This window comes from Paenibacillus solani, assembly GCF_050475945.1.
Lineage (GTDB): Bacteria > Bacillota > Bacilli > Paenibacillales > Paenibacillaceae > Paenibacillus_AQ > Paenibacillus_AQ solani_A.
The window spans coordinates 1-57,671 of record NZ_JBCMXJ010000026.1 but is presented as its reverse complement, the minus strand read 5'-3'; the positions used below and the strand labels follow the sequence as shown (position 1 = coordinate 57,671).

Here is a 57,671-nt window from a genome sequence, read left to right as displayed (position 1 = left end):
TCGTTGATAATGCTGTTGGCCCGATCAAGCTCCTCCATTACGATCCGGTAATAATGGTTTAACGTATCCGGGCTTTTCTCCTTCATAAGCTGCAAGAATCCACGGACAACAGCCATAGGATTCCGAATCTCATGGGTAATACTGGCTGCCATCTGCCCAACGAGGCTTAATCTTTCTACATTAATAAATTCATTACGCAGTTTTTCAATCTCTGTAATGTCTTCCATGATACCTACCGCGCCCCAAATATCGCCGTTTCCATTATGTATAAGCGGATAAATACCGGTGGAATAAACTCGTGTAGCACTTCGCATAATCTCTCCGGTGCTCTCGATTCCATCGATCGCCTGTTGAAATCGGTTACGTAAATGCTCCTTTTGAATCATGTCCTCGAGCAAATCAAACAACGGCCTGCCCACGATATCCTTGGCAGCCAAGTTAGGAAATACATTCTTGAAGTTGCGAATGAGCGGTTGATTGTAAGCTATGATATTGCCGCTTCGATCTAGCGCCACCATTCCTAAAGGCATCATTTCCATTACGTCAGTCAGGAATGTCTGTTCCCTCTTCTTCACCTCATATTGACCTGCCACCAGACGCTCACTAGTTAATTCAATCCAATATACAATGAAGCCCGAATAAACAATGCCAATCAACATATACAGAATGGTCACCAGAATCGTATCCGGATTCAAATCATTATTGTTCACCTTTCCATCAATCGCGTGCGAAGCTACAATAATGAGCATAGCCGGAATGAGCGCACTCCACAGCCAGCAAATTTTTTCCGTTATAGAGCCGTTCTTGAAATTGGAGGATATTCGCGGTAACAGCGAGTATACAAGAACCAACGAAATTAGAACAAAACCCACCGCTGAGAAGCCGTTAATGAGCCCATGGCTAATGAGGAACAAAGCCGCAAGACATAGTCCTGAACCCAGATTTCCATACAATATGCTTAGAAACAAAGGAATTACACCAAGATTGAGCGGAACATAATAATGGTTCATTGCCGAGATCAAGACACACAATAAGACGCTGATTCCGCTTGTAATGACTATATGTTTGTGAAATTGAAGCAGATCATCCGGATTCTTCTTGCCCAGAAACTTTAGAAGTCGGTCGAGGAGAAGCGGAAATTGAAAGATGAGTGTACCAGACAGCAAAACTTGCAGCAATATATCTTTCCATAGGCTCAGCACAGTGATCCATCACCTCAATTGGTCAACGCGTCTAATATTTCTGATTAAAGCACAGGCGACATCATATTACAATATCTTGTAAATTTCTGATGAAGCAACAGAAAAATGCGTTTTGTAGGCTGCTCATGAGGTTTGGGATAATTCGTGAACTTCCTATATAATAAGATTTATATATAAATTGATATACCCCTAAAGGAGCTATGAGCAAACATGCTTGATTATGATATTATCGTCATCGGCGGCGGACCCTCTGGATTGATGTCCTGCGTAGCTGCAACTGAAAGAGGAGTTTCTGTTCTGCTGATTGACAAAGGAGACAAGCTTGGCCGTAAACTGGGCATCTCGGGCGGTGGCAGATGCAACGTTACGAATGCAAAAGAACAGGATGAATTGATTGCCAACATTCCGGGAAACGGCCGCTTTTTATACAGTGCTTTTCAGCATTTTAATAACAGGGATATTATGTCCTTCTTCGAAGGACTCGGCATCCGGCTCAAGGAAGAAGACAACGGGCGCATGTTCCCTGTGACGGATAAAGCCTCAAGTGTAGTGAATGCCTTGATTGGTAAAGTGAAAGAACTCGGTACTGATATCCGGACGAACAGCCCGGTGAAGCGCGTTCTCTATGAGGACGGCAGGACAGCTGGGGTTGAACTGAAATCCGGGGAAGTGATCAAATCTTCCTGCGTAATCATTGCTACCGGTGGGCAGTCCGTACCGCAAACGGGTTCAACAGGCGACGGCTACCCATGGGCTGAGGACGCAGGCCATACCATCACGGAGCTATATCCAACTGAGGTGCCTATCGTTTCTACCGAGCCTTTTATTGCTTCCAAAGAGCTGCAAGGCTTATCATTGCGTGATGTTGAGCTCTCCGTCTGGAATCCGAAAGGTAAAAAAGTAATCGCTCATCGGGGAGACATGCTGTTCACCCATTTTGGAGTCTCCGGACCGATCGCGCTGCGCTGCAGCCAATTTATCCGCCAAGTCCAGCGGAAGTTCGAAACAGTGAATGTGGATATGGCCATTGATATGTTCCCCGATCGCACCCAAGCCGAATTGGAAGCAGAACTCAGAGAGCGATTGGAGGCTGAGCCGAGGAAAAGTATCAAAAATATACTGAAAGGCATGCTGCCGGAACGCATGATTCCCCTGCTTCTAGCCAGGTCATCCATCGATAGCGACACGGTCTGCAGCGGTGTATCCAAAACAGCTCAAACCAACTTGGTCTCTATTCTTAAAAAGTTCATGTTCCGTGCGTCAGGTACCCGATCCTTGAAGGAAGCCTTCGTGACTGGAGGCGGCGTCAGTCTCAAGGAAATCCAGCCCAAAAGCATGGAGTCCAAGCTAACGCCGGGCCTCTTCTTTTGCGGCGAAATCCTGGACATCCACGGCTACACCGGCGGCTATAATATCACTGCCGCCTTTGCAACCGGGTATACAGCAGGCAAACATGCTGCCGAAGCTGTATCGGAGTCTTAATCACCAAAATATATCAAAAGCGCGCTGCTGCCCCTGCTCATAGGGGCATACCAGCGCGCTTTCTAGTCTTCTTCTGAATCTCTCTCCTCTTTATAGACCGACCTTGACATGAGCGGTGGCACGATCATAACAGCCAGTGCCGTAAATACAAGCGCCGCGAGCCATCCTATCCCACCTTGTAACAGGGTCAAGCCGGCCACGAGCGAATAAAGAAACACAGGGAGGATAAGCAAAGCTCGTATCGCGAGAATGCCCGCAGCATGGTACTGCTGATTTGTAAAAGGGAGAACATGCATAAACTCAGCTTTAGCGAACAACGTCCACCTTGTACTCAGCCAGTACGATAACATAAACATCAGCGCAACATATACGATCAGTTTGATGATCAGCGGCGGCAGCCAGACGGCGGGGATGCCAACCAGCGTAATCTGTATATATAATGCCAAATTCTCGGGATTACGAAGAATCGCTTTAAGGCCCGCATCTGCAAGTCTCTTTTCTGCCGTCCCCTTGAACAAATGTCCGGATTTACGCATGAACCAGGTTTTGCTGCGTATGCTGGGCGGTTTCCCGACAGCCTGAACCAGCAGCTTCTCCGTCAATTGAATCCTTGTTTTGGCATCTTCACGGACATCTGCGAGAAAGGTCCCTTGCATAGCAAGACGTTTGCGGCTAAGAAGAAACAAGACGATAAGCAGAATCAAGGCAGCAGCCCATAAAGCAGCATGGGTGTGAAGACCATAGGTCACCAGCAGTGTCAGCAGACCGAAGAAAATCCAGCGCACGGTGTATGTCTTCACATGTTTGCGCCAGCCTTTATCTCTTGAGCGAATCATCGCTGTCATTAGATTCGCGCACCAGGCACTTAAAGCGGTAGTCATCAGCAAAGCCACTAAGGTTATTCCGGTTATATCATAATGCCTGACTAGAATCGGCAGAGCGAGGAAAGTTGCGAGCAGTCCCTTGATTGCTGAAACTGCATGGCTATAGATCATGCCTCTGATCATTAAACACTTCACCCACTCCCGCTGCCTTCGAAGAAACAACACGTCAGCCTCTTCCTGAAAGAGCAGTACTCTGCCTGAGAACACAAAGAGCAGAATGCCCACCACCACTTGCAGCGGCAGTAACTGTGTCCATCCGGGAAGCGGACTGTTCCACAACTCACGATATAACCCGCCGCCTAGAAGCAGACCCGGTACAAGAATGTAGAGGCTCACGACCCAATCAAACACGGTTCCCAGAATGTCTCGTTGATATCTCCAATGTGCGGTTACTCTTCTCCAAAAGAGGGTATTTGGACTGCGCAACCGATAAGCATGCTTCCTGTCCTTCCCCTTCCTCATGTCAGCACATCGAAGCAATCAAATAGCGATGCATCAGGAAGTCCAGCAGACTGCCGTATTTGATCCAGCGTTCCCTCTGCGGCAATCCTTCCAGCGGATATGAGCAGGAATCGGTCACAGATTCTTTCGGCGGTATCCAGCACATGAGTAGACATTAGTACCCCGGCTCCGCGGCGTCTCTCCTCAAGAAGCAGATCCAGGAAATCGCGCGTAGCCCGGGGATCTAAACCGATAAACGGTTCATCTACAATATACACATCCGGCTTGGATAGAAAGCCAATCATCAGCATCATCTTTTGTTTCATCCCTTTGGAGAAGCCTCCCGGAAGTTCATTCCGCACTGCCTCCATCCCAAACTGCCTTAGAAGCTGGGCGGCCTGCTTCTCGAACTGCTCATCCTCCATTCCAAACGCGGCTGCTGCCAAATCCATATGCTCCCAAAGCGTCAAATCATCGTAAAACACCGGATGCTCCGGAACGTAAGCATACCTAGGAGGGGTACCTGCAATAAAGACGTCCGCTTTACTGTCTTTAAGCAGCCCCAGCACGGTCTTAATCGTCGTACTCTTTCCCGCTCCATTCGGCCCGATCAAACCTAGAAGTTCACCTGGTACAACTTGAAACGAAATCTCTCGTATGCGCGGGCGGCCTGGTTCGTATCCCGCCTCCTGAATATCCGCCCTCAGCACTGCATCGGGCTCCCATCCATTCTCTTGCGTCCAATCCATATCTAACACCCCATCTACTAAACCTATTCTTAAAGTATTACGAGGCAAAATGGGGATTCGTTGCATTTAATGATAGATTTCTGCATTAAACCGTAGTAGTTTCAGGTACCATATGAATCGCTTCCCCTGCGGCAGAAGCTCTGTCCTTGCGTTCGATTCTACCTTTAAATGCGAGCAGTACAGCTCCGACCGCTGCTGTTCCCAGCCCAGCAACGATATATGTTGGCACAGGTCCTATGCCAGTTACAAGCACTCCGCCCAGGGTAGGTCCTATGATCGCAGCGCCGCTAGTGAGGCTATTGACTGTTCCGAATACACGGCTCGTCATATGCTCTGGCGTTCTTTTCATGAGCAGCATCTGGAATGGAACCAATACGAATCCTCCGCCTACACCCGCTAGAAAGAAGGAGCCGAACAGCACCACGCTCTGAAGCAGATGCGGCATAGGGGTCATGACAACTACGGCACATATGGCGAAGACCAGCCCCGCTGCGGCAGCGCCTGACCCCATCTTGGCAAGCGTGCTCCAGCTTAGCTTACGGACAGACATGGCTGCGATTAACGTCCCTAATCCGCTGGCCGAAATACAATAGCCGAGCAGGTCCTCCGATATATCGGGTATTAACCGAAACAGGGTTACAATCTGGGAATCGGCCATCTGCAGCACCAGTACTACTGCACAGATCGTAATGACGCCTCCAAGCAGCAGCGGCATACCGTAGATCAGCTGAAGCCCTTCCCCAATCTCCTTGAAGAAGCTTTTCTTCTGTCCTTCTTGCCCATGCATCATTTCATGGCGAGATCCATCGTTTAAATCTGCTTGTTGAAGAAGCTTTCGGCCTGGAACACCAAGCAAAAATAAAGCCGAAACAACAAAAGCACCAGCATCAATGAGAAAGCATAATTGAATACCGAACAAGGCCATCAACAGACCGCCCAAGGAAGGCCCGATAATCTTGGATAACTGCTCGATCGATGAACTGATTGTAACCGCCTGATCGATGTGCTGTGGATTTACGATTTCTTTGATCTTGCCGCTCTTGGCAGGGGAGAACAGGACATCCATCAGACCTTTCACGATCAGTAATATATAAATTTGAGTTAAATTGCCTGCAAACAAGATCCCAATCAAGAGAAAAGCCCTGACTATATCCGAAATAACCATGATCTTCTTGCGATCATATCGATCACCGATCCATCCTGCTACGGGACCGCCAATTAAGACGGGGAGGGCCATACATAGCGTCATCGCAGCAATTTCCCAAGGCTGGGCCTGCCACTTCAATCCGACAAGTGTTAAGAGTGCAATAATATAGAGCCATTCTCCCATGTTGGACACCAGCTGCGATCCCATCAGCAGCATATAGTTCCGGTTGCGGAGCAGTGGTTTAAATCCCTCTGATTCGACGGTTCGTGCTTGATTCATTCCTTCCACCCTCTTCTTCGCTTTTTGCATAACCCCATTATAGAATCGGCCCCGGAACCTGAGATCAGGCTGAAGAAGTAGTTCATACCCGAGCCAGGGAATGAAATTGTTTCACGCAGTGTGACATATTATATGTTGCAATTCTTCAATTCAGCGTAATCTTAGATTTGAAGTAATTCAGGGCATGATGAGTCCATTTTAAAGGCGGGAGAATGTATGAAGGTATCACATGAACACGATACACAGCTTGCTATGCACCTGTATCGGGTATTTGCCAAGTCATTCAAGAGCGTCAATGAGCATGTCGTGAACGGCAGTAAAATCGAGGGTTTTAACCCAACTTCATTTGCCGTCATGGAAGTCCTGTTCTATAAAGGGCGCCAGCCCATCCAGCAGATTGGGGCACAGCTGCTCCTGCAGAGTGGTAATGTTACATATGTGGTAGACAAGCTTGTCGAAAGAGGATATGTACGCCGTAGGCCTTGCCCGGAGGACAGAAGAGTAATTTATGCCGAACTAACGCTGCCAGGGGAACAACTGATGCAGAAACTTTATCCCGTGCATGAACGGCATATTCAGCATGCTTTGGGAGGATTGAACGAGGAAGAGAAGCAGCAGCTAATCAGTCTTCTTGGCAAGATGAACAAACATGCGGAGCAGGTGCAGATCACGCGCCGTTAAGATTGGGAGAATCAAAGAAGAGCAAACCCAAATTCACCAAGAGTTTTTTCGACAGCATACAGAGCTCCGAGGCTTATAATGCTGAACCCCTGTCCGAAAAGAGACAGGGGTTCTGTTATCTTTTATTTTTATATAAAGTCCTGTATGAGTTCGTACATTACTTCCCGGAAGACGCCAGTTCCTCCACTCCCGCCTCCGGCTCAGGGGGCGCATTGCGGAAGGCGGCCACGATCAGCATACAGATCACAGCCATTACGGCCATCACCACGAACAGGGAATTCAAGCTTCCTTCCAGTATTCCGCTCAGCAGGCTGCCTGAGCCTGCAGGAAGTTCAGCCATGCCATGCGGAGAGAGTAATTTGTTAATATCGTCGCTGGTGATGCCAGCCGAATCCGGTTCAGCGGCAAGCCTGCCCGCAATTCCGGCATTGACCCATAAGCCGAATACCGCTACACCCACGGTCTGTCCGAATGTCCGGATGAAGGAGTTCAGTGCAGTGGACGCTCCGCGAACCTGATAACCAACCGAGGATTGCGCGATAATCTGAAACAAAGTTGAGATATACCCGAATCCGACGCCATAAATAAAAGTAAAGACCAGCAGCACACCCAGCGCCGTATCCTTATGCATGTACGCCAGTCCTACAGCACCTATGATGAGGCAGATGACTCCGATGATCGCCGTTTTGCGCGATCCGTTCTTTATGATCAGACGGCCGCTGATGATCGAGCCGATCAGCCATCCAATCGACATGGGAGCCAGCGTTAAGCCCGACAAGGTGGCATTGCCGCCCCGTACGCCTTGAATCCAAAGCGGCAAATACGTGGTCAACCCGATAATAAGCGCACTCACCAGAATATTGGCCACCGTTGATACTGTTATATCCCTTATCTTGAACAGATGAAGCGGCAGCATCGGCTCCTTGACTTTGCTCTCCACCACCAGAAACGCAGCGAGCAGTACCACAGAACCGATGATGAGACTGAGAATGATGGGAGATGTCCAAGAGTAGTTCTCTCCACCGCCTACTGCGAGTGCAAAGAGCAGCGCCGTCATCCCCACGGTAAACAGAGCCGCTCCTCCGTAGTCGATCGAAACTTCTCGCGTGGTGCGTTCCTCTTTAAAATAACGGAAAATCAGCCATATCGATAACAGTGCAAACGGCACATTAAACACAAAAATCCAGTGCCAGGACAGATAGTCTACAAAATACCCACCGAGCAGCGGTCCGATTAGAGAAGATATCCCCCATACGGAACTAATCATACCCTGAATCTTACCCCGCTCCTCCAGATTGTAAATGTCGCCGACAATCGTGAAGGTAACCGGAATGACGGCGCCTGCTCCTATCCCCTGAATTGCCCTGAATATGATTAACTGCGTCATGTTCTGCGACAGACCGCACAACAATGAGCCTACGAGAAAGATGAGCGAGCCGTATAAGAATACCGGCTTGCGTCCGTATAAATCGCTAATCTTACCAAAGATCGGCGTCGTTACAGCCATCGTCAGCAGATAGGCCGTAAAAATCCAGCTCATCAGACTCACGCTGCCAAAGCTGCTGATGATTGCCGGGCCAGCCGGACCGACCACCGTTCCTTCAATCGCAGCCATAAAGGTGGATAACAGAATCCCTACCAAGATGTAACTGCGTTTGTCTTGTTTTAATACACCCAATTCCTTCGTCCCCTTTACTCTAGAGAGCCCCTGCATGTCTATTTCGCATACAACCGGGGCCAACGGCATAAAAAGCGCCTCCTGATACCAGAAGCGCTTTTCCATCATGCAATATTACTATTATAAAGGTTACTGTAAAGCATGCACAATCCCAATTTCCTGTTACTCGTTTGCAGTGGTCTTACTGCCTCCTGTCTCCTCTCTTCTAAGCCGTGAAAAAACGACAGCATCAACATATCCACTGGCCGTATGGCGATAATCCCGCAGTATGCCCTCACGCGAATAACCGTTCCCCGCAAACCATCGACATGCTCGCTCGTTTCTCGGGTCTACGAAAGCTTCAATCCGGTTAAGTCCCATGATGGAATACCCAAAAGTAATAGCCAATTCGGCCGCCTCTGACATATAACCCTGCCCCCAATATGCACTGCTCAGTTCGCAGCCAAATTCACCTTTGAACGCTCCAGTAAGCTGCCAGAAATTAAATCCGCAGCTGCCGATTAATTGCCCTGTACCCATAATTTCAATTCCCCAGCGAATGGCCTCATCCTGCTGGGCAAGATGCTGCAACCAGAGTATTAATGATTTGGCGTCTTCGGCTGAGTGCAGCGGAGGCAAATCCAAAAAAGCCGCCGTATCAGGATCGGACCAGCAGCACAGCATCGCTTCGGCATCCTCCTCCGTCATCCTGCGCAGACGGATCCGTTGTCCCGTTAACTCAGGTATGATTCCTTCGCAGACATACATCGTTGTTCTCCCTCCTTGCAAAAAATCCGACTTATATCCCATGTTTCCGGTGATACTATGTGCGTGTATATAAAGGTTATAACAAATTCCCAATCATGGATTGGTCATCCATCAACTGTTAAATGTAGTTGTAATGTTTTGTTAATATATTGATGGATTCGGGCAGTTTCCGTCAATAGATGTTACCTTCATAAGCCCCTTTGTATAACGGAAGAAGGAGGAGACGATTTTGAGTATCGTGATTGTCTTGCTGTTAACTATTGTTGTCGTAGCCGCTGCCATTACGCAAATCGGATATCTGCAGATTACACGAATGCGAGTAAAGAATGATCTGAAGCTGTTTAAGGTGCTGGAAACAGCCGGTTTGTATAGCAGGGAACGTTACGAGTCGCTTCGAAAGAACGAAGTTGTAATTATGAGCTTTGATGGTTTGAAACTATGTGGCGCAGCCATTGAGAGCAATCCGGGGTCGAAGCATTGGGTTCTTCTTGTCCATGGGTATACGGGTTCCCGGGCAGTATCTACCCAATTCATTGACTTGTTTACAGAGGAAGGCTACAACGTGCTCCTTATCGATCAACGTAGGCATGGGCGAAGCGAAGGACGCTTTACTACTTATGGTTACTATGAGAAACATGATGTGCAGGCTTGGGTTCGCTGGTTAACGGAGCAGTATGGAGAAGACGTAGTTATCGGTCTTCACGGCCAATCACTCGGCGGCGGAACTGTGCTTGAATATCTATCCATCGCTGATCCGCAGGTTAAACTGGTCATTGCCGATTGTCCATACTCCGATTTAACAGATCTCATGCGGCATCAGCTTACGCGTCTCAACAAAATCCCCTCGGTACCGTTTCTGTCTTGGGTGAATGCCAGAATTCGCAGTAAAGCCGGATTCAGTCTTGATCAGGTTAGCCCGATCCGGGCTGTTCGAAACAGCTCTCTTCCTGTCATGTTCATTCATGGCACTAAGGACAATTACGTCCCTACCCGAATGAGTGTCGAGATGTTTGAAGCTAAAGCGGAACCAAAGAAACTGCTGCTTATCGAAGGTGCCGTACATGCGAACGCTTATCATGTTAATCCTGAGCAATATCAGGAAGGCGTGCACTCGTTTCTTCGAGAACATATAGGTCAACCTATGAGCATACTGCAGCCGAAGGTTGCCCCTCCCCCTCCTGCATTCCAGCTGGATCTGAATGGGTCGCGGCTTACCTGAGGAAATGGTTGCAAAAAATCCCCCGATTTCGCACGTAGCATGCGCATTCGGGGGATTTTCAATATATAGAGGTACTTCCTATGCCATGGTGTCTTCCTTCTTCTGGTTTACCGGCTTCAATACCTCCTCGCAGAGGTCTTTCAGTTTGTTCTGAATTTCCTTGAATTCCTCAATCCCGGCACCTGTCAGGCTGTAGGCATCACCGTGCGCAGTCAGAAAATTCTCCTCTGTCAAACGTTCAAGTTCAAATTTCACTTCCCGGTCGCCGACCTTATATCCATGACGCTCCAGCTCTGGCTGCATCTCGCTAATCGTAAGATCGCGCTCATGGGCAAGATAGAGCATATGGATACCGATAAATAAATTTTGTACATCTGCCCGCATTCATTTCCTCTCCCTCCACCTTGTATATTGATACTTTGTCATGTCATACATTACCCCTGCACCTTAGCAGGGAATCAGCCAGAAAAGTCTCGGAAACCCCTGCTTTCCTTGAGTTGTCTCTTGACGAGAATCATATATTTGGACTAAGGTGATGAAATCAGAAGAAATGATTGTAGAAAGGACAGATTCCTATATGTTTCAAAATATGCCCTATGAAGGAACCCGAAACGAGCAGTATACCCAGGTTCTCAGCCAGTTAAAGTCTCTCATTCATGATGAACCTAGTGCGATTGCCAATTTATCCAATGCATCCGCACTCCTCAAGCATTTTCTATCCGATACCAATTGGGTCGGCTTCTATCTATACGATGGCAACGAGTTGGTGCTCGGGCCATTTCAAGGACTGCCCGCTTGCATTCGGATTCCGATGAACCGCGGAGTCTGCGGTACGGCTGCCGCCAAACGTACGACCCTGCTTGTGGCTGATGTCCATGAATTTCCGGGACATATTGCCTGCGATGCAGCCTCAAACAGTGAAATTGTTGTGCCGATCATCGTAGATGGCGCATTGTATGGCGTACTGGATATCGACAGCCCGCTTAAGAACCGTTTTGACCAAGAAGATCAACAATTCCTGGAAACCTTCGTCCACATATTGGAAGGTCAACTCGCGTTATAATCAGGATGTTTTTACGTATTCTTCCGTACACTAGCCTAGAGTTCCAAATCAAACATTTTTAGGAGGAATACAATCCATGTATCAATCGAATAACAACAATTACTCACAAGTTTCCCAGCAAATCCGCCAGTGTGAGCAAATTCTTCAACAGTTGACCCAGCAAACCCAACAAGCCTCTAGTATGTATCAGCAACTCATGCAGCAGGAGCAACAACATGCAGCACGGCTAGAGGAAATTTCTCAGCGTGAGCGCCAAGCCGCACAAATGATCCAATCCGCCCTTCAAGGCCATCAGCAAGCTATACAGCAATATCAACAGATTTCTCAAATCGTTAGACAAGTCGAAAATTCTGTACAGATCCACAACCAAACGCAGCATATTCAGCCTTCATTTGGCCAACATGGTTTTACAAACAGCCCTAACACGCATCAAGGTCAAGGCTTCCAATAAAAAAAGGGGATCACGCAGTCTGCGCGATCCCCTCTTCTATCCTTGGGCTAGCTTACTTATCTTGATCACTTACGCTGAATTCGATTTCGGCTTGGATCTTATAGTTCTCTGGCTCTGCCTGAGTTTCGCCCCTCGACTGTGAATCAATCATGAAATCCGCCGATCCGTACATCACATAGTGCCCGTCCGGATAACCATCCTGGAGAGATCGGATGAAATCCTTGAATTCCTTTTTGTCTTGGCTGCCGTATCCGCCGCCCCCACTGTAATATTCACGGAGAGGCTCACCTTTTTTCAGCGTGGTTGTAAAATATGGCTCATTCATGGCATAACCGATATCGTAATCTCTTGTGAGCTCTTTCATCGGAAAATAAAAGGGAGAGGCCGCATGACCAATCGTAATTTCATCCTGTTCACCGATATACTCCAGCTCACCATATACCTTCACTTTGTCCCCGGAATTGTATTGATCTTTCTCGCTGACAAGTCGATACACGAAGTCCCTGTCGGAAACCTCCGCATGACTACCCCTTGCAGTATTATTTAATGGCGGATCAATCGAATCTTCTCCCTTAGACCCCTGCTGTGCGCAGCCTGTCACCATCAACATCAAGATAAACCCCATATAAAGGTATCTTCTCATCTTTCATTCTCACCTCAACCTTCAAACGGATGATATGACCGTAATGTTGCACATAAATGCAAATAGCCATAACCGAAACCGCGCTGATATCGCGAAGTTTTGGCACGGCTGTTACGGCTCTGTCATGCGGTCGGCAGTCACGAGGCGTTTCAAGCATGGATGCAGCGAAAACTCTAGGACTCGTAAATGTTCTTTACCCGTCCCACCTGTCCATCTTGAAGACGTACTTTAATGCCATGCGGATGGTTTGGGGAATTGGTCAGAATATCCTTGACCACACCCCGGGTTAGTTTGCCCGTTCGTTGATCCTGTTTCAATACGATATCAACCTCAAGGCCTGGCTTTATATTCGAACGCTGTCCACCATTCATCATCTTCTCTCCTGTCCATTTCTTGATGTTGTCCGTTCTCTATTGTCCACCTTACTGAAATCAAAGATGAAAAGCAAACTCAAGACGACAAAGGACTGCCCGTTAGGGATCATGCAGATCTCCTAATCAGACAGTCCTTCTATTATCTGTTAAGTACGGATACTTACTATATGAAATTATGGTGATGGATTACAATACACTTCCGCCATGCACGAAACGATTTTTCCAGGAATCACTGAATGTACCTACAAGGACTCCGCCCGATTGCTTCGAATAGGTATGCAGCAGCTTGTTGTCTCCCAAGTAAATAGCCACATGGGTGATCCGCTGTTTGGACTTGTCCAATCCGGCATAAGCAGATGCCGATGAGCCTCTATAACTCATGAAGAATACCAGATCACCGCGCTTTAATTTATCGACGCTGTAAACTGCAGTTCCTTTGTCCTTGACGTACTGCCCCTGCTTGCGCGAATCACTTGGCAGCGTAAGGTTAACACCATCCATGAATGCGCGACGGATAAATGCGGAACAGTCAAAAGTTTTTGTTGAATTGCGGTCTGAACCGAATTCGTACGGCGTGCCCAGATATTTCATGCCTGCACTGATTACTTTCTCAACACTGGCACTCGCAGAAGGCGATGTGTTTCCTGAATTTCCGGAATTGTTCCCGGAATTGTTTGAAGAGGAGTTACTTTGTTTAATGTATTTAGATGAAGCATATCCTTGCTTTCCATCTGAAGTTTTGATCTTATACCAACCTGAGCTGCTGCCCAGAATTTGAACGCCATCACCTTTATGCACGCGATCCACGACTTTACCTGATGTCGATGGCTGATTGCGCATATACACGTTTGCATTTGCTACACCTTTTGTCACGGACTGCACACTGGCGGCAGCCACTTCATTTACAGACCCATATCCATAAGAACCAAGAACAGCTGCTGATAGAAGCGCTCCGGCCATCAATTGTTTAATGCGTTTTTTCGAGAAAATAAGTATCTCCCCCATCTCGTAGATTGTGGAATGACGAAATTGTCATTTTCGTAATCCCGCAATCATTATAGACAGGCTACATCTTGGGACGCATGCAACGATCCTCACAAAAACGCATGCCAACTATTGCCAAGTAGGGGGACTTTGGTCGCTTTTTGTACATAAATATAGTAAATATAGATTATTATAACAATAATAAATGCCAAAATAACCCAACCAGTCCGTTACTATGAAGTACGGATTCCTTTGTTGGGTCTTTCTGCTTATCATAATGACAGACTCCAGTCTATCGCATATTCTAAATCTCATTCCACTACAATATTGTAATCAATTGACCTCATGGCCTCTTCGAATAGAGCGGATAACCAGGGTTTTCCGGTACATCGATTAGAATGATCCTGACATTAGCTTGTGCCTTAAGGCTAATCCGCTCATCCTGCTTTGTATCCATTACCATAAAGTCCCGGTGAAGAAAAGAAAGACTCGTCCCATCAGCTGTAAAGCTGCCTTCCCCTCTTACAGCCAGTGCTGCAATACGCCTGCCGGACTTCAATTCATAATAGGCTTCGTTACCGGCCAGCATCTGTATATCCAGCATTCTCACATCTATTGATAAATCCGTCGGTGCGAAGCCGCCAATTATCGTTTTGATCAATCCTCCTTGAATTCGGGTTACTGGAAAAGAATCCGGACGATACTGACGACAGGCAGGATTCTGTTTCAATGAATCACGGAGATAGGGTTCAAACCAAATTTGGACCCCTTCTGCGCCCGGCCCGGTCAGACGTTCTTCATGCCTAAGCCCCGAACCAGCCCGCATCAATAGTATTCCTCCAGGCCCCAGCTCACTGTTCGTGCCCTGCGAGTCCTTATGGACACCCTTTCCTTGAATCATATAGGTCACGATTTCAAATCCCTGATGAGGATGAGATGCGACATGACCTTCGATGGGCGAGTGGAACCAAGACCAATAGAAGAGCGGCCCTACTCTGGTCACAGCCGATCCTTCTCCAGATAAACCGATCGGCTTTTGCTCTGTTATCCTCCCGCCGTCGTATGAACCTGTGCCCTGTTTCTCGGGCGGGTATACATTTCCTATCACGTCCGGTCATCCTCCCATCTATCTATCCAAGTCATCTTGTACAGATGTACTAAGATTGGAATGTCATCTATATCTCGGTTTGAAGATAGTATTGACGATCGCGGCGTATATATCAACATCCTGAAACTCCCTTATTTGGAATTCATATTTGCGAATCTATTTTCAGATTATTTTCAGTTTTCGTTCAGACTTCATTCAGCTAGAGCACGTATGATAAAGTTGAAGGAATGACATAAGAGGAGTTTTGGCGTTATGGAATCTATGCATCGTATTCGTGTTTTACTCGTAGATGACGAGCCACATATATTACAGTTTCTGGAGCTTGGTCTGCAAAATGAAGGCTTTGAAGTTCATACGGCTTCCAATGGAGCTTCTGCAATAGTAGAAGCAAGCAGCTTCGAGCCACACGTTATTGTTCTTGATGTGATGATGCCGGGAATGGACGGACTTGCGGTTTGCAAACAATTAAAGGAAGAAAACAGAGATGTTGCAATCATTATGCTCACCGCTAAGGATGAGATTGATGACCGTGTTAAGGGGCTTATGATCGGAGCAGACGATTATATGGTCAAGCCTTTCAGCTTCGAAGAGCTGCTTGCCCGGATTCAAGCCCGGCTGCGCAATCAGTTTCCTAGCCTGCTCGGTGAAATCCGGCTCGGTCCGTTCACCATTGATGACCGCAAGAAGGAAATCGTATATCACGGTGAAGCCTTGGAGCTGTCACCAACGGAATATAAGCTGCTCAAGCTGCTTGTGACCAAACACGGCAGTGTTATGAGTAAATCGAATATTTTGAATATTGTGTGGGATTACGACTTTGGCGGAGAGGATAACATCGTGGAGGTCTATATCCGATCCCTGCGCGAGAAGCTTGGGGACAAGGAGCATCGGGTCATTCGTACCCTTCGCGGCGCCGGTTACCGGGTGGACCTGCCATGAACATACGGATGCGCGCACGCCGGTCTGGCCCAACTTCTCTACGCACACAGCTCCTGTCGCGTTCGCTCATCGTCTTGGGGCTTCTGCTCGTGTTGATCGGTGCACTGCAATATATATTGATGAAAAATGCCCTATTCCGCAATCAGGCTGACTCGCTTGCACTTCAGGTTCGCTCCATTCCCGCGGAGCTCTGGCAGCCTGACCGGGAGCTGCGCAGCCGCCCCGCCATACCAAATAACGATGCCCATTCGGACCATACGGGTCAGGGCGATCGACCACTGCTCTTTTTGCCGAACATGTCGCTTGCCAAGATCGAAGCTGGTGGAAATTACGCCGATCTGACCGCTGACAATGGTCTAGCCGCGCCCAAACTGACAGTTGAGACTTATGCATCAATAATGGAGCGATTCAAGGAGCGTCAGCTCGTCACGTATGAAGTGACCGAGAATGCCCAAGGCGATCAGCAGATTGTGGTCTTTCGCCCTTACGGGAAGCCGGACAGTCCTTCAGGGATCCTGCAGCTTGGAATGGATACGCAGCCGCTGCATGCCGTTCTGTTTCGGCAGCTGCTGATTTTTGGAGTACTGGCTATACTTGCCATGGCTGGCGGAGTTGCACTGTACCTCCCTTTACTGCGACGGACGCTCTACCCTCTGAACAATATGGTTGAAACGGTGAAACGCACGGATGCCGGGAATCTGGCTGAGCGTCTCCCCCTCCTGCAGGGTCAGCAGGAGATTGATCGCTTGGCCGAGTCGTTTAATGGCATGCTGGAGAGGCTGGAAAATGCGTTCGATGCGGAGCGTGAAGCTAAAGAACAAATGCGAAGATTTATTGCCGATGCTTCCCATGAGCTGCGAACGCCGCTCACATCGATTCACGGCTTTCTGGAGGTGCTGGGCCGCGGTGCTGCCGACAACCCCGAGCAGCTTCGGACGGCGCTATCCAGCATGCATGGCGAATCCAAGCGCATGAAGAAATTGGTCGAGGATTTGCTGTTGTTGGCAAAGCTGGACCGCAAGCCGGAGCTGCATCTGCAGGACATCCGGCTGGACCAGCTGCTGCTGGAAATGGAGCCCCATCTAAGAATGCTTGCCCAAGGCAGGAATGTAACAATTCAAGCAGTACCCGTGTTATGCCGGTGCGACTCCGACAAGATCAAGCAGGTCATTTACAACCTGTTTCATAATGCGGTACAGCATTCCGATTCTGCCACAGGACAGATTACCATTACCGTTGATAAAACCAAGGACCTTGCCGTACTGCAGGTTGGCGACAATGGTTCCGGGATTCCAAAGGAACATCTGCCCCATCTGTTCGAGCGGTTCTACCGCATCGACGAATCCCGGACCAGGCAGCACGGCGGTGCAGGCCTTGGACTGTCCATTACCCAATCCATTATAGATGCACATGGCGGTCATATGAGCGTAGACAGCACGGTCAACCAAGGGACGGTTTTCCGCGCGGAATGGCCGGGTATTATTCCTTACTGAAACACCCCTTCATATACCAGTTCATTCAAGGAACGGCGGTCTGTGGGCACTTCTCGTTCTTGCAGCGACTCCGGCAGCGCGGATATATTTCCTCGATAACCAAGTGCAATGACGGCATGCAGATCATATTCTTCCGGAATCCGCAATGTCTCGCGGGCCAGATCATGGTCAAAACCGCCGATTGCGCGGGTATTCAACCCTAGCAAAGCAGCTTGCGAAGCGATCGTGCCCCAAGCCGTTCCTGCATCAAACGCATGGCTTCTGCTATGTTCTCCATTTGCATTCAATGTATAGGATATGAGCAGGACCAGCACCGGCGCATGATCGCTCCATACGCGGTTTCCGGGACGGATAAAGGTCGCGAACCTGGCCCTCTCCTCGTCTGTCCGGGCAACGATGAATCGCCACGGCTGGCCGTTGCTCGAGGAAGGTGCCCACCTCGCTGCCTCCAGCACGGTATACAGCACATCATCTTCTACCGTGCGCTGATCAAAGGCTCTTGACGACCATCGGTTCACAAAGTGCGCGTGTACCGGGTAATCCGGGCGGCGCGCTAGTTCCACTGCAATTGGAGACGGCCCTGACACATTAACAGATGGTTCTGATTTACTCATTCATATTCTCTCCTTTTCCCTTGGGGGTGATAGTCCGAAGCGGTTGTACCTATGGCTTTATGAGCCAATCTTCCAATGGAAAATCGGTTTCGGCCAGCTTCTCCTCGACCAGAAAGGCCTTCGTTCCCTCAAGAAGCTGCAATCCTTTCTCGGTAAAAGGAACCTCCTTGATCAGCTCGATGGGGCTGACTTTCTTCACGTATTCGAGCTTCGTATTCTGTACCTCAGCCAGAAACTTATAATATTCTTCGGGATGCTGCTTCAAGTCCTCCAACGCTTTGGAGCGCGCTGCATTCCACACCTTAGGGAAATCGGGGTATTTTGCCAAATAGGCTTCGGAGACGACCGTCAAGCCCGTTCCGTACAGCTCCGGATGTTTAGTTGCATCATCCAGAAGCGTATATCCTTCATCGATCTGTTTGAGTGCAAACACTCCAGTATTAGTCATCGCGTCAATTTCCCCGCGAGCCAGAGCAGCTTCCGCGTCCACGCGAAGCAGATGAATGACCTTCACATCTTCCGATAACCCCTTCTTCTTGAGAAGACCGATTAAATACCGATGGTGAAAGGAGCCTTTTTGAGTTGCCACCGTTCCCCCCTTTAATTCATCCAGTGAAGCTGGTCCGCCTTTCCTGGCGACGAGGTATCCGATGCTATCGGTTGAACCTTGAGTAATCACCTTGGTCTTCGCCCCGGTAGAGCGCGACAATATGGCCGGCGTATCGCCAAGGCTGCCAAAGTCCAGGCGACCGCTGATTAATGATTCGCTCAAATCGGGGCCATTCGGGAAGGCTGTGAGATTAATCGTTTCAATGCCGTGTTTCTTCAGTTCTTCCTGTATAATGCCCTTTTGGAATCCCCAACCCTCAGCACCGGCCGGTACATTCAATGCGCTGGTTCCAATGTAACCATAGTTGAGCACTTTCGGCACACCAGAGCCCGATGCCTCCGTTGTTTGTTCCCTGGAGCTGCAGCCCTGCGAAAAAGCGAGTGCTGCTGCTACCAAAGTCAATAGAATCGCGTATCGCTTGCGTTTGTGTTTCCTAACCTGTCGACTCTCCATTTTCGTTTCATCTCCCATCATCTATTGCATTGTAGCTTTATGTCAGCGGCCCTCACCTTACTCCTGGTGCACGGCACTCTCTCTGCCCTGGTACTCTCTGAAACCTTGTATAATGGTCCGAATCATGACCTGGATGCCGTCACCGCTGGGAAGCTGTTAATCAATGGCCCTGGCAGTCATGGAACGAAACGCCTCGCGAGCTGAGCCAGAAACTCATGACTTGATACCGGTGTTCTCCCGGGTCCCCACCCCACTTGCTCGCGGTAGCCGCCCAGTAGCTCAGCCTGCTCCAGTTCTGCTTCACTGCGACCGCTGAGCCGGTCAGGATGGGGCGCGACATACATCGCATCCGCTGGACAATAGAGCTCGCACATAAAACAGGTCTGGCAATCATTCTGTCTGGCAATGACAGGCACATCGTCAACGACTTTATCAAATACATTAGTTGGACATACAGAAACACACAGATTACATGCCACACATCTGTCATCGCTGATTAGTTCAATCAAAGGGAAACCGCCTCCTCGCTCACTCTTTGTGCCCGTACGCTGATATCATCCAGCCCGGATGTGATCAGGCGGTAGCGCTGTGTTTCGTCGACTTCCGGATAATCGATCCGTTTATGCATGCCCCGCGTTTCCGTTCTGGCTTGCGCCGAGCGGTACATCCAACGGGCCGTTATCGTCATGGCGGCTGCCTCCCGTCTCTTCACCGCCTGATAATCCAGATAAATCGGTTCATGCCGGATTGATTTCCATACCCGATCAAGCCGATATAGCGAATCCCGGAGTCCTTCATCCGAACGAAACAGATTTCGGTCATACGGCATGACCTCTTCCTGCACCGCCCGAATATATTCCTCGGCAGCAATTGACGGCTTATGCTGCGCAGAACCATAGGTGCGAGACGACACAATCGGAGCCGAAGATAACCCGTGCACCTGTCGCTTTGCAGCATGCTGTCCCAGCGATTTAGCATACGTTGCCGCTCTTTCGCCTGCAAAGCTGCCGGACGACATCGCCCAGGCAGCATTATGGCTGCCGCCTCCGGTAAATCCGCCGCAGATCAATTCCCTCGTTGCGGCATCTCCCGCGGCATACAAGCCAGGAACCTTCGTAGCACAAGTATCGTCCACAATATGGATTCCCCCGGTCCCGCGGACCGTTCCCTCGAGCCTGAGGGTAACCGGAAACATATCCGTGAACGGATTGATACCCATGCGATCAAACGGCAGGAAGAAATTCGTCTGTCCTACCCGGAGCAGCGGCTGCAGATCAGCGGGTGCCTGATCCAGTCGGGCATACACCTGACGGTTCTCCAGCAGTTTTTTGGCAATGACAGAACGTCCTTTGGTCGAGCCCGCTCCCTCTACCACCGAGCCATCCTCATAGTAGAAGCTTGCGTAACGGTAGTATGCTGTTTTGGTAACCGAGGAGAACGTAGGTGATATGGCATAGGCATTGGAGAACTCCATACCCGACATCTCGGCTCCAGCCTCAGCCGCCATCAGATAACCATCGCCAGTAAGGACATTGCATCCTAGCGCTTTGCTCAAGAAAGCGCAGCCGCCGGTGGCGATAACAACAGCTCCCGCGGTGACTCGCCAAGGATCGCCCCCTTGCGTGCTTACGCCAGCGGCACCTCCCACTCCATGTTCATCCGCTAGAAGCTCAAGCGCAGGGCTGTGGTCTAGAATTTTGACACCGGCTCTTTTCACCAGCTTGCGCATAAGACGCATATATTCCGGTCCCTGCAATCCCTGCCGGAACACGTTGCCTTCGGGGTCAACCGGAAACGAATACCCCCATCCGGCAAGGCGGTTCATATTCTCGTAAGTCTGATCCAGCACGCGGTCCATCCATTCATTCTCGGCTAAGCGTCCACCCATAAAATAACGGCTCAGCTTCGCTTCCTGCCGCTGCTTCGATTCAGGCTCTACATACCATACACCTGTACCCGAGGGTGCAGTCGCTCCACTCGATCCGCAGTATCCTTTATCTGCCAGCACAACTTTACTGCCTTTGGCGGCAGCCGTTAAAGCAGCCCAGGTACCGGCAGGACCACCACCAATGACGAGCACATCCGTCTCCAACTGAAGTGTGTTGTCCTGTTTGTGCACATTCATATATTTTTCCTCCTCTATGTCATAGAACTCGCGCTTTCTATTCCTTGAGCAACATCATCCTTTATAAGTATCCCGCCACTTCAGTAAACGGCGCTCGAGAGAGCGGACGAACAGATCGACCAACATGCCAACAACAGCAAACACCAATACACCCACAAAGATTTGCTCCGTTAATGACGATTGCTTGGCAAGATTAATGAGAAATCCTACTCCTGACTGAGAGCCGATCAGCTCTGCAACGACGAGTCCCAGCCAAGATACCGCCAGCGATAAGCGAAGTCCCATTAATATGCCAGGAAGCGCAGAGGGAATAATAAGTTTAGTAATCTGCTGAAAACGGCTGTACTGGAGCACCCCGGATACTTCAACCAGCTTATTGTCTACTCTGCGAATACCGAGGAACGTATTAATATACAGTGGGAAGAAGGCTCCTTTTGCAATGATCAGCACTTTCGATGTTTCTCCGAACCCGAACCATAAGATGATAAGCGGAGCAATCGCCAGATGAGGGATCATCCTCAGGATTTGTACTGTTGGATCAAGGAATATTTCTGACTTGCGCGAGAAGCCCGTTAATATGCCGAATACCAAGCCCAAACTGCCGCCTAGAGCAAATCCTGCCGCAGCGCGTCCCAAACTTATGCCAAGATGGGTCGTCATATCGCCTGAGACTATCAGCCCCCAGAGGGACTTGAGGATTGCCGCAGGCGTGGGCAGAAAGAGCGTATTGATCCATCCGAAATTACCCGCCAGCTGCCATATGGCAAGCACCAGAACTGGAAAGGCCGAGCCAAGCGCGATGATCCGTATGGACGCTCTTCGGCGCTTGGAACGCAGGGAAGCTAGCGTATGCAGTGGCTGCTCCGCGGGCGGCTGTCCCGCAGCCGGCAGCACCAATTCACTCGTATGACTCATCAAGTCACCTCCTCTTTGGAAACAACAGTCGCCTTAGCCCCCATAGCTGTCACTCCATTTCAAAAGCCTGCGCTCCAACAACCGGACTGCGGCGTCGGCGGCTTTGCCGATAACGGCAAATAGAATGATGCACACGAAGACGGTGGCAGTTTTGCTGAACTGTCTGGCATCCGTCATCAAGTAGCCGATGCCTGACGTGGAACCCATAATTTCGGCAACGACGAGCCCCAGCCAAGCCAGCCCCAGAGATAGCCGAATCCCAAGGAAGATATGCGGCAACGATGCCGGAATGACCAGCTTGAAAATTTGCTGGATACGGCTGAAGCCTAGAACTCTTGCCACTTCAAACCATTTGTTATCCACTCCGCGTATCCCGAGGTAGGTTTGGATATAGAGCGGAAAAAAGGCACCTTTGGCAATCAGCAATATTTTGGATGACTCTCCGATTCCGAACCAGAGCACAAACAGCGGTGCAACCGCTAAATGTGGAACCATACGGATCATCTGGATGGAAGGGTCGAGTATGCGTTCGGATATGCGGTACAGCCCGACCAGAATACCGAAGGCGAGGCCGAGCGCACCACCTAGAGCAAAGCCCGCCGCGGCCCGGATCACACTGATCTGCACATGGCCGCCAAGCTCACCCGAGCCCGCCAATCGGGCAAAAGCTTCTGCAATGTGAAGCGGTGTCGGAAACAACAGCTCTGAAATATACCCCAGGTCGCCAAGCACCTGCCATACTATCAGCAGTGATACAGGAAGAATCGAACCGGCAGCGAAGATGCCCAGCGACCTTTTCCAACCTGCATTCCCTCGTTCTTCGGAGGAGTCAGCCAGCTTCGGACCGGCGGTAGCACTAGGCGGAACTGCCGTCTCACTGCCGAGAAATGAAGCTTGAGGCTTCTGCCGATACAATCTCGTATGATCACTCATCCTGATCACGCCCCAGCATGGAGAACGCTGCTCTTGCATATACAAAGGCGGAATTTAGCCCGGTCCGTTTCATGAAAAAGCACCTCTCCTTCTACTAAAAAGAGACATTCCCGTGAAAACTAAGGAATGTCTCCATATGAATGGTTGACATCGAACATGATTTATCAGCTTGAAATTGTCCCTTGGTGCGGGAGAATTCGGTCGATGAATGGAGTCTCATCGATCTCTGCCAGCCGGGTCCGTCCCCTCCCCCAGCCGATTCTCTCCCTCCAGCTTCCCATGATCCCCACCGATATTAGCTCCTGTTCTGCCACCTGCTGCTCTATGTCTGCAAAGGGTGACACATACAAAGCATCGACCGGGCAATAAGCCTCGCATATAAAACAGGTCTGGCAATCCTCCTGACGGGCAATGAACGGAAGTCCTGTCTCCGTACGATCGAATACATTGGTAGGACACACCTTAATACACAGACCGCATTCAATGCAGCGCTCCTGACTGACGATTTCGATCAAGCCCCCTCCCCCTCTCCGGCTGCTGCCGCCATCCAGCGGTCTGGCTCTCTGGCTTCATTTTCCCTGCTTGCTGTGTGAACATGGTATTCGGCTGCCTTGAAGAGATCGGGGCCCGCCTGTGCGTGCGGCTTTCCTTCCGGATACACTTGAATCCGGTCAATCCCGTTCACGGTAAGTCGATGCTGCAAACGCGGATTAGGGTTCGGATATTCCAGAAGTGTGTGCATACCTCGGGTCTCACGCCGGGCCAGTGCAGCCGTATACATCCACCTTGCGGTGGCTGCCATGGCCGCCGCCTCCCTTGACTTTATGCGCTCACGCGAATCCCCGGGTACCTCGGTATACACCTCCGGCCATAAAGCATTCAGCCGTTCGAGTGACTTCTGAATAACAGGCTCACTACGAAAATAATTGATGTCGAGCGGGAAAACCTCTCGCTGTACCGATTGGATCAGACTAGCTGAATCCAAGCTCTGGCCATGTTCTGCGGATTCACGACTCATACCGGCCCGCCCTGCGGCTTGCAGGCGACGGTCATTTGCGGAAGAGCGTGTGCTCAGCGCATGCTTCGCCGCTCCTTCGCCTGCCCACGTTCCCGAGCAGATTGCCCAAGATGCATTAAAAGCACCACCACCCGATTTGGCTCCCGTCACTCGTTCCCGAGTCGCCGCATCTCCCGCAGCGTATAATCCTGGAACCGTTGTCGCGCAATCATCTCCCGTGATGCGGATGCCCCCAGTTCCCCGAACGGTCCCCTCATAGCGAAGAGTTAAAGGAAAACGCTCCTTAAACGGGTCAATCCCCGCCCGATCATACGGCACAAAGAAGATAGCATGCGATTGCCTTAATATGCGCTGTTTCTCTGCCGTATCTGCATGATTCAGCGTGGCATAAACCGGGCCTTTGCGAAGCATCGTCGGCAAGAAATCATGCGGTCTCGGCCCGCCGGGGCTGTAGAGCGTATTTCCGTCTTCGTCATAATACGTCGCCCAATTGAGAAGCCGGCCGCGGGTTACCGTACCGAATGCCGCGCTCGGCGCATATTGACGGCTGAACTCCATGCCGGACAGCTCGGCGCCCAGCTCTGCAGCCATAAGCAATCCTTCCCCTGTGAGCACATTGCAGCCAAGGCCCTTGCTTAAGAAGGCGCAGCCGCCGGTAGCTATAACAACCGATTGTGCCCTAACTTCCCAATCCCTGTTCTTCTGCCTGGATATGCCCCGCGCACCTCCGACACCGTGCTCATCAGTAAGCAGCTCGAGCGCCGGAGATTGATCCATTATCCTTACGCCGGCCCGGCTGACTGCACTTCGCATCAGCTTCATATATTCAGGTCCCTGCAGATGATCACGCATGGGAACCCCGTTCTCATCCCTGCGGAAGGGATATCCCCATGTCTCCACGCGCTCCAGGTTGATATATACCTGATCCAGTACACGATGGATCCAGTCCGGTTCGGATAAATAGCCGCCTTCTTTCATCCGCTGGGATACAGCCTCATTACGTAGCTTCTCATCCGGTGGCAAGTATAAAAGATTCGTTCCGCCCGGTGCTGTTGCCCCGCTGGAGCCGAGAAACCCTTTGTCGACCAATATGACTTTGGCACCTTGGGAGGCTGCGCTCCACGCGGCCCACGCCCCGGCAGGGCCTCCGCCAATGACAAGGACATCCGTTGTCAGTTTGAGTTCGTCATTTGCTTGCATTCGATGATCCCCTCCTTGATTGCTAGCCCCTATCAGTCCAAAACGGCAAAAAGGAGATCATGAGTAGATTCATGATCTCCAGTGGGCTGGTCGATTAATATACCTTAGTTATTCGATTGGAATTATCAAGTATGTTACCAGCTTGTAATTTCAGCGTCAATACTTTTTTAAAAAAATTGATATCTATGGCAGACAAGGTATGAACTTCTATTGTCAATTATTTTAGGTATCCCGTTTTTTTGGTACAATACTATCGGTACTAGAACATCAAATGATAGGATTCTTATCTTGATAGACTCAAGAAAAGTGAGGCAGAAGCTCTCAGCATCTAGTAGGCGGCAGCAGTCAGCTGCGGGATCGCGCCTTGTTCATTGGGGCAGGACAACTATATAATGAAATATATTAAGCTAGCAATCATCAAGCCTTTTTCCGGAAATCATCGGCATACAATTGCCCTCGCTTACAAGCAACTTGTTCGCAGTCATAACCGTCAAGCAGTTCTAAAGGATGCAGAGGTATCCTTATCACTTGAAAGAGGTGTAACTTTTGGATAACTGGATTACGGACATTATGGAAAAGTTCGGCTACATCGGCATCATGCTGATGATCGCCCTGGAGAACGTGTTTCCACCAATTCCCTCCGAGGTCATTCTAACCTTCGGCGGATTCATGACAACCTACTCGAAACTGACAGTGCCAGGTGTCATTATCGCAGCTACCATAGGGTCTGTGGTCGGTGCCGTCATTCTATACGGAATCGGACGTCTGCTTGATGTCGAGCGGCTTGAGAAGATCGTGGACCGTTGGGGTCATATTCTTCGTGTCAAAAAAGAAGACATCCGCAAGGCCGATGCCTGGTTCGATAAATACGGCTACTGGACGGTTCTGTTCTGCCGCATGATTCCGTTGATCCGAAGCCTGATCTCCATCCCGGCGGGGATGTCCAACATGAAGTTCGGCATGTTCCTGCTCTTCACGACCATTGGTACTTTGATCTGGAACATCATTCTGGTAGCCGTCGGTGCCGCCGTCGGCGATTCATGGGAAAATATCGTTGCCTTCATGGACGTCTATTCCAATATCGCTTATGCTGTAATAGCTGTGGCCGTGATCGCATTCTTGTTCATCTTCTTCCGCAAGCGAAGAAAGTCGGCTTAAACTGGAGCCTGCACTTCATGCCATTCATTGTGAATATCATTGCATTTTATATTTATTACGTAAGGGAGAGAACGTATGGATTTTTTAACCATCATTAAAGCAATTATTCTGGGAATCGTCGAGGGACTGACCGAGTTCGCTCCTGTATCCTCCACCGGCCATATGATCATCGTGGATGATATGTGGCTGAGATCCGAGGAATTTCTGACCAAATATGTAGCCAACACATTCAAAGTCGTGATTCAGCTCGGTTCCATTCTCGCCGTCATCGTCGTGTTCAAGGACCGCTTCCTGGATCTTTTATGGCTCAAGCGCAAAAAGCCGGAAGCCGGGGTACCAGCAGGTACGGGCAGACTGAAGCTCGGCCAGGTTATTGTTGGCTTGATTCCGGCAGGTGTGCTAGGTCTTCTGTTCGAAAATTTCATTGATGATTATTTATTCTCTACCGCTACCGTGCTGATCGGTCTTGTGATTGGTGCCATCTTCATGATCGTTGCCGATAAAGTCAGCTCGAAAAAAGAGCCGAAAGTGGTCACTGTCGATCAAATTACGTACCGGCAAGCATTCAGCGTCGGACTGATTCAATGTCTGTCGCTCTGGCCGGGCTTCTCCCGTTCCGGCTCCACCATTTCCGGAGGTGTCATGCTGGGCATGAGTCACCGTGCAGCGGCAGACTTTACGTTCATCATGGCTGTACCGATCATGTTCGGCGCCAGCTTCCTGTCGTTGCTGAAGAACTGGGAGTACTTTACGCTGGACGCCCTTCCGTTCTTCATCGCCGGATTCGTAGCGGCCTTCATCTTCGCCTTGATCTCCATCCGCTTCTTCCTGAAGCTGATCAACCGGATCAAGCTGGTACCGTTTGCGATCTACCGGATCGTGCTCGCTGCGGTAATTGCGTTGGTGCTTTATCTGTAAAAGTTAGTTATTGAGAGATTAAAAGGCAGGTCAAGAGTAATTCTTGACCTGCCTTTTGTTATGGATGCTGCTATGCACTTGTTGGCTGTATGCCCATCGCCTGCACAATTAGGCCAGCTTACTCTAGCTGAGCCTTCGAGTAATAGCGCACCTGTTTACCATGTCTGTTGGCGTACTCGATTTCGGCCCGGGTACTCTCTCCGATATATCCATTCACATCGATTACAAAGATCTCCTCCGACATATCGATTTTGTGAAAATGCAGTTCTTTCAGCATGCCTTCCTGCGCCTTCGTGATCTCGATCCCGTCGCTCTGCTCAAAGAAACCAACACTGAGTACGATATGTCCTTGCAGCGTCAATGCTGCCTCGACTTCACGAAATTGAGGTTTAAATTTGGTTGAGCCACACAGTGTAATAACCGCCATAATGTATATCTCCTTCATTAAGGTGTTCTGCTGCTTCTGCCAACTTTAGCTTCAAATACGCTCTGTTCTGCTCTTTTTGAATGATAAGATAAGCTGTGTACTCAAGGGGGAAATAAAATAGCCCCTTCGACTACAAAGCCGAAAGAGGCTTGTGAAGTAATGCTATTCTCAATTCCTATGGCGGGCAGCAGCCCTTGAATATATCTATTTAAGCCTGCGGCTTCAGCTGAACAGTACGCTTGGTGTTTGCGGACTCATATGCTGCCAGGGCAACGCGGGCTGAATAGTACCCGTCCTCGCCTGTTATCTCAACCGGTTTGCCATTACGAATGCTCTCCACGAAGCTGTTGATAAGACCTTCGTCCATATCATCTCCCCAGAAGTTCCACGCGGCTGCTTTACCAGTCACATCGCTGTACACCTCGTTCTTCTGAGCGAAAGCATCAATGTTCAGCACACCCTTCGTACCGATGATCTCGAGCGTAACATCTCCCCAGGTCGGGAAGGTACGATTACGGGACCAGCTTGGATCCAGTACAGCAACAACGCCATTGGCGAATTTGACATGGACCATGCCGGCGTCATCAATATCGGTGTCATGGAACAGCGTTTCGGCATGAGCATATACTTCCTCCACCTTGCTGCCGGTAAACCAGTGCATAAGGTCCATCACATGGACGGTATGATCAAAAACGGCTCCGCCGCCCGATTTCTCACGTTCGATAAACCAGCCGCCAGGCATCGTTCCCCGGTTAGTTCCCTTCATGGCCAGGATCTCGCCGATCTGTCCGGCGTCCACCGCTTCCTTCGCCTGTCGCACAGATGTAAGATACCGACAAGGAAAAGCAGTCATGAGCTGAACACCATGATCCTTGCACACCCGGATCATCTCCAGCATCTCAGCTTCGGACAAACCTAATGGTTTCTCACACAACACATGCTTGCCTGCTTCTGCGGCACGTTTGGTGATCTCTGCATGGCGCGCATTCTCCGAACAGATAACAACAGCATCTATCTCCTGTGACAGCAACTCATTATAATCCGCGTAATATGGGATTCCTCGCTCTACAGAGTAAGGGCGCACTCTTTCCCCATCTTCATCAGCGATCCCAACCACCTCAACATCATCACGCTTCAGCATGCTGAAGAAATAAGTTGCTGCATGCATATGGGCAAAACTGATAAAGCCAACCTTGATTTTATTCATGAAACATTCCCTCCAATCATGACAGGCTGCCCGGTCTGAGCCGATTGCCCGGCAGCCTGAGCGATTGCAACGGCGTAGCAAGCATCTTCGATGCTGACAAGCGGGTCGCTACCATTACGGATGCACTCGATAAAATGCTGCAATTCTTTGTAATACGGATCATGAAGATTGCTGCCGGAAGGAATTTGTACGGCTGGCCCTTCCCCTGTAGCGAGACCCAGCGTTTGAATATCAAGTGGTTGTACCTGGTTGCTATCAAATCTTACAATACCTTGATCTCCCGAAACTTCGAATTGCGTCGTAAACGGGCCGGGATAACCCCAGTAGCCGGTTAAACTTGCGATAGCTTTATTCTTAAAATGAAGTGTAAGCTGAGCATACTCCATCTTCGGCTCATCCCGTTTAACAGCCGAAGCATATACCGACTCAACTTCACCAAACAGCCAGCATGCATAATCAATGTCATGAATCATCAGATCCATAATGACGCCTCCGCTCTTGCCGGAGTCTGTGTACCATCCATCCATCCCTTGCGGATATGCGCCATACCGCTTAAAGTGAGCCATTCTAGGTGCTCCAATCTTTCCGGAGTGAGCCTGCTGATATGCATCATGGTAGTTCGGAAAGAACCGGACAACCTGCCCGATAAACAATCGAACTCCGTGCTGTTCACAGGCCGTTTTCATCACCTGTGCATCCTCCAGAGTTAAAGCTGCCGGCTTCTCACAGATGACGTGCAGTCCTTTTTCAGCTATTTGCAGTACATACGGTTTATGTAGATAGGTGGGCAGACACACCGCAACCGTTTCCAAATCTTTTTGCTCAAACAATGATGCAACATCCGTGTATGCCTTCGCCCCGGTCAAGGCTGCGGCCCGCTCAGCCCGCCTTGCGTTAATATCCACCACGCCTGTCACCGTGACTCCCGGCATTTTGGCCAAATTATGCGCATAGATCATTCCCATTGTTCCACAGCCCAAAATCGCTATGTTCATGCTTATCCCTCCAGTATACCAAGTATGACGTGGACCAAAAGATACTGCTGTACCCGCTGTTTGCGAATACCCCACTCTGTTAACTTCTTCATAAGACATGACATTCCTGCCCAGGTTTCATGGTTGGTGCTTTTTGAACTTATGCGGCTAACTTGGTAAAGTGTATATTGTATGGTTAAGTATATCATTTTTTATATATGACCGAGCCGTTTAGGAATGGATTCAACGTTCTAGGTAAAGGAGAAGCTTTCAGGCATTTCTATCAGAATGTTCAAGAGAAAGGGTGTAGAGCGAACATGTCAGAGCTTGTTGTGCAAACGAATAAAGGGCGTATCCAGGGCAGTCTGGAGAACGGCGTCCGTGTATGGAAAGGGATTCCTTATGCAAAACCCCCGGTTGGCCCGCTGCGGTTCCGTGCTCCTGTGCCGCCTGATTCATGGAACGGAATCAAAGAAACCACCGACTTCAGTCCGATGTGCCTTCAGCCGCTCGAATCTACGTCCAGCATGCTAGGTGGAGGCGTGACCAAGACGGTTTCCGAGGATTCCCTATATCTCAATGTGTGGGCTCCCCAGGACCCGCCAGCAGAGCCGCTGCCCGTCATGGTATGGATTCACGGCGGCGCTTTCGTCACAGGCTCCGGCAGCTTGCCGAGCTATAATGGGGCTTCCTTCGTTCTCCGAGGTAACGTTATTGTCGTGACGTTCAATTATCGGCTGGGCCCGCTTGGCTTTCTTCATCTGGCTCCGCTTGGAGAGGGCTTATCCTCCAATACCGGCTTATTGGACCAGATCGCTGCTCTGCAGTGGGTGCGTGACAATATCAGAGCATTCGGAGGCGATCCAGACCAGGTCACCGTATTCGGTGAGTCAGCGGGCAGCATGAGCATCGCCGCACTGCTGGCCATGCCTGCGGCCAAGGGGCTGTTCAAGCAGGCCATTATGGAAAGCGGCGCTTCCCAGGTCATGACTCCGGAACAGGCACAGCTGATAACAGCTGGTTTATTAAAGGAACTGGACCTGACACCAGATTATATCCAGCAACTTGAAACGTTGTCCGGTGAGCAGATATTCGAGGCCGGCGAACGGCTCAAGAAGCGGATCGGCCCCGGTATTAACATGATTTTTCAACCGGTCGTGGAGCCGGATACTCTGCCTCATGATCCGCTGCAGGCTATTCAAACAGGCTGGGCCAAAGACGTGCCAATCCTCATCGGGACGAACCTGGATGAAGGCGCCTTATTCTTTCGGCCGGACATGCCACTGGTAAAAGAGAATGACCTTGTCCGTACGGTTGAGATGATGACCGGCATTGAGGATGCCGCCCCTCTAATTAAGACCTATCCCTACAACATAGACGGACATGCCCAGATTATGACGGACCTGTATTTCTGGCGCTCAGCTCTGCAGTTCGCATCCGCTCAGAGCAAGCATGCGCGGGTATGGATGTACCGATTCGATTGGACGCTGCCCGATCATCCCGTGCTTGGGAAAGCGATGCATGCTCTGGAAATCCCGTTTGTATTCAATACGCTTGCACTGTTTCAGAACATCGGTGTTCATGTCGATGAGGCCACGCAAGCCTTGTCTGACCGGATGCAGGATGCATGGATTTCATTTGCCCGCCATGGCTCACCGGATACGGATTTGCTGCCTTGGCCTGCTTATGATCCGGCAGCACGCGCGACAATGCTCTTCGACTACAACAGCGGAATTGCCCTGGACCCGGATGCCATTAAGCGGGAAATGCTGAAATTATAAAAACAGACCAGTAAACAAGCCATCCCATGAGGCACCGCATCCTTGCAGACGACATCCTTGCGGAAACAAAGAAAGCTGTATTCCAGTCATGATGGACACGATCTGGAATACAGCTTTTTGTTAAGTCAGGGTCCGTCTGCATCTGATCTCCGCTATGGTTGCGTCGGCTACTTATGCTTCAAAAGGTGCCGAGGGCTGCTTCCGGGGAAACCAGGGAAAATGCAGTCAGCGCCTTATTTTACTGCCCCTTGTGTAATGCCGTTAATGATCCATTTCTGCGCGAACAGATAGATAATGATCATCGGCAGCATCGCCATCAGGTACGAAGCAAAGGCCAAGTTGAAGTCTGTGTTAAACTGCCCCTGGAATATATATTGCACCAGCGGCAGCGTATAGGAGCTTGTATCACTGATGATGATGAGCGGCAGAAGGAAGTCATTATACGTGGACAGGCAGATCAGAATGCCAACTGTCGCATTCATGGGTGCCATCATCGGGAATATGATTCTCCAGAATGTTCCCCAGGTTGATGTGCCATCCACACGGGCTGCCTCCTCCAGCGCAACCGGAATCGATTTAATGTAACCGACATATACAAAAACGTTAAAAGCCAATGCATAAACGGTATGCAGAATCGTAAGCCCGACCAGATTCGTCATATGAAGACCAGCCGTCAATTTGACCAGTGGCAGCATAATAATTGGAAAAGGAATAAACATGGCGCTGATAAAATAAAAATATAAACCCTTGAAGAACTTTCGGTTCATATTGCGGGCAATGGCATAAGCAACAAGCGAATTGGTTAACAGGGTCAGCACGACCGTTGCCGTTGTTACCATCGCGCTATTGCCCAGTGCGTTAAAGAAATTGGTCATTTGGATCGCGTTCGTAAAGTTCTCGAAATGAAACTCCCTTGGTAAGCCGAACACGGATGACAACATATCCTCCGGCGTTTTGAGCGCAATCGTAATCGTCATATACAGCGGGAACAAAATCAGGATCGTACCCATTGTAATGAGAATCATAACCACCCAGTTCGTTTTTGTTCGCATTACACATCACCCTCTCTTCTCTGCAGGAACCGAATCTGCACGACCGATATGGTGGCAATCAAGATGAAGTAGATCACAGAGTTTGCGGATTGATAGGCAAATTCTCCTCCCTCAAATCCCCCGGTATAAATCAGGTGGGAGATCGACTGTGTCGCCCTTCCCGGCCCACCGTTGGTGAGGGCTATAATCTGATCAAAGACCATTAAGGAGTTCTTCATAGCCAGCACCATATTGATTGTAAAAAATGGCGCGATTAGCGGAAAGGTGATTTTCCAGAATTCCTGCCAGCGGTTAGCCCCATCAAGGCTCGAAGCCTCATACAACGTGCGGGAAATGGTCTGTAGCCCTGCGAGATAGAGAATCGTGTTATAGGCAATGCCCTGCCATACCGCTACGATCACGACTCCGATCCAGGCATGCTGTTCACTGCCCAGAATATTGGTAGACAGCCAATCGATTCCCAGGTTCTTTCCCCAAATGGTAAACACATTCGAGAACAGATAATTGAATATGTAACCCACAATCAGCACGCTCAGAATATTGGGAAGAAAGTAAATGCCTCTGAAGAAATTCCTCGCTTTGATCTTGGCGTTCAATCCCATAGCAATCAGCAGGCTAAAAATGTTGATGAGGATGGTAACCACCACAGCGAATTTGAATGTGAACCAGTACGCGTGGCCCACGTTGCCATCCTTAAACAGATTGATGTAATTCTTAAATCCGATGAAGTCGAAGTTATCACCGAATCCGTTCCAGTTCGTGAAGGAGTAGTACACCCCCTGCAAAGCCGGCAGCGTCAGAAATACGAAGAACAACACCACTGCGGGTATGGTCATCAAATAATAAGGCGTAAGCCGCTTGTTCATGTCCGATCCTCCTTCATCCTTCGTGGGTATTGTGAGATATTGCGGGATATTGCAGGTATCGTGGAAAAGTGAATATCAGGTCGTTAGCGCCTGTCAGCTACCTTGTCCCATTCGGTGTCCAGCTTCTTCAAGTACCCATCGATATCCCGATTTTGCAGGAAGGACTGAATCACCGAGTTTAACTGCACAGCCGCCGGAATATAGTGGTCAGCAAAATCGAGAACCTGGCCCCGCTCAAGATAAGGCAGCAGCTCGGCAACGGCAGGATCATCCTGCTTCACTCCATCAACGGTTGAGAACAGCGTTTGCTCGGTTATATATTGCTTGCTATTCTCCGGCTTGAGCAGAAACTGAATGAATTGCTGTGCTTCCTCTTTATGCTTCGAACTATCGGAGATGGCCAGCAACGTATCTACACCCGAGATCAGTTTGTTCTCTTCCGGATTATCACCGGTTGGCAGGGGAAAGAAGCCGATCGGTACGTCTGGATTGGCTTTGCGGATTTCCGGAATCGCCCAGGTTCCCTGGATATACATGGCCGATTCACCTCTCGCAAAACCCCGGTTGCCGTCTGCATAGTTCTTGCCGAAATTGTCCCCATGGCCATAATCCATCAGTGCAAGCTGCTTCTCTGCAATTTCACGATATTTCTCAGCGAAGGTTACCTTGCCTTCCCGCCGATCCATGTAAAATTCAATCCCTTCCAGATTGGAGGCCAATGCATTAAACGGCAGCACCGTCTGCCAATCGTCTTTATATGTGAAGTAAAACGGAATCTTTCCCGCTTCCTTGACCTTCTGCGCCGTAGCTAACAGCTCGTCCCAAGTCCCGGGAACACGGAGTCCCATTTCTTTGAAAATTTCTTTGTTGTACATTACACCGTTAGCGTTGGTGGAGTAAGGTATGCCTGTAACCTCCTCCATCCCTGCCACGTCCTTCAGCATCTCAACATAGGTCTCATCAACATGACTCAGCAGCGAGTTATTCGTCAAATCCATGAAGATGCCGCTTTGCGCCAGCAATGAATAGGTATCTGTTGCGCCTATGCCGATAATATCAGGAATGTCCTTCTTGACGACTCTTGTCTTAAGCACTGTCTCCGCATCCGGCGGATTCACCTGTATCACCTTGATCCTGGATTGGGATTCATTAAACTTGTCGATGAGTGCATCGAAGGAACCTTTTGCTTCGGGCTTATTCTGAAAAAACTCTATCTGTACCCGGCCCGATTCCTCTTTAGCACCGCAAGCGGTCAGTATCAATACGGTCGACAAACACACCGCGATCCATTTACCAAGCTTCATGGTCTACCCCCATTTCATTCTCCTGAAGTAATTACGGCCAATGCCATGCCTATTAACTACCCGTACAGCTTGGTTGGTAAACTACCCTCCCTTCGGACCGGCATATGCGGACCTTTCTATGGAAACAAAAAAAGCCAGCAGATCAGGGTTTTTGTCCTGATCTGCTGGCAGAGATTGGCTGTTACTTTAGAGCCGGGGTTATGCTACTCCAACCATTTTTTATGAATGTTCGCAAACTTGCCTTGGAGCTTCATTTCGTCAATCCACATTTCCAAATAGCTCGCATATTCAAAGTCGCCGCGAGGAATCATGTAGCCTTTTTCACTGTTTGTGAACGGCTTGTCCGTAAGTGCAGCATACAGTCTGGAATCTGCTTTCGCATACGTAATTGCTTCAATTGTATCAGTAATCATCACGTCATACGTACCGTCAGCAACCAAATGCGGGATATCCAGGTTGTTTGGAACCACCGTTACGTTGGCTTTTGTCAGATGCTCGCGCACGAATACTTCGTTCGTTCCGCCCGGATTCACACCGATGCGTACCGACGGCTTGTTGATATCTTCAACGGACAAGTATTTGTCCTTATCTTCAGCACGGATCAAAGGTGCCTTACCGAACGAAATGTAGCCTTGGGATACATAAGCTGTTTTTTGTCTTGCTGTGTTACGGGTTACGCCGCCTACAGCGATGTCAAACTTGTCAGCTTGCAGATCCTTCATCATGTCGGGCCATGTAGTATTTACGTAGCGCACTTCCACGCCAAGATCTTTACCGAGTTCTTCCATAGCGTCAACGTCATAACCTTCATATTGTTTTGTAGCAGGATTCAAATATGTGAACGGTTTGTAATCCCCTGTCATACCAACTCGTATGTAGCCTCTTTCGATAATCTCATCAAGTTGGGAAGCTGCTTGTTTCTTCAGTTGCCCAGGTGCATTGGACGAAGCGGATTTAGCGGATACCTCCGGTGTGGTGAGAACCTCGTTCGCTGCAAAGCCTGTTGCCACCAATGATAAGCTGACTACCCCTGCAATTAATACCTTTTTCCAATTCTTAGCCATTTTTTAAATTTCCTCCTGTTTGTCTTCTTGTTGTTTTCAATCGAATGCCCTTGATTTGGCAGCGGCATCATCTGCCTGAAACTATTTGAGAATTTCTTGCTGCTAGCCTTGAGTTAAGGCAGCTCCTTTATTTCTTACAGACATCCCCCCTTTCAAGTACCCTAAGTGCGGTTACTAATGGAAGGAATGCTACAGACTGAATTTGGCAAGCTCTTTGTTCAGTTCTTGAGCAACCACTTCGAGCTGTTTCACAGAGTCTGAAATTTCCTTGATCGTTGAGATTTGATTCTCGACAGCGGCTGTCACTTGTTGTGCATCCGTCGAGGTCAGATCCGCAATAGATTTAAGCTCTTCAACCGAAGCACTTACCTGTTCAGAGCCGGCGGACATTTCTTCGGAAGCTGCAGATACTTCCAAAATGTGATCAGCAACATTTCGCGTAGCAGTCAAAATATTTTCGAATTTCGCACGAACCTCTTGAATTAGCGTAATCCCGTCCTCAACATCCTTCCGACTGACGTCCATGACCTCCACGGCATTAATGGTGTCTTCGCGAATTTCCGTAATCAGCTTCGCGATCTGGTCTGTTGAAACCTCGGACTGCCCAGCCAGCTTCTTAACTTCTTCTGCTACAACGGCAAAGCCGCGGCCATGCTCGCCTGCTCTGGCTGCTTCGATGGAAGCATTTAAGGACAGCAGTCGAATACGGGAAGTTACTTCCGTAATGAAGCTCAAAATCTGCTCGATTTCAGAAGAACGCTCATTCAAGCGCCCAATTGCCGTTCCAACTTTAGACGTACCCTCTCCGATGTTGCCGATCTGCTTCACCGCTTGTTCAACGACAACTGATCCAGTTTCAGCTTGATTGGCAGCTTCCTGAGCAGCTTCGGACACCATGGAAGATGTTTCGGCAATTTTGACGATTCCGCTTGCCATATCATTCATGGACATTGCGATTTCGTTAGAGCTTGAAGCATGAGTATTCGCTCCATTTGCAATTTGACGAATGGAAGAGCCGATCCGATCAACACTGCCCATCGCTGTATCTACTCCGCTCGATACGGTCTCCGTAACCGACAAGACTTGGCGGGATGAATCGCTCACTCCGACAACCAGATGCTTCAGATGGGATACCGTCTGGTTAAAATCGTTGGAGAGAACCGCAATCTCATCCTTCCCTTCCACTTGGATGGTCTTGGTCAAGTCACCAGCTGCGACTTCTTTGACAGCTGTGTTAAGTTTGCGAATCGGCCTAACAATCTGTTCCGTAACATATATCACAGAAAAGGCGGATAAGATCAATGCTCCTACCGATATGATGATCATGGTAATCGACATTTCCGTAATCGGAGCATTCAGCTCTTTGGTCGGTGCAGCCACAAATATGCCCCAATTAAAGTAGGATGGTGCATAGGCTCCTGAATAATCGGCTCCATCCACAGAATAGTTAAATGTACCTGATTTGCCTTGACTGACTTCGTCATAAGCTTTATTTAAACCCGGATTATCAATATCTTTAATGCCTTTATTAAGAACAAGCTCCTCTTCCGGGGACCACATAAACGTTCCTGCTTTACTTAACAGAAAAGCATAGCCGGTAGTTCCGAATGTTTGGTTGGACACTTTATTTTGAATCTCGTTGATTGGAAGGGTAGAGCCCATATAACCGTACTGTTTGCCATCTTCCATCAACGGGATAATCATGGTCACGATGCTGTTTCCCGTTCTCTTGGATAGAATCGGTTCAGACACGACCAGCTTGCCTTCGCCCTTCCCAGCTTCTTGATAATGGACGCGGTCCGATACGTCGGTCACTTCGCCCAGAAAGTTAATGACGTTCTTTCCTGTTAAATCATAGGAGAAGAAGAAGGTTTCGAATTCGGGATTACGCTCCTGTGCAGCTTGAATCAACTTCAAGTCTTCAGCTTTGTTCCCCTGAATGAATTTTCCAATACTTTCAACCTTAGCAATCTCTACATCGAGAAATTGGTCGATCTGAAGCGCCAGCTTCTCGGCACTAAGCTGTGCCTCTTTGTCCAGACTCTCCTGCAGTATGTCCGAGGACCTGACGTAAGTAATGACGTTGACGGAACCAAGACTGACTAGCAAGAGCAAACATATCATGGTAATCATTTTTTGCTTAAGACTCTTATACATGCTGTAAACCCTCCCGAAAATAGTCCCTGAGCCCTAACCGATCTTATGTCCAAAATTTTAGCGATTGCTCTTTTTTCTGTAAGGACAATGTCTTTATACATACAAAATGAACAGATGATGTCGAAAAAATTTGGCGGATAACAAGGTTGAAAGACTCTACTTTATTAGTTATCGGTAAGGCTCAAGAATTTTTTGAGAGTCCAACAGGGACTTTTTACAACATTTTACTTTGATGCATGAGTACGTATTATAGTAGTTCTTAAGACTTAAAAAATAGCATATTCAATTGCAGCCCAGGAACCGCAATAGATACCGGTATTTTCCTGAATATGTATGGTTCGCAATGAAAAATTTAATCCGATTCAACAAAAAAAGCACCCCATAGGGTACCTTTTGCCTCGGCCTGACGACCGCTAGTTTATATTCACGTCTTACCTTCATGTAAGTATCGTTTCCTGTACATCGATTAAAGGGATCGTAAACGTGAAACACGCTCCCTGTCCTGAAGGCTCTTCAAGCCAGATACGACCATTGATCAATTCGGTCAGCTGCTTACAGATGGAAAGTCCAAGCTCCGTTCCGGTATATTCACGAGTTATCTTCCTGATGATGGACTTGGGAGAAGGACTGGAATAAACGATGCATCCGGTCTGCTGGTATACCGATTCCTTTATCCCGACAGAAATCACCATTTCTGTGGCATCCGAAGATTCCTTGCCATCCGATACACCAACCTCGACACTTACTTTCCCCTCGCTCGTGAACTTGATCGCGTTCGAGATTAGATTAATGAGAATCTGCCTTATTTTATCAGCGTCTGATGTTATTCTCTCAGGTACATGCTCCGCTTCCTAATCATAGCATTCTCATATTGAAAGTAAAGATTAACCATTTTTCTGTGCCTCGGTCCCTATGCTAACGCATATCCTGCATAAATAAAAAAGACCCGGCAGTCAAATGACGCCGGATCCTTTCATGACTATCATATTAAGGGATGGCTTTCCATACTTCGGCAGATCCAGGAGTTTCACCTTGTGTCCACCATTTCGCTTCATAGTTCACACCGTTATGGCTGACTTTACTGCCGCCAACATAAACGGTAGTTGAGCTCCATGCCGGATAAGTTGCCGGTGCGTCGGGTGTCGTCACATTGACGACATTACTTGCTGCTGATACATTACCCGCAGCATCAACAGCTTTTACGGTAAAGGAGTAAGCTGTGTTTGGTGTCAGGCCTGTAACGAGGTATTCCAATGTGGAGCCCGAAACGGTGGTGACTAAGGTGCTTCCTTGGAATACCTGGTAACCTGTTACGCCTACATTATCCGTTGAAGCATTCCACATTAAAGGAACTGTCGCGGAAGTCGCTGTTCCCATAACATGAAGGCTCGTAGGTGCTGTAGGCGCTTCAGTATCTGGGCCTGTTACAGCTAGGGTCGTAAATGAGACGGCGTTGCTGGCGGGGGATACATTACCTGCAGCATCGACGGCTTTGACCGTAATATTGTAGAGGGTATTCGGCGTTAAGCCGATCAGATTGTAATTAAGTCCAGTCGTGGAAGCCAATTGAGTGGCCCCGTTAAAAATACGATAGCTCGTTACACCAACATTATCCGTTGCTGCATTCCATGTAAGCGAAGCAGTTGTCGTTGCTACATTGGAAGCCACTACGCCTGTCGGTGCAGTTGGCGGGGTCGTATCGGTATTTCCGCTTCCGGTGAAATTGACGTCAAGCACGTTATAGAAAGCGTTTGGTGTGTCAGCCACTTCCCATACAGCTAGAATGATATGGTGACCGGATTTAGCCGGAACGTTACAAGTCGAAGCGTAGTCAACTGGAGGCTTTGCACCACCATAGTTAATGGAACAGAAAGGCGTCAGATCAAAAGCAGATTTGGCCAGTGGAGCATTTGGATCCCAGCCATCTTTTGTAATGTAGTATTTCCAGCTTGCCGTCGCATGGTTGGCTGTTAATTTCCATTGGAACGTTGTAGTTCCTGGGGAAATATCCACTTTGCTCCAGCGAGTTGCAGATTGCTCGTCAAGTTTAGGGAATGCGCCGCCTGCACTGGCAATTTTGCCATCGGCAGGGCCTGCATTCGGCCAGCCCTTAGGAGCTTCCAAGCTTTGAGGCTCATACACAATCGCACCGCAATCGGTGTTCTGCCCCAGTTTACACAGATAGGCACGGCTGGCTGGGGATTCAATATACCCGTGAGCAGATGCTTTATCTGCGAATATAACCATCAATAAGGTCATCAACAACATCGCAGAACCCGCAATAATCAGATTCTTGAGCCAAGCTCTGTTCGGCAAACTTAAAGTCATACAATTATTCCTCCTTTGATTTGGGTATTTACATATAAAGCGTTTACATAAAAATCTGTTGTATAATACACCTCCCTTTGTTTATAGACGCTTGTCCCTCTGTGGCTTGACTAACTTGGAAGAGTCTCTAGGTTACATACTCCAAGCCTACCAGCACTATCATTATTTTAAAACATTTGGAACTTAGATCCCATAATAAATATCAACGATTTGTTACACATTTCAACGAAATTGGATAAATCTGTATCGATAATTGTGATAAATATCATAGCATTTGCTGAAAATACTCAAAAAAAGAGAGCGCAAATCCCATAGGATCCATGCTCTCTTTCATATATTCACATCTTATTTGCGGCATAGGGTTTGGCTTTTATTCCACACCGTCTTTAAAATGTTTTGTGTAATTCTTATCTCCCTTATGTTCCAAATCCTCAATGGTGAGCTCCAGCGTATGAACAATTTGTTCCTTAACCTGATTCAATGTGTCAAAATACACGCTTTCTTCCGCTCCTACAATTCGTGTGCCACTGAGCGCCTGAACGGCCTGGAAGACCCGGTGCTGTTCAGCCAAATCGTCAACAGCTTTCAGCGTATGTTTCATCTGAAGAAACAGGTCCCGATGATGCTGGCTGGTCAAGCGCTTTTCAAGCTCATCCATTCGGGCATTCGTATCCATCATGACTTCCTCCCTTCTTCACGGTCATATATTATGCTCACATATCCGATTTTACCCTTTCGGTAATTACTTCTAACTTATATATCACGGTTTCTTTGCCATGAAACAGGAAATGGGCTATGTCTCAGCGAACTATGATAACGTTAACATCCAACATAGTTACACATACTTAGAATGACAGACTATTATTGGAGGTATCTATGGAAAACAACGGACTCGGTGGAAAAAGCATCATTCTCAGAATCGAAATGAATACGCAAGAGATTAAATTTGGTCAGGTTGCATCCGCCATTTTTGAAGCTGGGGGCGACATGGTCGCAATTGATGTCATTCAGGCAAGCGGCCACATCACAGTACGTGACATTACCATTACGGTAACAGACAGCGTCGATATCGAAAGAATTACTAATACAGTAAAAAACCTAAAAGGCGTCCGGCTCGTCAATGTGTCCGACCGTACTTTCCTGCTGCATCTCGGCGGCAAGATCGAAACTCAGCCCAAAATCCCTATTCAAAACCGCGATGACCTATCGCGCGTATATACGCCGGATGTTGCCCGAGTATGTTCGGCCATCCATGAAGATCCGAGAAAAGCCTATACACTGACTATCAAGAGAAATACGGTCGCTGTCATCTCGGATGGAAGTGCCGTACTCGGTCTGGGTAATATCGGCCCCTACGCCGCCATGCCGGTCATGGAAGGGAAAGCGATGCTATTCAAACAGCTCGCAGGCGTAGACTCCTTCCCGATCTGTCTGGATACCCAGGATACGGAGGAAATCATTCGTTCCATCAAGGCAATGGCCCCGGCTTTTGGCGGGATCAACCTTGAGGATATCTCGTCTCCCCGCTGTTTTGAGATCGAACAAAGACTGCGCGATGAGCTGGATATTCCCGTATTTCACGATGACCAGCACGGCACTGCAGTCGTTCTGTATGCGGCATTGATTAATGCACTGAAAATTGTTGGTAAATCCATTGATAACGTTAGAGTCGTCGTGTGCGGAATCGGCGCAGCAGGTGTTGCGTGCAGCAAGATCCTCCTGTCGGCAGGCGTCAAGGACATTATCGGCGTAGATCGTGAGGGTGCGCTGGTTGCCGGAGAAACTTACAGTAATAGTATGTGGCAATGGTATGCCGAGCATACGAACCCGAATAAAATTCAGGGTTCATTGCAAGAAGTAATTTTAGGTGCCGATGTATTCATCGGCCTGTCCGCCGGCGGTCTGCTACGGCGTGAGGACGTTCAGGCTATGGCTGAGAATCCGATCGTTTTCGCCATGGCGAATCCTACACCGGAGATTAAACCCGAGGAAGTGGAAGATATTGTGGGCGTCATCGCAACCGGACGTTCGGACTATCCGAACCAGATTAATAATGTCCTCTGTTTCCCGGGGATTTTCCGTGCAGCCCTGGACTGCAGAGCAACCACCATTAATGAGGAAATGAAGCTCGCTGCAGCTGAAGCCATAGCATCGGCCGTATCAGATGAAGAGCGCAACCCGTCGTATATCATTCCAAGCGTATTCAATCAGAACGTCGTGAAGGCCATCAGGGAGCGAGTTGTTAAGGCTGCTGTCAAAACTGGTGTTGCCCGGAGAAACCCGCGTGAATAAGAATTCCCTGATTCGGAAGTTCAATAAACAGGCAGCCGTATATGAAAGAAATACAAGACAGCGTAAACTCGGTGAATGGCGACAACAGCTGCTTGAGGATATAGAAGGTGATGTGCTTGAGGTAGCTGTCGGCACTGGTGCCAACTTCCCCTTTTATGATCGCAACAAGGTAAACGTAACAGCTGTTGATTTCAGTCCGGAGATGCTGAGACATGCGCGGCAGATGGCCTCAGAGCTTGGCATTCATGCCACTTTTCTGGAACGGGATATCGAAACGCTCGAACTTCCCGAACGTTCCTATGACTGCATCGTATCTACCCTTTCGCTGTGCGGCTATGAAGATCCGGTTCAGGCTTTGAATAAAATGAACCGATGGGCTAAACCCGGCGGTCGCATTTATTTACTGGAGCATGGGATGAGCACTAACCGACTCCTGGGTGCGGCGCAGCATGTCGTTAACCCGGTGGCACGAAGGATATCCGGCTGTCATTTTAATAGGGATATGATCCATATCGTAAATGCCTCTGATCTGGATATTATCAAAACGAAGCGCTATTGGAACGGCATCGTTCACCTGATCTGGGCACAAGCAACCTAACCTGTTGTATTATCATAGGGTCTGACCGCATAAAGTTATATATTCTCTAATTAATAGATGTGGAGGAACTTTGATATGAATACAAGGCCTGCTGCAAATGAATATCTGCCTCTCGCCGAAAGATACGTCTCGCTTGTTCCCGAAGGACATATTGCCGAGGTGTTAGGGCGGCAGCATGATGAAACGCTAAGATCGCTTAGCGACCTGTCTGAAGAACAGGCGAATATTCGCTATGCCGAAGGAAAATGGAGCCTAAAGCAAGTGGTCGGACACATCGCCGATGTAGAGCGCTTATGGAACTACCGCATTCTCTACATTGCACGTGGAGATGCCCGTGAATTTTCGGGGTATGATCGGGAGATTTTTGTTCAAAACTCTCCCTTTAGCCATCTTCCTTTACAGGAAGCCCTTAAGGATTATGCTGCCGTCAGGCAGTCTACCATTACACTGGTTGGAAGCTTGACGGAGGAAGCGCTAAAGCGTCTGGGGACATTCAACAATTACCCTCTCTCAGCCCGTGCGGCTGCCTATGTGATTGCCGGGCACGAGCTTCATCACATGAATATTTTACGGGAGAAATATTTAACGTAATTCATAAAGTTTCCTTAGCAAAATGGACTGATATCCCTTATTCCAAATTTAAAAGGCCTCTCTAGAGGCCTTTTTTAGTTTAATAGGCTATGATGGGGCTTAATTTATTTATTCTCATCCCAATTCCATACCTCAATGCGGCCTAAACGGAATTCTATTAATTCCTGCTCCTCCTTCAGCTTCTCAAGCTCCCGTACTGGTCCCGTAACGGCCGCTCCGTAAACTTGAACCCCATTTTTTCTCAAATACGCCAGACGCTTTATGTCTTCATCCACACCGTTATATTTGATGTTGTCAGTCATCCATTCAACGTCAGCGATCAGTTGCTTCACGTGATCCGTGATCTCGGTATCCCCTGAGAAGAAAGTTTGCCAGAGGGAAAGGGAATGATTATCGCCAAACTGAACCTTAGGTCTTAACGTTAGATGAGGAATCATGTAATCTGCGCCGCTAGAGCTATATGTACCCAGCTTGAAATCCTTCAGTTCGCCTGCAAAAACAGCCATACTGGTCGCCTTAACATCATACTTTGACAAGAGTTCCAAGACCTCCTCCGGTGACCTAAGCGTTCGAAGCGAGAAAAATAATTCTGCTACGTTACCGTCTTCCAGTTTCTCTAACTGGTTCATTGCACTAGTAGGGCGAGGATCGTCTTTAATCCTCCTGCCCTCCAGCAGCGCAGAGTTCAGAATATAAGGATTCCTTTCCTCTCGGTTCAAATAAGGATTCAGTTCCTCAATAGAATATGTAAGTCCTCCCCCTAATCGCTTCTGCGCGTGAAGCTCTCCGACAATTACCTGCCAATTCCCCACATCCTTATACACTTTCAGCTTTGTCTTCTGAGTAAGGAAGGGTGTCACTTCACCCAAAGGCGAGCTTCGTTTATCTACTATAAGTCCACTTTCATGCAATTCAACCGTTGTTATGACGGTCCTTAGAAATTTATCATTTAGGCCGGTTTTATAATAGTAGATGTGGATAGCTGAGTAATACACGGCATAAATAAAAAACAGTATTAATACTGCTAACAAAGCATATATAAGCTCCTTCACCCTTATCCGCCAGTTCACCCGATTAATCAATCTGTATTCATCTCCTTTCTACCTTCTCATGTAGACTAACGGTTTGAGCCCATAAATGTTACGGTAAAAATGAAAAATCGTTACAAACAGCTACATTCAAAGCTGCCGTAACGATTTCTAGTTTTCGATATTCTATATGCTTACGTCTCTAAGGCGGAATTATTAGGCTCGTCCCAGCATTCTATATCATCTAGCCCTTTAATGCTGTTCTTGGTGAATACAGGGTCCACTCCGGCCCGCTTCTGCTGCAAATAATCCTGAAGTGCAGCGAAAGCTTTTCGTGAAAGCAGTGTAATGGCCACGAGATTTACAATGACCATCAGCCCCATAAACAGGTCCGCCAAATCCCACACCAGCTTGACGCTGGTAACAGAACCGAAGAGAACCATGGCCAGTACAGCAATCCGATACACCCATATCCAAACGCGATTCGACTTCAAAAATTCAATATTGGTTTCCCCGTAATAATAATTACCGATTAGCGTGCTGAAAGCAAACAAGAAGACCATGATCGCCAGAAAGTCTGACGCCCATGCCCCCATCTCCATGCCCAGCGCCGCCTGAGTCAGTGCGATTCCATCAAGTCCAGTCTGCTGATAAGCACCGGTAAAAAGAATAATGAAGGCCGTGCTTGTACATATAACCAGCGTATCGATAAGCACGCCCAGCGCTTGAACCAGCCCTTGCTTGGCCGGATGGCTTGTCGTTGCGGTAGCTGCTGCATTAGGCGCGCTTCCCATGCCAGCTTCGTTGGAGAACAGCCCTCTCTTGATTCCATTCATGAGAGCGGCCCCGAGCGATCCGCCAACAACCTGCTCATAACCGAATGCGCTTTTGACGATTAAAACAAAAACCTCCGGCAGTTTGGCGATGTTCGCGAAGACGATAAACAGCGCGGCGCCAACATAAACCACAGCCAATACCACGACGATCAGCTCCGACATTTTGGCAATCCGCTTCACACCGCCGAAGATGATAACCGCGAAGATCACTGCCATAATGACCCCGATAGTTAAACGATCGGTGCCGAATGAATTCTCGAAAGCAATCGTAATCGTATTGGACTGAACCGCATTAAAAACAAGCCCAAAGGACAAGGTGATCAGAATGGCGAACAACACACCCATCCACCGTTTCTTTAACCCTTGCTGCATGTAATAGGCCGGACCGCCGCGATAACCGCCAGCTCCATCCTTCACTTTATAGATCTGGGCCAGCGTACTCTCGATAAAGCTGGATGCCGAACCGATAAGAGCAATGATCCACATCCAAAATACAGCTCCAGGCCCCCCAAGCGAGATAGCCAAGGCTACCCCGGTTATATTCCCTGTTCCAACACGGGCCGCCATACTGATGGCAAATGCCTGAAAAGGCGAAATGCTGCCCTTCGCTTTACTCTTGGGCTCACGGATGACCCGGAACATCTCCCCGATCAGGCGAAACTGCAGGCATCTGGTCCCGACCGTAAAATACAGCCCGGCAGCAATCAGTAATACGATGAGCAGCTTAGACCATAAAAAATCATTAAAGATAGTAACTGCATGCTGTACAAATTGATCCATACTCTACCCTCTCTATATAAAGTCATCACCCATGGTGTAAGTTTTACGTAAAATTGTCCACGGTTCATCTAACCATTACTTCGCCTGATCAGGCAAGCGGTTAATAGTGGAAGCAGCTTTCCCCTGACTTGGTAGGCGAATCTCAAGCGGTATCGGCCTATTATTTACATTGATATTAAAGTACTGTCTGCAGATAACTAGAAGAAAAAAGGACCCTCACCTCTGCGCGTTAAGCGCGGGGAAAGGGTCCAGTCATCAGGGTCAGGCTGTCTGCCTGCTGGCGGCATTATTCAGGTGTAGATTCCATGCCCGTGAAGATCAGAATCGCATCGCGAAGGAATGCTGCTGTTCCAGGCTGCTTCTCATCATAATGGGCAGTAAACCGCTCATCGTCGACATACATTTGAGCAAGGCCAGCGTGGGCCTCTTTACTGTAATCGTTCCAATAATAGGTGAGCCAGCGCTTGTGAAGTTCGGCCGCCTTCTGGGCTAGCTCACTGGCAGGATCGCCTTGCTTGAACGCTTCGGCCAGCGCTTCGTACAGCTCTTCTGCCAGGCGCGTTACTTCATCATGCTGCGCTTGCGTCATATTTTTCAGCTTGGCATTGGATTGTTTTACAGTCTCTTCGCCATACTTTCCGCGAATTTCCTTGCCATATTTCTTCTCATTATCATCAATCAGCTTCTGCTTGAATCCTTCAAATTTCTCTTGGTCACTCATGGTTTTTCTCCCTTCGGCGGAGGCAATCGTGTTCTCCACATTGGTAATCAGCAAATCCAGCTGCCTTCTTTTGTCTAGGAGCTGCGCATGGTGTTCCTGGAGCGCCTTGGTCCGATTGAAGGATGGCGAGGTCATAATCTCTTTAATCCCGTCTAGTTGGAGTCCAAGTTCCCGGTAAAACAAGATCTGCTGCAATTGATCGACCTCTTCCTGCCCGTAGATCCGATATCCCGACGAGTTGATTCTGGCCGGCTTCAGAATCCCAATCTCATCATAATAACGGAGTGTCCGTGTGCTAATTCCCGCCAACTTTCCAAGCTTCTGCACCGTGTATTCCATGGTTTCACCTCCTGACAACTTTAATGTACACCTTTACGTAACGTTAAGGTCAACACTTTGCGCCAAAAAAAATCATGACCTCCTCATTATCCAACATGGCAGCACAAAAAAGGAGACGGAGTGTATTCTTCACAGAATATCACCCAGCCTCCTTGTAATCATTTCTCGTATGTTAGTTCGCTTCCCCTTTCGTATCTGCAGCAGCTGATTTATCCGCCTTCGTATGCTTCTCGTTTACCCACTGCTTCAAAGGCTCGGTCATTTGATCCTTCAACTTCTGAATCAACTGATCCTCCGTAATCCCCTTAGCAGCCGCGATCTCGGCTAACGACTGCCCTTCTGTCATTTTCGCCTTCAGATCGTCCTCCGACATTCCGAGCATGGCCGCGATTTCCTCCGGATTACCGAATTTGCCGAAGCCTCGGCCGCCTTTGCCATGTCCTCTTCCAAAATCGGCTTCACTGCTCTTCACGATTTGCGTTAGGCGCTCACCCAGTGCCTCTTTCCATGCGGCTGCTTCCGTTTCTGTGATACTGCCTTCACTCAGGCGCTCGTCGATTTTGGCTGTTTCTAGCGCCGTCAGCTTCTGCACGAACACGGATTGAGTCATTCCTTTACCTTCGGCAATTTCTGCAAATGTGCTGCCTGCTTCAAGCGCAGACCGAATTTCGGACTCTGTCATTCCAAGGACCTCGGCGGTCTCTTGGATGATGCTGCTACCGCGAGGCCCGCCAGCCTTATGATCCATCCGCTTTCCATCCATGTTCTTCACTCCGGTCCCAGTCGATGGGTTTGTCCCGGCTTGGTCATCCTGTGCTGCCGAAGAAGCAGCATCCGTATTTGCAGCCGCAAATACCTGATTATGAATATATCCGGCTCCCCCCAGCATAATCGCTGCAGCCATACTGCTTGCCAGTACTTTTTTACTTATCGGATTCATCGTATCTCTCCTTTAAGGATATGGTTTGTCTTACAATTTGAAGTATAGGGAGGGAATCTGAAAATAAACTTAGAGGAATGTTATGGCAGGCTTAGGCTAAGCTGAAGGTTTGCTGAATGTCCAGGCACAGGCACATTAAGCTATACACGGAATCAAAGACGATGCCTTTGAGTAAGCACAAAAAAAACCGCCGAGGTCAGCCTCTCCAGCGGTTTGATGTCTGTGTAATTTTTACTCTCGCTATAACCTTCCAATCCTTTCGGTCCGCTTTAGTCCTCGTTCTCTTCCGCTTCCAAGATAGCTCTATGGGCCAGATTCGTCAGCACGACATCGTCCATAGGCGGGTTGTGAAGACCGGCCCGGACATCTCTGTACATCCGTTCCAAGGGGAGGGCGCGGGAGAGACTCAACCCTCCAACGATCCGCATGGCATGATCAACTATACCGAGTGCTGCATTGGTTACGACATATTTGGCGAGGCCAAGCTCGGTCTTAAGAGCAGCGCGGTTCTCTACTTCCTTGTCCCAACGGTCGGCCGTTTGATACAAATAGCTGCGTGCAGTCAGATAGTCCACCTCAATCTGCGCAATATGTCTCTGGATATTTGGCAATTCGGCGATCGGAACCGTTAATGAATTTGGCTTATGATGTCGGGCAAAATCGATGGCAAACTTACGCGCGGCATAAGCGATCCCCATATAACATGCAGGGATGTGAAGCAAAATCCCCTCCGTCGGTACGAGATTCGTCGGCTTCTCATAATCGATGCCCCGAATCACTTCCGTCTGCGGCACGAAGACATCCTCAAGCAGCACATCATGGCTTCCCGTTGCTCGCATGCCCATCGTATTCCAGGTTTCCTCGACCTTGACCCCGGGCCCGCTGCGGACAAGAAACGCACCGACCTTCTCACTATGCTCAATACCAGCCGTAACCACAAACTGCTTTAAGATGGGGCTTAATGTGCTGAACGTTTTGCGCCCGCTAATCCGCCATCCGCCCGGCACAGGCCGTGCAGTGGTCTCCGGTCTTCCTCCCCGGCTGGGGCTTCCTGTCGCAGGTTCACTGGCCAATTCATTAATGACCACACCTTCGGTGACAACATCCTTGCACAGTCTTTCGAATAACGGCTTCGGCCATTCTTCCGAGAGGCGGAGCTTAAGAATTTGCCCGATATGCCAACCGACGGCCAGTGCCGTTGATCCGTCACCCCTGGCTAGCCTTTCCTGGGCAAGCACCATTTCATATACGGATGCTCCTTCTCCCCCATAGGAGACCGGTACGGTTAACTTCAGATAACCTGACTCTCTCAGGTCATCAAAATTCTCGAACGGAAACGATCCCTCAAGATCGTGCCGTGGAGCTCTTTCCGCGAATTTCGTCCCAAGCTTATCGGAACGAGCTGCTATCATAGCTTCGCGTTCAGTACGTATGAATGGATCTGTGGAACCGGATCGATTCAAGTTCGTCCCCTCCCCGCTAATCCTTGTATTCCGATGGATATATACATCTAAATTGTAGCAACCCTATTTTGGGGTGTCAATGAAGGGGATCATCGCGGCGAGGCTCATACTAATGAACGTCAAACTCTAAAGTCTCCCGGCTTATATTTCGTTCTCCGTTAGAAATGAAGCGATGGCTTCATTGACTTCATTGGGGTTATCCATATTCGTTGCATGATGAGCATTCCGGATAATTCTTAAACTTGAATTCGCAATTCTCTGTCGCAAGTACTCCTGCTGCCTCCGGATCATCGTGTCGCTCTCTCCCTGAAGCAGCATGGTTGGACAATGGATTTTATCCAGATCCTTCGTGCTGTCCATCCGGGTCACCGCATCCCAAATCCGCACCCAGTTGGAATGCGGGATGGAACGAAATGCTTTTTCAATATAAGCTTGATTGCTCTTATTGTACTTGGAAAGCATCTTTCCCTGTATTTTCCCCGATAAGGACATCGGCATCAAATAACTTAACCAGCGATTCAGCGGGACGAACATTCGCTCATACCAATTGAACGCATTCGTGAACGGAGTGCCAATTAGTACCAGAGCTGCGACTTTGTCAGGATAGCGAACGGCTGTCTGCAGCGAAACATGCCCGCCCAGGGATAATCCGCAAAGGGTCGCTTTCTCGATGCCCAGATTATTGAGTAGATCCGCTAAATCCCTGCTGAAATCCTCCGAATTTACCTTACCGTCCGGCAAGGAGGATAAACCATGGCCTCGAACATCCCACACCACGGTTTGATACCGACGAGAGAAAAAATCGACCTGGGGCTGCCATTGTTCATGATCCCATGAGGCCCCATGAGTAAACACCAGTGGCTTTCCTTCCCCCTTGACTTCATAGTACAAATCGACATCCCTTCCTTTGAAAATCGGCATAAACCATCCTCCTTGCGGTATTCGGATTTATTGTGCAGTCACATTCTGTAATGGTGCAAAGATCACCTGAAAACACTCATCAAACAGTTCATCCAATGTTCGAATTGGCTCTTTAATCCAGATCATCATCGCTCCGCTGATGGCAGCTTGCAGCACCCTGCTTACGATGGACACGTCGCATTCAGCAATTTCTTTGTTTGCAATTGCCTGATTCAGCATCTTCCGGGTAAACTCATCAATCAACAGCAGTCGGGACCGAGTCTTCCCCAACAAATCGGGGTCGCTCGTCCCTTCCAGATAGAAGGAAGTATGATTAGCCAGTTCAATAGGATCCTTCATATGTAAAACTCCATGCTTAAACACGACCTTTAACGCATCGATCCTGGAACAATCTGATACACTGGCCTCCTGGAAAGCATGACGGGTTAATTCTATAACAAAATCACTGTATGCCAGGAACAAATTCTTCTTCGAACCGAATCGCTTCATTAAAGCTGCTGGCGAAATATCCACTTCATGCGTAATGTTGGTTAACGTTACTTGGCCGTATCCTTTTTTGCACAGCGCTCGATAGACACCATAGAAAATCACTTCATCTTCAAATTCGCGCGGTCTCACCATATCTATGCTCCTCCCCATCATTAGTGAATGACCATTTACTAACTATTGTTTCATAAATCTTTTTTAATGTAAACCGCAACTTCTCGGCTTTACGATAAGAACTGCAGATGTTAGATAAATACCGAAAAAAACCTATGAACAAAAAGAGCAGCTTCATTGATGAAGCTGCTCTTTGCTATGTCTGATAACTCGCTAAAAGTCTACAAAGCTCCTTAGCTGCATGAACGCTGGCAATCAAGAATTCAGGTCAACAGTTTTATTGATCTCAGAGTCGCCTTCCGGCTTTTGTCCCACCAACTTTTTAAAGAAGGCTTTTACCGTCTTCGTCTTGTCGCCCGTTTCCCAATACTCAGCAGTGTCTGTATCCACCTTGATCAGGATCACATTGGGATCGTCGTAGGAGGTTTTCAGAAACTTCTCATATGCCGCATTCCAAAGCTCCTTCTTCCGCTCTACATCGTTTACGACCTCAGCCTTTCCGCGGATCGAAACATAAGACTTGCCAACATAAGCAATATTCACGTTGGGATTAGCCATGATTTCCGCATATTTGCTCGTGTCCCTCATCGTTAGGAACCACAGATCGCCGTCGAATTCGATATGCTGGGTTTGCATGGGTCTGGAATTGATTCCGCCTTCCGATATCGTGGCGAACATTGCCGTTTCGATATCCTTGATAATATCTTTCACGGTCTCGACCGCTTCATGGTTGACTATTGTTCCATTTGCCATCTCTATCACCCCATCCTAAGTATTTAGTCTCTAATTACACTTCCCATAAATAAGTTAAACGATGAATCGAGATATAAATCCGCATCATATCATATGAAAGCTTCAACTTTCTTCGCATATGGGCAACGATCGTCCCCTTGAATAAATGAAAAAGACAAGCGTCATCAGAATACTGATGGTGCTTGTCTTTCTGTTTCGTCGTAAAACCTGCTGTTTCAGTCGCTATTTCTTCTGCTTGCCATAGAACCATAGTCCGACGATACATGATACGGACCCTAAGCCCATCAAAATTCCTTTGGCGAATTCTTTCACCACAGAACCCGATGTATCCATGGTCACTGCAAGCAAGATTGACAGAACAGCCGAAATCAGCAACAACAGCATGCTTTGATTTTTATTCCTTGTCATTTTCATTCCACCGCCTCGGTTTATTTTTGGGTTTTTAGCCTTGCTTGCATCACTTCATATTCACTTGTAATCCTGTTAATACAGCTACATTACATCTTGTAAGCCTTCATGGCTTTGCCTAACTCTTTAAGCGTAGGACGTTTACCGTACATCAGGACACCCGTGCGATAGATTTTTGCAGCCAACCATCCGAATACCAAAATCGATACAACCAGGATTCCGAGCGAGAGAAGAATCTCCCAAACTGCTATATCGCCTAGCCCGATACGCACCAGAATGGTCGTCGGTGAAATGAACGGAATGTAGCCGGATACCTTCATCAGCATCGAGTTTGGAGCGCTTAAGCTAAAGATCGCAATATAGAATGCAACTAGCGATAGCATCGTAATCGGCATAATGGCTTGCCCCAAATCCTCAGTACGGCTGACAATCGAGCCAATCGCCGCATACAGCATGGCATACAAGAAATAGCCAAGGATGTAGAAGATTAAGCCAAATACCAGCAGCATCGGATCGATCGCGCTCAGATCCAAATTCATTTCTTTCAAGGTATCTATATTATGCGGCAGCATCAAGTTGATGACAGCAACAACACCGAAGGCTGCGATTTGTGACAGTCCAAGCAGGAACATCCCGATAACCTTGCCAAACATTTGACTCAGTGGAGATACGCTGGTGATCAAAATCTCCATAATACGTGAGCTTTTCTCTGTCGTTACTTCGGATGCGATCATATTCCCTGTACCCATCAAGGTGAAGAAGAAAAGAATAATCAGTGCGTATACGACAATATAGTTGATGACTTCGGAGGAACCTTCCTTCTCATCGAAAGCCCCGCCTGATTTGCCCGCTCCCTCAATGCTCCGAGCGTCAATACGAACCGGCTGATTCAATTCCTGGATCTGCGCTTCGGACAAATTAAGGCCATCTACAATGCTGCGAGTCTTCGCTATTTGAAGGGCAGCTTGCAGATTGGATTGCAGCTCTGGACTCATAGCCTCATCTTCAGAGCTGTAGACCACGGTAGGGAATGTATTGCCATCTTGCTTCTCAAATTTCAAATATCCCTCGATGCTTCCATTTTCAATGTCCTTGTTCAGCGCTGCTTCATCTGCCGTTTCGTATTTTACGAATTCATAAGACGTAGCCGGCAGGCTGCTCCAGGTGGTCTCCAGTTGTTCGGCAAGCAGCTGTTCCTGTCCATAAACCAGGCCGATACGACTGATATCCTCAGCTCCTGCCTTATCTCCTGTGAATAATTGGATCAGATAAGGAAGATTAATCCCGATGGAAATGATAAGTGCAAAAATCAAAGTTGAAACCAGAAATGACTTGGTTCTTACTTTATTCATGAATGTAAATCGGATTACGGTCCACATATTATTCATTGGATTCACCTACCGCCTTTATGAAGATTTGGTTGAGTGTCGGCTCTTTTACTTCAAACCTATGGATGGTGCTTTGGGACATTGCTGTATTCAAAATGCTCTGTGCAGCATCCACTTGGCTGATGCGGATCGAATATCCATCCTCTGTCCGCTTTACTTCCGTTACGCCAGGGATGGCTTCTAGGCCCTGTACGTCGCCCGATGTACCCAGCACGACTTCTTCACGTGGATACTTGGATTTGATTTCTTTCAAATTCCCCTTTACTACCGTATTGGAGCTATGCAGGATCGTAATGTTCTTACATAATTCCTCAACATGCTCCATTCGATGTGTGGAGAACAGGATACTCGTTCCCTTATCGCGCAGCTCTTTTACGGTTGATTTGAGAAGTTCCACGTTCACCGGATCCAAGCCGCTGAAGGCCTCATCCAGGATTAGGATCTGCGGATCATGAACAACAGCTGCAATGAAGCCCATTTTTTGCTGATTACCCTTCGATAGTTCCTCAATCTTCTTATCGTAATAATCAGGTACTTCAAACCGTTCCAACCAGTATTTCAAACTCTTATCCGCGTCTTTCACCGACATGCCCCGAAGCTGTGCCAAATACGAAATCTGCTCACTGACTTTCACCTTCGGATATAACCCGCGTTCTTCCGGCAAGTATCCCATAATACGGCGCAGTTCCTTGTTATAAGGCTTCCCGTTGTATAGAATCGTTCCTTCGTCAGGATAGATCAGCCCGAGAACCATCCGCATGGTCGTTGTTTTACCTGCACCATTGGCACCCAGCAGTCCATAGATTTCTCCCTCCTCAACCTGAAGTGAAATCTGGTTTACAGCTGTTTTGTCTGCATAAATCTTTACTACATTGTCTAATTCCAATCGTTGCATGTTGTGAAACCCCTCTCTATCCTATTTCTGCACGTTGGCAGGAATGTTTCCATCAATCCATATTCGCAGCACTTCATCCAGCTCCAGTGAACGGGTCTGAATAAACGATATGCCCGCTGACTGCAGAATTTTCTCTACTTCCAAGCATTCCGTTGTAATAAAAGAAATTGTAGTCGATGATTCTTGCCTGCTGCTCAAAATGCCTGGCAGCTCCTCCACGATCGAGGCATCGCCTTGAATCCAGCATTCCTTCCAGTTGTCCAGTAGTGAGTCCTTCTCTACCATACCCATCAGTTTGCCATGATGCATAAGGATGACATAATCGGCTAGTCGCCGAATTTCATCGACGATATGGGTGGAGAGCACAATGGTTGTGTCCATGGACTTCATCACTTTGTGCAGCTGATCAATCATCAGCTTCCAGGCGAACGGGTCAAGCCCCGATGAGGGCTCATCAAGTAGCAGGAGCTTAGGTCTTGGTGCAAGTGCCGCTGCAATTTCGAATTTTCGGCGTTCTCCTTTGGACATCTTGCGAAGTTTTACACCTCGAGGAACATCAAACCGGGATAGAAGCTCATCGAAAAAATATCCATCCCAATTGTCGTACCAGGAGGCACGAAAGCTGGCCGCTTCATCCACCGTCATATGTTGTTCCTCTGCGCTTAACTGCTCAGGTACAAATCCCATATCTTTGCGAATGGAGATCGGAAGCTCCCTGGGATAGGATTCACCGAACCAGGTAATCTCTCCTTCGTCCGGAAACACCGTCTGCATCATCATGTTGAGCACCGTGCTCTTTCCTGAGCCATTCGGTCCCACCAGAGCAACGATATACCCTTGCGGTATCGATAACTGGATCGGGCCGATGGTTTTCGTTCTCCGGCGCTTCATGACATTACGAAATTCAATGACACTCGGTTCCATGGAATGTTAGCGGCCTCCTTTTACATCATATTTTTCCCGGACAACTTCCATAAACAATTCTCTTAATTCATCTTCACTAAACTGAACCGCAAGCCCTTTATCGACGGCTGTCCTTAGCGCCTCAATAACTGCATCGCGTTTATAATGCTCCCGAGCCTGGTCTCCAACCCCTGCTACAAAGGTACCTGTTCCTTGCCTTGTTCGCAGTAATCCTTCATTCTCAAGGTCGCCATACACTCTGCGTACCGTAATGACACTACAATTCAGATTGCCTGCAAACTCTCTAATCGATGGCAACAAGGTCCCCTCCTCTATCTGACCGCTAATAATGAGCGAGCGCAGCTGTGTTTTAATCTGGTGATACAAAGGCTCTGCACTATTTTCGTTGATCTGAATTGGAATTCGCACCTTTATACCACCTCACTTTTCCCTTGTTGATAGACTCGGGATGCTACCGTAGAGTACAAATTTCTCTTCATTTCCATCATGACAGATCCCTCGTCTGCTGCCGAAGGTAAGTTAATCTACTCATGAGCACCATAGTCCCCAGTCCTACAATTAGCGATCCCCACATTACCGGAGACAACAGGCCCCATCTCATGGAAGCATTCGCAGCAATACGGAATACGCTGAAGCCTAGCAGGTTCAGTATAATGATGGGTCCGACCGTTGCCGCAGTCATAAAAAGGTTGTTTCTTAGATAAATCTTACCTCTGCACATGTGCTCCCAATAAATATTTGGACCTGTCAATAAAAGTCCGATTCCGACCCAAGTCAACGCAAAAGCAATATATTCAGGAATAGTCATCGCATCTCTCAGGTGATTCCCCAGTACGTAGATGAATCCATAATACACGAGGCTATTGATTCCGAATGCGATAAGCGAGTTAACGACCCGGGCCACAAAAATAGCTGAAGCAGGAACGGGAATACTCCGATAAAAGTACAACATTCGTGTATAGGAATCTTCGCTCAAATATTTGAATGACCTCCTGGTAAATAGAAACCCCAGAAAGGGAGCGAAAAGCACCATAATGAAATCGACAAAGAGGCTCGTGAATCCCTGCGAATGATCGAATTGTTCATTGATAGCAACACCCGCAGCAAAACCCATATAAAGCATGAACAGTACTGTCCATATCATTTGGAACTTGTCACTTGCGAAGTCTTTCTTCACGATCTTCATCGCATTATGGAGAACTTGTTGCAACGCTTCTCACCCTTTCATACTCTGATCTTATGCTATTAGTAAAACCCCTAATTAGAATGTACTGTGTTATGTGTTTGTTCACTGTGCTCACTGTGTATGTCTTTATACACAGTATATAGTGTGTATATAAATAGTGTCAATACATATTGTGGGATTTTTTCCTGACCATTCGCAGCGACCGGAGCAGGCACACTCTTCCCGCACACTTCCCTCACACCCTAAACACCCCGCCAGAGGTTTCCTGGCGGGTGTCACATCCTTGCTGCGCTGCGGATCATTCAAGAGCTTCCCTGCATCAGGGGAGTGTAGCCGTGGA

At 48.5% G+C, this 57,671-nt stretch carries 57 protein-coding genes (1 of these 57 running past the window's edge); 13 read left to right on the top strand and 44 right to left on the bottom strand.

The window, feature by feature from the left end:
• Positions 1–1,202, bottom strand: partial view of a two-component system sensor histidine kinase NtrB gene (locus tag ABEQ74_RS28200; RefSeq protein WP_430125508.1) — the 5' portion only. Its footprint begins 523 nt before the window's first position; the window shows 1,202 of its 1,725 coding nt (coding positions 1–1,202); it begins with the start codon at positions 1,200–1,202; its stop codon lies beyond the left edge, outside the window.
• 210 nt (positions 1,203–1,412) lie between these two features.
• Between ABEQ74_RS28200 and ABEQ74_RS28195 the strand changes: the two genes are divergently transcribed.
• Positions 1,413–2,684 (top strand): NAD(P)/FAD-dependent oxidoreductase, encoded by a 1,272-nt coding sequence (locus ABEQ74_RS28195; RefSeq protein WP_430125507.1) that lies wholly within the window; start codon positions 1,413–1,415, stop codon positions 2,682–2,684.
• 62 nt (positions 2,685–2,746) lie between these two features.
• On the opposite strand, the gene ABEQ74_RS28190 is transcribed toward ABEQ74_RS28195, so the two are convergent.
• From ABEQ74_RS28190 to ABEQ74_RS28180, 3 genes are all read right to left on the bottom strand, one after another.
• A complete protein-coding gene (locus ABEQ74_RS28190; protein ID WP_430125506.1) occupies positions 2,747–3,994 on the bottom strand; it encodes an ABC transporter permease in 1,248 nt (415 codons plus the stop codon).
• 32 nt (positions 3,995–4,026) lie between these two features.
• Positions 4,027–4,758 carry an ABC transporter ATP-binding protein gene (locus tag ABEQ74_RS28185; RefSeq protein ID WP_430125505.1) on the bottom strand — a complete coding sequence of 244 codons (732 nt, stop codon included), beginning with the start codon at positions 4,756–4,758 and terminating at the stop codon, positions 4,027–4,029.
• A gap of 85 nt (positions 4,759–4,843) precedes the next feature.
• Positions 4,844–6,184 (bottom strand): MFS transporter, encoded by a 1,341-nt coding sequence (locus ABEQ74_RS28180; RefSeq protein ID WP_430125504.1) that lies wholly within the window; start codon positions 6,182–6,184, stop codon positions 4,844–4,846.
• Between the two features lie 216 nt (positions 6,185–6,400).
• Between ABEQ74_RS28180 and ABEQ74_RS28175 the strand changes: the two genes are divergently transcribed.
• Entirely contained in the window at positions 6,401–6,865 is a 465-nt protein-coding gene (locus ABEQ74_RS28175; RefSeq protein WP_430125503.1) for a MarR family winged helix-turn-helix transcriptional regulator, read from the top strand.
• A gap of 157 nt (positions 6,866–7,022) precedes the next feature.
• Here the strand turns inward: ABEQ74_RS28175 and ABEQ74_RS28170 are convergent, their stop codons facing one another.
• Together ABEQ74_RS28170 and ABEQ74_RS28165 are read right to left on the bottom strand one after the other, a co-directional pair.
• Positions 7,023–8,543 (bottom strand): MDR family MFS transporter, encoded by a 1,521-nt coding sequence (locus tag ABEQ74_RS28170; RefSeq protein WP_430125557.1) that lies wholly within the window; start codon positions 8,541–8,543, stop codon positions 7,023–7,025.
• A 162-nt stretch (positions 8,544–8,705) separates the two neighbouring features.
• A complete protein-coding gene (locus ABEQ74_RS28165) occupies positions 8,706–9,290 on the bottom strand; it encodes a GNAT family N-acetyltransferase (protein ID WP_430125502.1) in 585 nt (194 codons plus the stop codon).
• A 238-nt stretch (positions 9,291–9,528) separates the two neighbouring features.
• Here ABEQ74_RS28165 and ABEQ74_RS28160 point away from each other — a divergent pair, with 238 nt between their 5' ends.
• Positions 9,529–10,509, top strand: a complete 981-nt coding sequence (locus ABEQ74_RS28160) for an alpha/beta hydrolase (protein ID WP_430125556.1) — start codon at positions 9,529–9,531, stop codon at positions 10,507–10,509.
• Positions 10,510–10,587: 78 nt separating this feature from the next.
• Here ABEQ74_RS28160 and ABEQ74_RS28155 read toward each other — a convergent pair whose 3' ends face one another.
• Positions 10,588–10,893: a hypothetical protein gene (locus ABEQ74_RS28155; RefSeq protein WP_430125501.1), complete on the bottom strand. Its 306-nt coding sequence runs from the start codon at positions 10,891–10,893 to the stop codon at positions 10,588–10,590.
• 193 nt (positions 10,894–11,086) lie between these two features.
• On the opposite strand from ABEQ74_RS28155, the gene ABEQ74_RS28150 reads away from it, so the two are divergent.
• Both ABEQ74_RS28150 and ABEQ74_RS28145 read left to right on the top strand, forming a co-directional pair.
• Complete coding sequence (locus ABEQ74_RS28150) at positions 11,087–11,572, top strand: GAF domain-containing protein (RefSeq protein ID WP_430125500.1); 486 nt, start codon at positions 11,087–11,089, stop codon at positions 11,570–11,572.
• 76 nt (positions 11,573–11,648) lie between these two features.
• Positions 11,649–12,023 (top strand): AMP-dependent synthetase and ligase, encoded by a 375-nt coding sequence (locus ABEQ74_RS28145; protein WP_430125499.1) that lies wholly within the window; start codon positions 11,649–11,651, stop codon positions 12,021–12,023.
• Positions 12,024–12,075: 52 nt separating this feature from the next.
• On the opposite strand, the gene ABEQ74_RS28140 is transcribed toward ABEQ74_RS28145, so the two are convergent.
• The 4 genes from ABEQ74_RS28140 to ABEQ74_RS28125 form a co-directional block, all read right to left on the bottom strand.
• On the bottom strand, positions 12,076–12,666 hold the full coding sequence (locus tag ABEQ74_RS28140) for a hypothetical protein (protein ID WP_430125498.1): 591 nt from the start codon (positions 12,664–12,666) through the stop codon (positions 12,076–12,078).
• Positions 12,667–12,839: 173 nt separating this feature from the next.
• Positions 12,840–13,037, bottom strand: a complete 198-nt coding sequence (locus tag ABEQ74_RS28135; protein ID WP_053490029.1) for a YwbE family protein — start codon at positions 13,035–13,037, stop codon at positions 12,840–12,842.
• 189 nt (positions 13,038–13,226) lie between these two features.
• Positions 13,227–14,045, bottom strand: coding sequence for a C40 family peptidase (locus ABEQ74_RS28130; protein ID WP_430125497.1), 819 nt, complete (start codon positions 14,043–14,045; stop codon positions 13,227–13,229).
• Positions 14,046–14,367: 322 nt separating this feature from the next.
• Complete coding sequence (locus ABEQ74_RS28125; protein WP_430125496.1) at positions 14,368–15,132, bottom strand: pirin family protein; 765 nt, start codon at positions 15,130–15,132, stop codon at positions 14,368–14,370.
• Between the two features lie 252 nt (positions 15,133–15,384).
• On the opposite strand from ABEQ74_RS28125, the gene ABEQ74_RS28120 reads away from it, so the two are divergent.
• Together ABEQ74_RS28120 and ABEQ74_RS28115 are read left to right on the top strand one after the other, a co-directional pair.
• Positions 15,385–16,071 carry a response regulator transcription factor gene (locus ABEQ74_RS28120; protein ID WP_430125495.1) on the top strand — a complete coding sequence of 229 codons (687 nt, stop codon included), beginning with the start codon at positions 15,385–15,387 and terminating at the stop codon, positions 16,069–16,071.
• Entirely contained in the window at positions 16,068–17,564 is a 1,497-nt protein-coding gene (locus ABEQ74_RS28115) for a sensor histidine kinase (protein WP_430125494.1), read from the top strand. Before ABEQ74_RS28120 ends, ABEQ74_RS28115 begins: the two co-directional genes overlap by 4 nt.
• On the opposite strand, the gene ABEQ74_RS28110 is transcribed toward ABEQ74_RS28115, so the two are convergent.
• The 8 genes from ABEQ74_RS28110 to ABEQ74_RS28075 all read right to left on the bottom strand — a co-directional run bounded on the left by ABEQ74_RS28110 (position 17,558) and on the right by ABEQ74_RS28075 (position 25,432).
• Positions 17,558–18,178: a nitroreductase family protein gene (locus ABEQ74_RS28110; RefSeq protein WP_430125493.1), complete on the bottom strand. Its 621-nt coding sequence runs from the start codon at positions 18,176–18,178 to the stop codon at positions 17,558–17,560. The two genes, ABEQ74_RS28115 and ABEQ74_RS28110, sit on opposite strands and share 7 nt — an antisense overlap.
• A gap of 49 nt (positions 18,179–18,227) precedes the next feature.
• Complete coding sequence (locus ABEQ74_RS28105; protein ID WP_430125492.1) at positions 18,228–19,241, bottom strand: ABC transporter substrate-binding protein; 1,014 nt, start codon at positions 19,239–19,241, stop codon at positions 18,228–18,230.
• A 176-nt stretch (positions 19,242–19,417) separates the two neighbouring features.
• Positions 19,418–19,750: a 4Fe-4S binding protein gene (locus tag ABEQ74_RS28100; protein WP_430125491.1), complete on the bottom strand. Its 333-nt coding sequence runs from the start codon at positions 19,748–19,750 to the stop codon at positions 19,418–19,420.
• A complete protein-coding gene (locus ABEQ74_RS28095; RefSeq protein ID WP_430125490.1) occupies positions 19,747–21,366 on the bottom strand; it encodes an FAD-dependent oxidoreductase in 1,620 nt (539 codons plus the stop codon). The genes ABEQ74_RS28100 and ABEQ74_RS28095 overlap by 4 nt, the downstream gene beginning before the upstream one ends.
• A 54-nt stretch (positions 21,367–21,420) precedes the next feature.
• Positions 21,421–22,281: an ABC transporter permease gene (locus ABEQ74_RS28090; protein ID WP_430125489.1), complete on the bottom strand. Its 861-nt coding sequence runs from the start codon at positions 22,279–22,281 to the stop codon at positions 21,421–21,423.
• Between the two features lie 33 nt (positions 22,282–22,314).
• Complete coding sequence (locus ABEQ74_RS28085) at positions 22,315–23,214, bottom strand: ABC transporter permease (RefSeq protein ID WP_430125488.1); 900 nt, start codon at positions 23,212–23,214, stop codon at positions 22,315–22,317.
• Positions 23,215–23,378: 164 nt separating this feature from the next.
• A complete protein-coding gene (locus ABEQ74_RS28080) occupies positions 23,379–23,729 on the bottom strand; it encodes a 4Fe-4S binding protein (RefSeq protein WP_430125487.1) in 351 nt (116 codons plus the stop codon).
• Positions 23,726–25,432, bottom strand: coding sequence for an FAD-dependent oxidoreductase (locus ABEQ74_RS28075; protein WP_430125486.1), 1,707 nt, complete (start codon positions 25,430–25,432; stop codon positions 23,726–23,728). The genes ABEQ74_RS28080 and ABEQ74_RS28075 overlap by 4 nt, the downstream gene beginning before the upstream one ends.
• A 546-nt stretch (positions 25,433–25,978) precedes the next feature.
• On the opposite strand from ABEQ74_RS28075, the gene ABEQ74_RS28070 reads away from it, so the two are divergent.
• Both ABEQ74_RS28070 and ABEQ74_RS28065 read left to right on the top strand, forming a co-directional pair.
• Entirely contained in the window at positions 25,979–26,590 is a 612-nt protein-coding gene (locus tag ABEQ74_RS28070) for a DedA family protein (protein WP_430125485.1), read from the top strand.
• A 75-nt stretch (positions 26,591–26,665) separates the two neighbouring features.
• The gene (locus ABEQ74_RS28065; RefSeq protein ID WP_430125484.1) at positions 26,666–27,508 is read left to right on the top strand and encodes an undecaprenyl-diphosphate phosphatase; all 843 of its coding nucleotides are present in this window, start codon (positions 26,666–26,668) and stop codon (positions 27,506–27,508) included.
• Between the two features lie 118 nt (positions 27,509–27,626).
• On the opposite strand, the gene ABEQ74_RS28060 is transcribed toward ABEQ74_RS28065, so the two are convergent.
• The 3 genes from ABEQ74_RS28060 to ABEQ74_RS28050 form a co-directional block, all read right to left on the bottom strand.
• Positions 27,627–27,935: a hypothetical protein gene (locus ABEQ74_RS28060; RefSeq protein WP_430125483.1), complete on the bottom strand. Its 309-nt coding sequence runs from the start codon at positions 27,933–27,935 to the stop codon at positions 27,627–27,629.
• Positions 27,936–28,143: 208 nt separating this feature from the next.
• Positions 28,144–29,142 carry a Gfo/Idh/MocA family protein gene (locus ABEQ74_RS28055; RefSeq protein WP_430125482.1) on the bottom strand — a complete coding sequence of 333 codons (999 nt, stop codon included), beginning with the start codon at positions 29,140–29,142 and terminating at the stop codon, positions 28,144–28,146.
• The gene (locus ABEQ74_RS28050; RefSeq protein ID WP_430125481.1) at positions 29,139–30,137 is read right to left on the bottom strand and encodes a Gfo/Idh/MocA family protein; all 999 of its coding nucleotides are present in this window, start codon (positions 30,135–30,137) and stop codon (positions 29,139–29,141) included. Before ABEQ74_RS28050 ends, ABEQ74_RS28055 begins: the two co-directional genes overlap by 4 nt.
• Positions 30,138–30,433: 296 nt before the next feature.
• Here ABEQ74_RS28050 and ABEQ74_RS28045 point away from each other — a divergent pair, with 296 nt between their 5' ends.
• Positions 30,434–31,897 (top strand): carboxylesterase/lipase family protein, encoded by a 1,464-nt coding sequence (locus tag ABEQ74_RS28045; protein ID WP_430125480.1) that lies wholly within the window; start codon positions 30,434–30,436, stop codon positions 31,895–31,897.
• Positions 31,898–32,130: 233 nt separating this feature from the next.
• Here ABEQ74_RS28045 and ABEQ74_RS28040 read toward each other — a convergent pair whose 3' ends face one another.
• The 8 genes from ABEQ74_RS28040 to ABEQ74_RS28005 form a co-directional block, all read right to left on the bottom strand.
• Positions 32,131–32,949 carry a carbohydrate ABC transporter permease gene (locus ABEQ74_RS28040; RefSeq protein WP_430125479.1) on the bottom strand — a complete coding sequence of 273 codons (819 nt, stop codon included), beginning with the start codon at positions 32,947–32,949 and terminating at the stop codon, positions 32,131–32,133.
• Positions 32,949–33,815: a carbohydrate ABC transporter permease gene (locus ABEQ74_RS28035; protein WP_430125478.1), complete on the bottom strand. Its 867-nt coding sequence runs from the start codon at positions 33,813–33,815 to the stop codon at positions 32,949–32,951. Before ABEQ74_RS28035 ends, ABEQ74_RS28040 begins: the two co-directional genes overlap by 1 nt.
• Positions 33,816–33,898: 83 nt before the next feature.
• Positions 33,899–35,119 (bottom strand): ABC transporter substrate-binding protein, encoded by a 1,221-nt coding sequence (locus ABEQ74_RS28030; RefSeq protein ID WP_430125477.1) that lies wholly within the window; start codon positions 35,117–35,119, stop codon positions 33,899–33,901.
• 203 nt (positions 35,120–35,322) lie between these two features.
• Positions 35,323–36,183 (bottom strand): transporter substrate-binding domain-containing protein, encoded by an 861-nt coding sequence (locus ABEQ74_RS28025; RefSeq protein WP_430125476.1) that lies wholly within the window; start codon positions 36,181–36,183, stop codon positions 35,323–35,325.
• 189 nt (positions 36,184–36,372) lie between these two features.
• On the bottom strand, positions 36,373–38,340 hold the full coding sequence (locus ABEQ74_RS28020; RefSeq protein ID WP_430125475.1) for a methyl-accepting chemotaxis protein: 1,968 nt from the start codon (positions 38,338–38,340) through the stop codon (positions 36,373–36,375).
• 437 nt (positions 38,341–38,777) lie between these two features.
• A complete protein-coding gene (locus ABEQ74_RS28015) occupies positions 38,778–39,146 on the bottom strand; it encodes an ATP-binding protein (protein WP_430125555.1) in 369 nt (122 codons plus the stop codon).
• Positions 39,147–39,327: 181 nt separating this feature from the next.
• Positions 39,328–40,668, bottom strand: a complete 1,341-nt coding sequence (locus tag ABEQ74_RS28010) for a lytic polysaccharide monooxygenase (RefSeq protein WP_430125474.1) — start codon at positions 40,666–40,668, stop codon at positions 39,328–39,330.
• A gap of 370 nt (positions 40,669–41,038) precedes the next feature.
• Complete coding sequence (locus ABEQ74_RS28005) at positions 41,039–41,347, bottom strand: hypothetical protein (RefSeq protein WP_430125473.1); 309 nt, start codon at positions 41,345–41,347, stop codon at positions 41,039–41,041.
• Between the two features lie 197 nt (positions 41,348–41,544).
• On the opposite strand from ABEQ74_RS28005, the gene ABEQ74_RS28000 reads away from it, so the two are divergent.
• The 3 genes from ABEQ74_RS28000 (at position 41,545) to ABEQ74_RS27990 (ending at position 44,149) form a co-directional block, all read left to right on the top strand.
• Positions 41,545–42,960 (top strand): NAD-dependent malic enzyme, encoded by a 1,416-nt coding sequence (locus ABEQ74_RS28000; protein ID WP_430125472.1) that lies wholly within the window; start codon positions 41,545–41,547, stop codon positions 42,958–42,960.
• Entirely contained in the window at positions 42,953–43,558 is a 606-nt protein-coding gene (locus ABEQ74_RS27995) for a class I SAM-dependent methyltransferase (protein ID WP_430125471.1), read from the top strand. Before ABEQ74_RS28000 ends, ABEQ74_RS27995 begins: the two co-directional genes overlap by 8 nt.
• A gap of 75 nt (positions 43,559–43,633) precedes the next feature.
• Complete coding sequence (locus ABEQ74_RS27990; protein ID WP_430125470.1) at positions 43,634–44,149, top strand: DinB family protein; 516 nt, start codon at positions 43,634–43,636, stop codon at positions 44,147–44,149.
• Between the two features lie 104 nt (positions 44,150–44,253).
• Here the strand turns inward: ABEQ74_RS27990 and ABEQ74_RS27985 are convergent, their stop codons facing one another.
• The 14 genes from ABEQ74_RS27985 to ABEQ74_RS27920 form a co-directional block, all read right to left on the bottom strand.
• Positions 44,254–45,180 (bottom strand): anti sigma factor C-terminal domain-containing protein, encoded by a 927-nt coding sequence (locus ABEQ74_RS27985; RefSeq protein ID WP_430125469.1) that lies wholly within the window; start codon positions 45,178–45,180, stop codon positions 44,254–44,256.
• A gap of 191 nt (positions 45,181–45,371) precedes the next feature.
• Positions 45,372–46,793, bottom strand: a complete 1,422-nt coding sequence (locus ABEQ74_RS27980) for an alanine/glycine:cation symporter family protein (protein ID WP_430125468.1) — start codon at positions 46,791–46,793, stop codon at positions 45,372–45,374.
• A 286-nt stretch (positions 46,794–47,079) separates the two neighbouring features.
• The gene (locus tag ABEQ74_RS27975; RefSeq protein ID WP_430125467.1) at positions 47,080–47,853 is read right to left on the bottom strand and encodes a MerR family transcriptional regulator; all 774 of its coding nucleotides are present in this window, start codon (positions 47,851–47,853) and stop codon (positions 47,080–47,082) included.
• 172 nt (positions 47,854–48,025) lie between these two features.
• Positions 48,026–48,793 (bottom strand): hypothetical protein, encoded by a 768-nt coding sequence (locus ABEQ74_RS27970; protein WP_430125466.1) that lies wholly within the window; start codon positions 48,791–48,793, stop codon positions 48,026–48,028.
• 269 nt (positions 48,794–49,062) lie between these two features.
• Positions 49,063–50,256 (bottom strand): acyl-CoA dehydrogenase family protein, encoded by a 1,194-nt coding sequence (locus tag ABEQ74_RS27965; protein WP_430125465.1) that lies wholly within the window; start codon positions 50,254–50,256, stop codon positions 49,063–49,065.
• A gap of 141 nt (positions 50,257–50,397) precedes the next feature.
• Complete coding sequence (locus ABEQ74_RS27960; protein ID WP_430125464.1) at positions 50,398–51,177, bottom strand: alpha/beta fold hydrolase; 780 nt, start codon at positions 51,175–51,177, stop codon at positions 50,398–50,400.
• 27 nt (positions 51,178–51,204) lie between these two features.
• Positions 51,205–51,798 carry a TetR/AcrR family transcriptional regulator gene (locus tag ABEQ74_RS27955; protein ID WP_430125463.1) on the bottom strand — a complete coding sequence of 198 codons (594 nt, stop codon included), beginning with the start codon at positions 51,796–51,798 and terminating at the stop codon, positions 51,205–51,207.
• Positions 51,799–52,032: 234 nt separating this feature from the next.
• The gene (locus ABEQ74_RS27950; RefSeq protein WP_430125462.1) at positions 52,033–52,530 is read right to left on the bottom strand and encodes a pyridoxamine 5'-phosphate oxidase family protein; all 498 of its coding nucleotides are present in this window, start codon (positions 52,528–52,530) and stop codon (positions 52,033–52,035) included.
• A gap of 222 nt (positions 52,531–52,752) precedes the next feature.
• Complete coding sequence (locus ABEQ74_RS27945; RefSeq protein ID WP_430125461.1) at positions 52,753–52,938, bottom strand: hypothetical protein; 186 nt, start codon at positions 52,936–52,938, stop codon at positions 52,753–52,755.
• 89 nt (positions 52,939–53,027) lie between these two features.
• The gene (locus ABEQ74_RS27940) at positions 53,028–54,326 is read right to left on the bottom strand and encodes an ABC transporter permease (protein WP_430125460.1); all 1,299 of its coding nucleotides are present in this window, start codon (positions 54,324–54,326) and stop codon (positions 53,028–53,030) included.
• Positions 54,319–55,221: an ABC transporter ATP-binding protein gene (locus tag ABEQ74_RS27935; protein ID WP_430125459.1), complete on the bottom strand. Its 903-nt coding sequence runs from the start codon at positions 55,219–55,221 to the stop codon at positions 54,319–54,321. Before ABEQ74_RS27935 ends, ABEQ74_RS27940 begins: the two co-directional genes overlap by 8 nt.
• Before the next feature lie 21 nt (positions 55,222–55,242).
• Positions 55,243–56,145: an ABC transporter ATP-binding protein gene (locus tag ABEQ74_RS27930; protein ID WP_430125458.1), complete on the bottom strand. Its 903-nt coding sequence runs from the start codon at positions 56,143–56,145 to the stop codon at positions 55,243–55,245.
• A 6-nt stretch (positions 56,146–56,151) separates the two neighbouring features.
• Positions 56,152–56,553: a GntR family transcriptional regulator gene (locus ABEQ74_RS27925; RefSeq protein ID WP_430125457.1), complete on the bottom strand. Its 402-nt coding sequence runs from the start codon at positions 56,551–56,553 to the stop codon at positions 56,152–56,154.
• A 76-nt stretch (positions 56,554–56,629) separates the two neighbouring features.
• The gene (locus ABEQ74_RS27920) at positions 56,630–57,355 is read right to left on the bottom strand and encodes a hypothetical protein (RefSeq protein ID WP_430125456.1); all 726 of its coding nucleotides are present in this window, start codon (positions 57,353–57,355) and stop codon (positions 56,630–56,632) included.
• Between the last annotated feature and the right edge of the window lie 316 nt (positions 57,356–57,671).

Excerpts from the sequence above, each read along its gene's own strand:
- ABEQ74_RS28090 (WP_430125489.1), bottom strand. The coding sequence starts at position 22,281 with ATGAGTCATACGAGTGAATTGGTGCTGCCGGCTGCGGGACAGCCGCCC.
- ABEQ74_RS28020 (WP_430125475.1), bottom strand. The coding sequence starts at position 38,340 with ATGTATAAGAGTCTTAAGCAAAAAATGATTACCATGATATGTTTGCTC.
- ABEQ74_RS28035 (WP_430125478.1), bottom strand. The coding sequence starts at position 33,815 with ATGAACAAGCGGCTTACGCCTTATTATTTGATGACCATACCCGCAGTG.
- ABEQ74_RS28075 (WP_430125486.1), bottom strand. The coding sequence starts at position 25,432 with ATGCAAGCAAATGACGAACTCAAACTGACAACGGATGTCCTTGTCATT.
- ABEQ74_RS27955 (WP_430125463.1), bottom strand. The coding sequence starts at position 51,798 with ATGGTGAGACCGCGCGAATTTGAAGATGAAGTGATTTTCTATGGTGTC.
- ABEQ74_RS28110 (WP_430125493.1), bottom strand. The coding sequence starts at position 18,178 with ATGAGTAAATCAGAACCATCTGTTAATGTGTCAGGGCCGTCTCCAATT.
- ABEQ74_RS28095 (WP_430125490.1), bottom strand. The coding sequence starts at position 21,366 with ATGAATGTGCACAAACAGGACAACACACTTCAGTTGGAGACGGATGTG.
- ABEQ74_RS28045 (WP_430125480.1), top strand. The coding sequence starts at position 30,434 with ATGTCAGAGCTTGTTGTGCAAACGAATAAAGGGCGTATCCAGGGCAGT.
- ABEQ74_RS28055 (WP_430125482.1), bottom strand. The coding sequence starts at position 29,142 with ATGAATAAAATCAAGGTTGGCTTTATCAGTTTTGCCCATATGCATGCA.
- ABEQ74_RS28175 (WP_430125503.1), top strand. The coding sequence starts at position 6,401 with ATGAAGGTATCACATGAACACGATACACAGCTTGCTATGCACCTGTAT.
- ABEQ74_RS27990 (WP_430125470.1), top strand. The coding sequence starts at position 43,634 with ATGAATACAAGGCCTGCTGCAAATGAATATCTGCCTCTCGCCGAAAGA.
- ABEQ74_RS28145 (WP_430125499.1), top strand. The coding sequence starts at position 11,649 with ATGTATCAATCGAATAACAACAATTACTCACAAGTTTCCCAGCAAATC.
- ABEQ74_RS28025 (WP_430125476.1), bottom strand. The coding sequence starts at position 36,183 with ATGGCTAAGAATTGGAAAAAGGTATTAATTGCAGGGGTAGTCAGCTTA.
- ABEQ74_RS28060 (WP_430125483.1), bottom strand. The coding sequence starts at position 27,935 with ATGGCGGTTATTACACTGTGTGGCTCAACCAAATTTAAACCTCAATTT.
- ABEQ74_RS27970 (WP_430125466.1), bottom strand. The coding sequence starts at position 48,793 with ATGAATCCGATAAGTAAAAAAGTACTGGCAAGCAGTATGGCTGCAGCG.
- ABEQ74_RS27980 (WP_430125468.1), bottom strand. The coding sequence starts at position 46,793 with ATGGATCAATTTGTACAGCATGCAGTTACTATCTTTAATGATTTTTTA.
- ABEQ74_RS27935 (WP_430125459.1), bottom strand. The coding sequence starts at position 55,221 with ATGCAACGATTGGAATTAGACAATGTAGTAAAGATTTATGCAGACAAA.
- ABEQ74_RS28165 (WP_430125502.1), bottom strand. The coding sequence starts at position 9,290 with ATGTATGTCTGCGAAGGAATCATACCTGAGTTAACGGGACAACGGATC.
- ABEQ74_RS27960 (WP_430125464.1), bottom strand. The coding sequence starts at position 51,177 with ATGCCGATTTTCAAAGGAAGGGATGTCGATTTGTACTATGAAGTCAAG.
- ABEQ74_RS28195 (WP_430125507.1), top strand. The coding sequence starts at position 1,413 with ATGCTTGATTATGATATTATCGTCATCGGCGGCGGACCCTCTGGATTG.
- ABEQ74_RS28010 (WP_430125474.1), bottom strand. The coding sequence starts at position 40,668 with ATGACTTTAAGTTTGCCGAACAGAGCTTGGCTCAAGAATCTGATTATT.
- ABEQ74_RS28085 (WP_430125488.1), bottom strand. The coding sequence starts at position 23,214 with ATGAGTGATCATACGAGATTGTATCGGCAGAAGCCTCAAGCTTCATTT.
- ABEQ74_RS28115 (WP_430125494.1), top strand. The coding sequence starts at position 16,068 with ATGAACATACGGATGCGCGCACGCCGGTCTGGCCCAACTTCTCTACGC.
- ABEQ74_RS28105 (WP_430125492.1), bottom strand. The coding sequence starts at position 19,241 with ATGGAGAGTCGACAGGTTAGGAAACACAAACGCAAGCGATACGCGATT.
- ABEQ74_RS28135 (WP_053490029.1), bottom strand. The coding sequence starts at position 13,037 with ATGAATGGTGGACAGCGTTCGAATATAAAGCCAGGCCTTGAGGTTGAT.
- ABEQ74_RS28040 (WP_430125479.1), bottom strand. The coding sequence starts at position 32,949 with ATGCGAACAAAAACGAACTGGGTGGTTATGATTCTCATTACAATGGGT.
- ABEQ74_RS27945 (WP_430125461.1), bottom strand. The coding sequence starts at position 52,938 with ATGACAAGGAATAAAAATCAAAGCATGCTGTTGTTGCTGATTTCGGCT.
- ABEQ74_RS28130 (WP_430125497.1), bottom strand. The coding sequence starts at position 14,045 with ATGGGGGAGATACTTATTTTCTCGAAAAAACGCATTAAACAATTGATG.
- ABEQ74_RS28155 (WP_430125501.1), bottom strand. The coding sequence starts at position 10,893 with ATGCGGGCAGATGTACAAAATTTATTTATCGGTATCCATATGCTCTAT.
- ABEQ74_RS27950 (WP_430125462.1), bottom strand. The coding sequence starts at position 52,530 with ATGGCAAATGGAACAATAGTCAACCATGAAGCGGTCGAGACCGTGAAA.
- ABEQ74_RS28030 (WP_430125477.1), bottom strand. The coding sequence starts at position 35,119 with ATGAAGCTTGGTAAATGGATCGCGGTGTGTTTGTCGACCGTATTGATA.
- ABEQ74_RS28005 (WP_430125473.1), bottom strand. The coding sequence starts at position 41,347 with ATGATGGATACGAATGCCCGAATGGATGAGCTTGAAAAGCGCTTGACC.
- ABEQ74_RS28050 (WP_430125481.1), bottom strand. The coding sequence starts at position 30,137 with ATGAACATAGCGATTTTGGGCTGTGGAACAATGGGAATGATCTATGCG.
- ABEQ74_RS28065 (WP_430125484.1), top strand. The coding sequence starts at position 26,666 with ATGGATTTTTTAACCATCATTAAAGCAATTATTCTGGGAATCGTCGAG.
- ABEQ74_RS28000 (WP_430125472.1), top strand. The coding sequence starts at position 41,545 with ATGGAAAACAACGGACTCGGTGGAAAAAGCATCATTCTCAGAATCGAA.
- ABEQ74_RS27940 (WP_430125460.1), bottom strand. The coding sequence starts at position 54,326 with ATGAATAATATGTGGACCGTAATCCGATTTACATTCATGAATAAAGTA.
- ABEQ74_RS28150 (WP_430125500.1), top strand. The coding sequence starts at position 11,087 with ATGTTTCAAAATATGCCCTATGAAGGAACCCGAAACGAGCAGTATACC.
- ABEQ74_RS28185 (WP_430125505.1), bottom strand. The coding sequence starts at position 4,758 with ATGGATTGGACGCAAGAGAATGGATGGGAGCCCGATGCAGTGCTGAGG.
- ABEQ74_RS27930 (WP_430125458.1), bottom strand. The coding sequence starts at position 56,145 with ATGGAACCGAGTGTCATTGAATTTCGTAATGTCATGAAGCGCCGGAGA.
- ABEQ74_RS28120 (WP_430125495.1), top strand. The coding sequence starts at position 15,385 with ATGGAATCTATGCATCGTATTCGTGTTTTACTCGTAGATGACGAGCCA.
- ABEQ74_RS28140 (WP_430125498.1), bottom strand. The coding sequence starts at position 12,666 with ATGAGAAGATACCTTTATATGGGGTTTATCTTGATGTTGATGGTGACA.
- ABEQ74_RS27975 (WP_430125467.1), bottom strand. The coding sequence starts at position 47,853 with ATGGAATACACGGTGCAGAAGCTTGGAAAGTTGGCGGGAATTAGCACA.
- ABEQ74_RS28180 (WP_430125504.1), bottom strand. The coding sequence starts at position 6,184 with ATGAATCAAGCACGAACCGTCGAATCAGAGGGATTTAAACCACTGCTC.